This is a genomic window from Acidimicrobiia bacterium, assembly GCA_036271555.1.
GTDB lineage: Bacteria > Actinomycetota > Acidimicrobiia > IMCC26256 > PALSA-610 > DATBAK01.
In genome coordinates this window covers 1-55,859 of record DATBAK010000002.1, presented here as the reverse complement: position 1 = coordinate 55,859, position 55,859 = coordinate 1, and the positions used below count along the sequence as shown (strand labels likewise).

The 55,859-nt window shown below is 70.9% G+C and carries 63 protein-coding genes (1 of these 63 running past the window's edge); 29 read left to right on the top strand and 34 right to left on the bottom strand.

Annotated elements, in window-relative coordinates:
• Nucleotides 1-78, top strand: partial view of a hypothetical protein gene (locus VH914_01105; GenBank protein HEX4489777.1) — the final stretch only. Its footprint begins 1,566 nt before the window's first position; only the last 78 of its 1,644 coding nucleotides appear in the window; the start codon falls outside the window, past its left edge; it ends in the stop codon at nt 76-78.
• A 140-nt stretch (nt 79-218) separates the two neighbouring features.
• Here the strand turns inward: VH914_01105 and VH914_01100 are convergent, their stop codons facing one another.
• The 5 genes from VH914_01100 to VH914_01080 form a co-directional block, all read right to left on the bottom strand.
• Nucleotides 219-758, bottom strand: a complete 540-nt coding sequence (locus VH914_01100; GenBank protein HEX4489776.1) for an ATP synthase F0 subunit B — start codon at nt 756-758, stop codon at nt 219-221.
• Nucleotides 755-1,243, bottom strand: coding sequence for a pantetheine-phosphate adenylyltransferase (gene coaD / locus VH914_01095; protein ID HEX4489775.1), 489 nt, complete (start codon nt 1,241-1,243; stop codon nt 755-757). Before coaD ends, VH914_01100 begins: the two co-directional genes overlap by 4 nt.
• A 42-nt stretch (nt 1,244-1,285) precedes the next feature.
• Nucleotides 1,286-1,855, bottom strand: a complete 570-nt coding sequence (gene rsmD / locus VH914_01090) for a 16S rRNA (guanine(966)-N(2))-methyltransferase RsmD (protein HEX4489774.1) — start codon at nt 1,853-1,855, stop codon at nt 1,286-1,288.
• 109 nt (nt 1,856-1,964) lie between these two features.
• Nucleotides 1,965-4,136: an ATP-dependent DNA helicase RecG gene (gene recG, locus VH914_01085; protein ID HEX4489773.1), complete on the bottom strand. Its 2,172-nt coding sequence runs from the start codon at nt 4,134-4,136 to the stop codon at nt 1,965-1,967.
• Between the two features lie 10 nt (nt 4,137-4,146).
• Complete coding sequence (locus VH914_01080; protein HEX4489772.1) at nt 4,147-5,790, bottom strand: DAK2 domain-containing protein; 1,644 nt, start codon at nt 5,788-5,790, stop codon at nt 4,147-4,149.
• A gap of 67 nt (nt 5,791-5,857) precedes the next feature.
• Between VH914_01080 and rpmB the strand changes: the two genes are divergently transcribed.
• Nucleotides 5,858-6,046, top strand: coding sequence for a 50S ribosomal protein L28 (gene rpmB, locus VH914_01075; protein HEX4489771.1), 189 nt, complete (start codon nt 5,858-5,860; stop codon nt 6,044-6,046).
• Nucleotides 6,047-6,070: 24 nt separating this feature from the next.
• Complete coding sequence (locus VH914_01070; protein ID HEX4489770.1) at nt 6,071-6,298, top strand: cold-shock protein; 228 nt, start codon at nt 6,071-6,073, stop codon at nt 6,296-6,298.
• 103 nt (nt 6,299-6,401) lie between these two features.
• Here the strand turns inward: VH914_01070 and VH914_01065 are convergent, their stop codons facing one another.
• The 4 genes from VH914_01065 to VH914_01050 are packed head-to-tail and all read right to left on the bottom strand — an operon-like array spanning nt 6,402 to nt 9,908.
• A complete protein-coding gene (locus VH914_01065) occupies nt 6,402-6,935 on the bottom strand; it encodes an N-acetyltransferase (GenBank protein HEX4489769.1) in 534 nt (177 codons plus the stop codon).
• Entirely contained in the window at nt 6,932-7,213 is a 282-nt protein-coding gene (locus tag VH914_01060) for a GlsB/YeaQ/YmgE family stress response membrane protein (protein ID HEX4489768.1), read from the bottom strand. Before VH914_01060 ends, VH914_01065 begins: the two co-directional genes overlap by 4 nt.
• A gap of 9 nt (nt 7,214-7,222) precedes the next feature.
• Nucleotides 7,223-8,152, bottom strand: a complete 930-nt coding sequence (locus VH914_01055; GenBank protein HEX4489767.1) for an arylamine N-acetyltransferase — start codon at nt 8,150-8,152, stop codon at nt 7,223-7,225.
• The gene (locus VH914_01050) at nt 8,103-9,908 is read right to left on the bottom strand and encodes a phosphoenolpyruvate carboxykinase (GTP) (protein ID HEX4489766.1); all 1,806 of its coding nucleotides are present in this window, start codon (nt 9,906-9,908) and stop codon (nt 8,103-8,105) included. Before VH914_01050 ends, VH914_01055 begins: the two co-directional genes overlap by 50 nt.
• Before the next feature lie 175 nt (nt 9,909-10,083).
• On the opposite strand from VH914_01050, the gene VH914_01045 reads away from it, so the two are divergent.
• Entirely contained in the window at nt 10,084-10,320 is a 237-nt protein-coding gene (locus tag VH914_01045; GenBank protein ID HEX4489765.1) for an Lrp/AsnC ligand binding domain-containing protein, read from the top strand.
• 97 nt (nt 10,321-10,417) lie between these two features.
• Here the strand turns inward: VH914_01045 and VH914_01040 are convergent, their stop codons facing one another.
• From VH914_01040 to VH914_01030, 3 genes are read right to left on the bottom strand one after another with little or no spacing between them, the layout of a single operon-like run.
• Entirely contained in the window at nt 10,418-11,554 is a 1,137-nt protein-coding gene (locus VH914_01040; GenBank protein ID HEX4489764.1) for a D-alanine--D-alanine ligase family protein, read from the bottom strand.
• Entirely contained in the window at nt 11,554-11,922 is a 369-nt protein-coding gene (locus VH914_01035) for a hypothetical protein (protein HEX4489763.1), read from the bottom strand. The genes VH914_01040 and VH914_01035 overlap by 1 nt, the downstream gene beginning before the upstream one ends.
• Nucleotides 11,923-11,925: 3 nt before the next feature.
• The gene (locus VH914_01030; GenBank protein HEX4489762.1) at nt 11,926-13,653 is read right to left on the bottom strand and encodes a class I adenylate-forming enzyme family protein; all 1,728 of its coding nucleotides are present in this window, start codon (nt 13,651-13,653) and stop codon (nt 11,926-11,928) included.
• A gap of 148 nt (nt 13,654-13,801) precedes the next feature.
• Between VH914_01030 and VH914_01025 the strand changes: the two genes are divergently transcribed.
• Entirely contained in the window at nt 13,802-14,494 is a 693-nt protein-coding gene (locus VH914_01025; GenBank protein ID HEX4489761.1) for a hypothetical protein, read from the top strand.
• On the opposite strand, the gene VH914_01020 is transcribed toward VH914_01025, so the two are convergent.
• Nucleotides 14,495-14,998, bottom strand: coding sequence for a pyridoxamine 5'-phosphate oxidase family protein (locus VH914_01020; protein HEX4489760.1), 504 nt, complete (start codon nt 14,996-14,998; stop codon nt 14,495-14,497).
• Between the two features lie 3 nt (nt 14,999-15,001).
• Complete coding sequence (locus VH914_01015) at nt 15,002-15,835, bottom strand: PAC2 family protein (protein ID HEX4489759.1); 834 nt, start codon at nt 15,833-15,835, stop codon at nt 15,002-15,004.
• A 67-nt stretch (nt 15,836-15,902) separates the two neighbouring features.
• Here VH914_01015 and VH914_01010 point away from each other — a divergent pair, with 67 nt between their 5' ends.
• Nucleotides 15,903-16,826 carry an LLM class F420-dependent oxidoreductase gene (locus tag VH914_01010; protein HEX4489758.1) on the top strand — a complete coding sequence of 308 codons (924 nt, stop codon included), beginning with the start codon at nt 15,903-15,905 and terminating at the stop codon, nt 16,824-16,826.
• Nucleotides 16,823-17,728, top strand: a complete 906-nt coding sequence (locus VH914_01005) for a TIGR03560 family F420-dependent LLM class oxidoreductase (protein HEX4489757.1) — start codon at nt 16,823-16,825, stop codon at nt 17,726-17,728. Before VH914_01010 ends, VH914_01005 begins: the two co-directional genes overlap by 4 nt.
• Before the next feature lie 41 nt (nt 17,729-17,769).
• On the opposite strand, the gene VH914_01000 is transcribed toward VH914_01005, so the two are convergent.
• Nucleotides 17,770-18,390: a GNAT family N-acetyltransferase gene (locus VH914_01000; protein ID HEX4489756.1), complete on the bottom strand. Its 621-nt coding sequence runs from the start codon at nt 18,388-18,390 to the stop codon at nt 17,770-17,772.
• Nucleotides 18,391-18,407: 17 nt separating this feature from the next.
• Here VH914_01000 and galT point away from each other — a divergent pair, with 17 nt between their 5' ends.
• The 4 genes from galT to VH914_00980 are packed head-to-tail and all read left to right on the top strand — an operon-like array spanning nt 18,408 to nt 21,976.
• Complete coding sequence (gene galT, locus VH914_00995; GenBank protein HEX4489755.1) at nt 18,408-19,403, top strand: galactose-1-phosphate uridylyltransferase; 996 nt, start codon at nt 18,408-18,410, stop codon at nt 19,401-19,403.
• Complete coding sequence (gene galK / locus VH914_00990) at nt 19,400-20,524, top strand: galactokinase (protein HEX4489754.1); 1,125 nt, start codon at nt 19,400-19,402, stop codon at nt 20,522-20,524. The genes galT and galK overlap by 4 nt, the downstream gene beginning before the upstream one ends.
• Complete coding sequence (locus VH914_00985; GenBank protein HEX4489753.1) at nt 20,521-21,540, top strand: galactokinase family protein; 1,020 nt, start codon at nt 20,521-20,523, stop codon at nt 21,538-21,540. The genes galK and VH914_00985 overlap by 4 nt, the downstream gene beginning before the upstream one ends.
• A 13-nt stretch (nt 21,541-21,553) precedes the next feature.
• Nucleotides 21,554-21,976 (top strand): HIT family protein, encoded by a 423-nt coding sequence (locus VH914_00980; protein HEX4489752.1) that lies wholly within the window; start codon nt 21,554-21,556, stop codon nt 21,974-21,976.
• Here the strand turns inward: VH914_00980 and VH914_00975 are convergent.
• The 3 genes from VH914_00975 to VH914_00965 all read right to left on the bottom strand — a co-directional run bounded on the left by VH914_00975 (nt 21,973) and on the right by VH914_00965 (nt 23,961).
• Complete coding sequence (locus tag VH914_00975) at nt 21,973-22,686, bottom strand: helical backbone metal receptor (protein HEX4489751.1); 714 nt, start codon at nt 22,684-22,686, stop codon at nt 21,973-21,975. The genes VH914_00980 and VH914_00975 overlap by 4 nt on opposite strands.
• Before the next feature lie 83 nt (nt 22,687-22,769).
• Nucleotides 22,770-23,432: a PH domain-containing protein gene (locus VH914_00970; protein ID HEX4489750.1), complete on the bottom strand. Its 663-nt coding sequence runs from the start codon at nt 23,430-23,432 to the stop codon at nt 22,770-22,772.
• Between the two features lie 10 nt (nt 23,433-23,442).
• Complete coding sequence (locus VH914_00965) at nt 23,443-23,961, bottom strand: M48 family metallopeptidase (protein HEX4489749.1); 519 nt, start codon at nt 23,959-23,961, stop codon at nt 23,443-23,445.
• 532 nt (nt 23,962-24,493) lie between these two features.
• On the opposite strand from VH914_00965, the gene VH914_00960 reads away from it, so the two are divergent.
• Nucleotides 24,494-26,473: an ATP-dependent DNA helicase UvrD2 gene (locus VH914_00960; GenBank protein ID HEX4489748.1), complete on the top strand. Its 1,980-nt coding sequence runs from the start codon at nt 24,494-24,496 to the stop codon at nt 26,471-26,473.
• A gap of 66 nt (nt 26,474-26,539) precedes the next feature.
• Complete coding sequence (locus tag VH914_00955) at nt 26,540-27,895, top strand: pyridoxal-dependent decarboxylase (protein ID HEX4489747.1); 1,356 nt, start codon at nt 26,540-26,542, stop codon at nt 27,893-27,895.
• A gap of 101 nt (nt 27,896-27,996) precedes the next feature.
• Here the strand turns inward: VH914_00955 and VH914_00950 are convergent, their stop codons facing one another.
• Nucleotides 27,997-28,497: a thermonuclease family protein gene (locus tag VH914_00950; protein ID HEX4489746.1), complete on the bottom strand. Its 501-nt coding sequence runs from the start codon at nt 28,495-28,497 to the stop codon at nt 27,997-27,999.
• A 90-nt stretch (nt 28,498-28,587) separates the two neighbouring features.
• Between VH914_00950 and VH914_00945 the strand changes: the two genes are divergently transcribed.
• From VH914_00945 to VH914_00935, 3 genes are all read left to right on the top strand, one after another.
• Nucleotides 28,588-29,133, top strand: a complete 546-nt coding sequence (locus VH914_00945; protein HEX4489745.1) for a hypothetical protein — start codon at nt 28,588-28,590, stop codon at nt 29,131-29,133.
• A gap of 175 nt (nt 29,134-29,308) precedes the next feature.
• Nucleotides 29,309-30,484 (top strand): DNA recombination protein RmuC, encoded by a 1,176-nt coding sequence (locus tag VH914_00940; protein HEX4489744.1) that lies wholly within the window; start codon nt 29,309-29,311, stop codon nt 30,482-30,484.
• Nucleotides 30,485-30,494: 10 nt separating this feature from the next.
• Nucleotides 30,495-31,595 (top strand): 5-(carboxyamino)imidazole ribonucleotide synthase, encoded by a 1,101-nt coding sequence (locus VH914_00935; protein HEX4489743.1) that lies wholly within the window; start codon nt 30,495-30,497, stop codon nt 31,593-31,595.
• Nucleotides 31,596-31,623: 28 nt separating this feature from the next.
• Here the strand turns inward: VH914_00935 and VH914_00930 are convergent, their stop codons facing one another.
• The 6 genes from VH914_00930 to VH914_00905 all read right to left on the bottom strand — a co-directional run bounded on the left by VH914_00930 (nt 31,624) and on the right by VH914_00905 (nt 36,807).
• Nucleotides 31,624-32,763, bottom strand: coding sequence for a CaiB/BaiF CoA-transferase family protein (locus VH914_00930; GenBank protein ID HEX4489742.1), 1,140 nt, complete (start codon nt 32,761-32,763; stop codon nt 31,624-31,626).
• Nucleotides 32,764-32,803: 40 nt separating this feature from the next.
• Nucleotides 32,804-33,190, bottom strand: coding sequence for a pentapeptide repeat-containing protein (locus VH914_00925; protein ID HEX4489741.1), 387 nt, complete (start codon nt 33,188-33,190; stop codon nt 32,804-32,806).
• Between the two features lie 6 nt (nt 33,191-33,196).
• The gene (locus VH914_00920; GenBank protein ID HEX4489740.1) at nt 33,197-34,123 is read right to left on the bottom strand and encodes an SMP-30/gluconolactonase/LRE family protein; all 927 of its coding nucleotides are present in this window, start codon (nt 34,121-34,123) and stop codon (nt 33,197-33,199) included.
• Between the two features lie 120 nt (nt 34,124-34,243).
• A complete protein-coding gene (gene ribB, locus VH914_00915) occupies nt 34,244-34,894 on the bottom strand; it encodes a 3,4-dihydroxy-2-butanone-4-phosphate synthase (protein ID HEX4489739.1) in 651 nt (216 codons plus the stop codon).
• Between the two features lie 108 nt (nt 34,895-35,002).
• Nucleotides 35,003-36,109, bottom strand: coding sequence for an ATP-binding protein (locus VH914_00910; GenBank protein HEX4489738.1), 1,107 nt, complete (start codon nt 36,107-36,109; stop codon nt 35,003-35,005).
• Nucleotides 36,106-36,807, bottom strand: a complete 702-nt coding sequence (locus VH914_00905) for a response regulator transcription factor (GenBank protein HEX4489737.1) — start codon at nt 36,805-36,807, stop codon at nt 36,106-36,108. The genes VH914_00910 and VH914_00905 overlap by 4 nt, the downstream gene beginning before the upstream one ends.
• A 307-nt stretch (nt 36,808-37,114) precedes the next feature.
• Between VH914_00905 and VH914_00900 the strand changes: the two genes are divergently transcribed.
• From VH914_00900 to VH914_00890, 3 genes are read left to right on the top strand one after another with little or no spacing between them, the layout of a single operon-like run.
• Nucleotides 37,115-38,101 (top strand): phosphotransferase family protein, encoded by a 987-nt coding sequence (locus VH914_00900; protein HEX4489736.1) that lies wholly within the window; start codon nt 37,115-37,117, stop codon nt 38,099-38,101.
• Nucleotides 38,101-38,493: a DUF6285 domain-containing protein gene (locus VH914_00895; protein ID HEX4489735.1), complete on the top strand. Its 393-nt coding sequence runs from the start codon at nt 38,101-38,103 to the stop codon at nt 38,491-38,493. The genes VH914_00900 and VH914_00895 overlap by 1 nt, the downstream gene beginning before the upstream one ends.
• Entirely contained in the window at nt 38,490-39,275 is a 786-nt protein-coding gene (locus tag VH914_00890; GenBank protein ID HEX4489734.1) for an exodeoxyribonuclease III, read from the top strand. Before VH914_00895 ends, VH914_00890 begins: the two co-directional genes overlap by 4 nt.
• On the opposite strand, the gene VH914_00885 is transcribed toward VH914_00890, so the two are convergent.
• The 3 genes from VH914_00885 to VH914_00875 are packed head-to-tail and all read right to left on the bottom strand — an operon-like array spanning nt 39,266 to nt 41,382.
• A complete protein-coding gene (locus VH914_00885) occupies nt 39,266-40,042 on the bottom strand; it encodes an ABC transporter permease (protein ID HEX4489733.1) in 777 nt (258 codons plus the stop codon). The genes VH914_00890 and VH914_00885 overlap by 10 nt on opposite strands.
• A gap of 32 nt (nt 40,043-40,074) precedes the next feature.
• Complete coding sequence (locus tag VH914_00880; protein ID HEX4489732.1) at nt 40,075-40,842, bottom strand: ABC transporter ATP-binding protein; 768 nt, start codon at nt 40,840-40,842, stop codon at nt 40,075-40,077.
• Between the two features lie 39 nt (nt 40,843-40,881).
• Nucleotides 40,882-41,382 (bottom strand): nucleoside 2-deoxyribosyltransferase, encoded by a 501-nt coding sequence (locus tag VH914_00875; protein ID HEX4489731.1) that lies wholly within the window; start codon nt 41,380-41,382, stop codon nt 40,882-40,884.
• A gap of 23 nt (nt 41,383-41,405) precedes the next feature.
• Between VH914_00875 and VH914_00870 the strand changes: the two genes are divergently transcribed.
• Together VH914_00870 and VH914_00865 are read left to right on the top strand one after the other, a co-directional pair.
• Nucleotides 41,406-42,176: a DUF429 domain-containing protein gene (locus VH914_00870; protein HEX4489730.1), complete on the top strand. Its 771-nt coding sequence runs from the start codon at nt 41,406-41,408 to the stop codon at nt 42,174-42,176.
• Nucleotides 42,176-42,898, top strand: coding sequence for a hypothetical protein (locus VH914_00865; GenBank protein ID HEX4489729.1), 723 nt, complete (start codon nt 42,176-42,178; stop codon nt 42,896-42,898). The genes VH914_00870 and VH914_00865 overlap by 1 nt, the downstream gene beginning before the upstream one ends.
• A gap of 1 nt (nt 42,899) precedes the next feature.
• Here VH914_00865 and VH914_00860 read toward each other — a convergent pair whose 3' ends face one another.
• From VH914_00860 to VH914_00845, 4 genes are read right to left on the bottom strand one after another with little or no spacing between them, the layout of a single operon-like run.
• Nucleotides 42,900-43,292: a DUF2237 domain-containing protein gene (locus VH914_00860; protein ID HEX4489728.1), complete on the bottom strand. Its 393-nt coding sequence runs from the start codon at nt 43,290-43,292 to the stop codon at nt 42,900-42,902.
• Nucleotides 43,285-44,784 carry a metallophosphoesterase family protein gene (locus VH914_00855; GenBank protein ID HEX4489727.1) on the bottom strand — a complete coding sequence of 500 codons (1,500 nt, stop codon included), beginning with the start codon at nt 44,782-44,784 and terminating at the stop codon, nt 43,285-43,287. Before VH914_00855 ends, VH914_00860 begins: the two co-directional genes overlap by 8 nt.
• A gap of 35 nt (nt 44,785-44,819) precedes the next feature.
• Nucleotides 44,820-45,788, bottom strand: coding sequence for an electron transfer flavoprotein subunit alpha/FixB family protein (locus tag VH914_00850; protein HEX4489726.1), 969 nt, complete (start codon nt 45,786-45,788; stop codon nt 44,820-44,822).
• A gap of 35 nt (nt 45,789-45,823) precedes the next feature.
• Nucleotides 45,824-46,600 carry an electron transfer flavoprotein subunit beta/FixA family protein gene (locus VH914_00845; protein HEX4489725.1) on the bottom strand — a complete coding sequence of 259 codons (777 nt, stop codon included), beginning with the start codon at nt 46,598-46,600 and terminating at the stop codon, nt 45,824-45,826.
• A gap of 134 nt (nt 46,601-46,734) precedes the next feature.
• On the opposite strand from VH914_00845, the gene VH914_00840 reads away from it, so the two are divergent.
• From VH914_00840 to VH914_00815, 6 genes are all read left to right on the top strand, one after another.
• Complete coding sequence (locus tag VH914_00840; GenBank protein ID HEX4489724.1) at nt 46,735-47,667, top strand: ABC transporter ATP-binding protein; 933 nt, start codon at nt 46,735-46,737, stop codon at nt 47,665-47,667.
• The gene (locus VH914_00835) at nt 47,664-48,572 is read left to right on the top strand and encodes an ABC transporter permease subunit (GenBank protein ID HEX4489723.1); all 909 of its coding nucleotides are present in this window, start codon (nt 47,664-47,666) and stop codon (nt 48,570-48,572) included. The genes VH914_00840 and VH914_00835 overlap by 4 nt, the downstream gene beginning before the upstream one ends.
• 15 nt (nt 48,573-48,587) lie before the next feature.
• Nucleotides 48,588-49,799, top strand: coding sequence for a geranylgeranyl reductase family protein (locus VH914_00830; GenBank protein ID HEX4489722.1), 1,212 nt, complete (start codon nt 48,588-48,590; stop codon nt 49,797-49,799).
• A 28-nt stretch (nt 49,800-49,827) separates the two neighbouring features.
• Entirely contained in the window at nt 49,828-50,214 is a 387-nt protein-coding gene (locus VH914_00825; protein HEX4489721.1) for an SRPBCC family protein, read from the top strand.
• 43 nt (nt 50,215-50,257) lie between these two features.
• Nucleotides 50,258-50,524, top strand: a complete 267-nt coding sequence (locus VH914_00820) for a YdeI/OmpD-associated family protein (protein ID HEX4489720.1) — start codon at nt 50,258-50,260, stop codon at nt 50,522-50,524.
• Nucleotides 50,525-50,617: 93 nt separating this feature from the next.
• Complete coding sequence (locus tag VH914_00815; protein HEX4489719.1) at nt 50,618-51,262, top strand: DUF2510 domain-containing protein; 645 nt, start codon at nt 50,618-50,620, stop codon at nt 51,260-51,262.
• 107 nt (nt 51,263-51,369) lie between these two features.
• Here the strand turns inward: VH914_00815 and VH914_00810 are convergent, their stop codons facing one another.
• Together VH914_00810 and VH914_00805 are read right to left on the bottom strand one after the other, a co-directional pair.
• A complete protein-coding gene (locus tag VH914_00810) occupies nt 51,370-52,425 on the bottom strand; it encodes a zinc-binding dehydrogenase (protein HEX4489718.1) in 1,056 nt (351 codons plus the stop codon).
• 100 nt (nt 52,426-52,525) lie between these two features.
• Nucleotides 52,526-52,885, bottom strand: coding sequence for a VOC family protein (locus VH914_00805; GenBank protein ID HEX4489717.1), 360 nt, complete (start codon nt 52,883-52,885; stop codon nt 52,526-52,528).
• Nucleotides 52,886-53,036: 151 nt separating this feature from the next.
• Between VH914_00805 and VH914_00800 the strand changes: the two genes are divergently transcribed.
• A complete protein-coding gene (locus tag VH914_00800) occupies nt 53,037-54,257 on the top strand; it encodes an acyl-CoA dehydrogenase family protein (GenBank protein HEX4489716.1) in 1,221 nt (406 codons plus the stop codon).
• Nucleotides 54,258-54,378: 121 nt separating this feature from the next.
• Nucleotides 54,379-55,859: carboxyl transferase domain-containing protein (locus VH914_00795; GenBank protein HEX4489715.1), on the top strand; the 1,481-nt coding region annotated here is incomplete at its 3' end.

The window sequence follows — 55,859 nt, the reverse complement described above, 5'->3', positions numbered from 1 at the left end:
GCGATGCAGTCGCTCGCCGTGAGCTGTCGATCCACCCTGTCGACGATCGTCCCGCCCGACGAGATCGACAACAAATAGAGGACTCCGATCACCGCACTCCCACGCTCGCCAGCGAGCGAACAAGTCCGCGACCCGGAGGGGAGCGGGCGCAGGAGCGAGCGAGACGGAATGGAGCGGGCGCAGGAGCGAGCGAGACGGAATGGAGCGGCCGAAGGCCGCTACACGTCCTGGTCGAAGAAGCCGGGCTCGTCGTCGGCGAGGATCTCGGTCTCCTCGAGCGCGGGAGTGCCGGTGTGGACCTGCAACTGCTCGCGTCCGCGCCGGACCGTCGCCATGGTGCGGTCGAGCACGACCTCGAACGCCGCGAGCCGCTGGTCGACGTAGTCCTCGGCCTCGTGCTGCAGCGCGCGCGAACGCGCCTCCGCGTCCTCGATGAGCGCGTCCGCATGTCGGCGCGCCGCGCGCACGACCTCGTCGCGCTCGACCATCCGTTCCGCCTGCACGCGCGCGGACTCGATGATCTGCTGCGCCTCGCGCTCGGCACGCGCGAGGAACTCGTTGCGCTCCTTCAGCAACCAGCGCGCTTGCTTGAGCTCCTCGGGCAATCCTTCGAGCGCGTCGTCGATGAGCGTGAGCAAGTCGTCGCGGTTGACGCGCGGCGACGACGAGAACGGAACCGTGCCCGAGCTCTCCAGCAGCTCGCGCATCTTGAGCAACGAGCCCTCCGTGTCCTCGGTGCGCGCGTCGTTGTCGATCATGAAGCCTCCCCGTGGAAGCGATCCGCAAGGCGCTTGGCGACGACGGGCGGGACCATGCTGGTCACGTCACCGCCATAGCGCGCGACCTCGCGGACGAGGCTGGAAGAGAGGAACGAATAGTTCGGGCTCGTGGAGAGGAAGAAGGTGTCGATCCCCGACAGGCGCTGGTTCATCTGCGCCATCTGGATCTCGTAATCGAAGTCCGTGACCGCGCGCAGGCCCTTCACGATCGCGTCGGCGCCGTGCTCGCGCGCGAAGTCGACGAGCAGACCTTTGAAGAACGCGATGCTGATGTTCGGCAGGTGCGCGGTGCACTCGGCGAGCATCTCCTGACGCTCTTGGAGTGTGAAGAGCGACTGCGTCTTCTGCGGGTTGCGGATCACCGCGACGATCACTTGCTCGAAGTGCCCCGCCGATCGCTCGATGATGTCGATGTGGCCCAGGGTGACCGGATCGAACGAACCCGGACAGAGAGCGGTCGACACGATGCGACTCCGTGACGCAGGTCGGACGACTCCACCAAGTCGTCACGCGGACAGGAAGAACACGAGCGTATCCCCGAACTTGCGCTCCCAGTCGATCCGCATGCCCTCGACGCGCGGCTCGTCGCTGCCGGCCGCCCGCTCGAGCACGATCAACGCGTCCTCGTTCGTCCAGTCGCGGCGCGCCAGCGGCGCCAGCACCTTGTCGAGCGCGTCGGCGGCGAGGTCGTACGGCGGATCGCAGAGCACGAGATCGAAGGGCGCGTCCGCGGGTGGTGGCGCGCCGAGGAACGCGGCGACGTCGGTCGTCACGATCGACGCGACCGGCGCGGTCCCCGTGACCGACAGGTTGCGACGGAGCGCGTCGATCGCGGTCGGTTCGCGTTCGACGAGCACCGCGCGCGACGCGTTGCGCGAGAGCGCCTCGATCGCGAGCGCGCCGGTCCCCGCGTACAGGTCGAGGACGTGCGCGCCGAGCAACCGGTCACGCGCCGTCAGCGCGGAGAACACCGCTTCCTTCACGCGACCGGTCGTCGGGCGGATCGTCTCGCCGCGCGGTGCGAACAAACGGCGTCCGCCCGCGGAGCCCGCGATGACGCGCAAGTGCTGAGCCATGCGCCGATGTTCGCGCACGCACGTGCCCGCGGCCGCGCGCGAGCGAAGCGAGCCGCGCGCCCTCGGTCGGCGGCTGAGGCGTCAGGAGCGGCGAGCGCAGCGAGAAGAATCAGCTCTTGAAGAGGAAGTCGACGGAGTCGCCGAGAAGGTCCTCGACCTCCTCGCGAAGCTGCGCGGCGCGCGTGAGGTCGGGATCCTCGTCGAGCAGGCGCTCCGCGAATCCGCGCGCGAGCAGCACGAGCTCCTCGTCGCGCGGAATACGACCGAGCTTGAGATCGGAGAACCCCGACTGCCGGTCGCCGAACACCTCGCCCGACCCGCGGATCTCGAGGTCGCGCTCGGCGAGGAGGAAGCCGTCGGTCGACGCGGCCATCGCGGCCATGCGCTCTTCCGAGTCGGTCGTCGTCGGATCCGCGAAGAGGAAGCACCACGACTCCCCACCACCGCGGCCGACGCGACCGCGCAGCTGATGCAGCTGCGACAGACCGAAGCGGTCCGCGTCCTCGACGATCATCACGCTCGCGTTCGGCACGTCGACACCGACCTCGATCACGGTCGTCGCGACGAGCACGTCGATGTCGCCGCTCCGGAACGCGTGCATGACGCTCTCCTTGTCGCGCGCGGGCATCTGGCCCGTGAGCAGCGCGAGGCGGAGGCCCGCGAGGTCCTCGTGCTCGAGCCGTTCGAGCTCCTCGGTCGCGGCCTTGGCCTCGATCTTGGCGCTGCCCTCGACGAGCGGGCACACGACGTACGCCTGCCGGCCGGCCGCGATCTCCGAACGCAACGTCACGTAGGCCGCTTCGCGATCGAGCGGGTTCGGGCCGACGACACTCGTCGTGATCGGCGTGCGCCCGGGCGGCATCTCGCGCAGCTCCGACTTGTCGAGGTCGCCGTAGATGAGCATCGCCGCGGTGCGCGGGATCGGCGTCGCCGTCATCACGAGCACGTCGGGCTGCGGTCCGGAGTCGTCGCCGTCACCGCCGGAGCGGCCGGTGAGCAGCGCACGTTGCTCGACTCCGAAGCGGTGCTGCTCGTCGATGACGACGACGCCGAGCCGCGAGAACGGCGCGTCGCCGTAGAGCAGCGCGTGGGTCCCGACGAGGATGTCGACCTCGCCCCGCTCGAGGCCCGCGACGAGCTTGCGGCGCTCCGCAGCCGTCGTGCGGTTCGTCAGCAACTCGACGCGCACCGGGCGCTCGGCGAAGAGACCGCCCTCGCTCGGCACGGTGAGGTCGGCGAGCATCGCCGTCGCGGAGAGATGGTGTTGCTCGGCGAGCACTTCGGTCGGCGCCATGAACGCGCCCTGGTAGCCACCCTGCACCGCGACGAGCAGCGCGCTCAGCGCGATGACGGTCTTGCCGGAGCCGACGTCGCCCTGCAGCAAGCGATGCATCGGCGCCGCGCTCGCGAGGTCGCGTTCGATCTCGCTGATCGCGGCGCGCTGATCGTGGGTCAGCTCGAACGGCAGGCGCGCGTGGAACGCGGAGACGAGCGGCCCGTCGACGACGTGCTCGATGCCCGACTGCTCGGCCTCGACCGCGCGCTTGCGTGCGACCAGGCCGACCTGCATGCGCAGGAACTCGTCGAAGATGAGCCGGCGACGTGCCGCACCGACGACTCCGAGATTGTCGGGCAGGTGGATGTTCCGGTACGCATCGTCGCGCGGCACGAGGTCGAGGTCGTCGCGCGCAGCGCGCGGCACGGGATCGGCGAGCCCGCGGTTCTCGGAGCGATGCAGCGCGTTCTCGGCGAGCTTCGCCATCTGCCACGTCGCGATGTCGGCCTTGCCCGACGCGGGGTAGATCGACACGACCCGGCCCGTCTTGTTGGTCTCGCCCGACCGGCCGACCACGTCGACGACCGGGTTGGTCATCTGCCGTTTGCCGCGGTACACGTCGACCTTGCCGAACAGCGCAACCTCGGTACCCGCGCTCATCTGGCGCTCGCGCCACGCTTGGTTGAAGAACGTGCACGTGAGGTTCGACGTGCCGTCGCTCACGACGACCTCCACGAGCGCGCGTCCGTTGCGCGTGCGCCGACCGTGCGCGCGCAGCACCTCGCCGAACACCGTCGCTTCCTCGCCGACCTCGAGCGCCGCGATCTCGGATTTGTGCGTGCGGTCGATGTAGCGACGTGGGTAGTGCTGGAGCACGTCGAGCACCGACTCGATGCCCATGATCGCGAGCCGTTCCTCGAGCGCGTTGCCGACGCCCGCGAGGCGCGCGACGGGAAGGGCGCGCAGCTCGCGCAGCGTCAGCGGCGACTTCGCCGGCTCGACCATTCGCGCCCGGCTACTCCACGCCGACGAGATACGGGTACAGCGGCTGGCCGCCGTCGTGGAACTCGGCCTCGACTTCCGGATGCGCGTCGGCGAGATGCTCGCGGATGCGCGCGGTGTCGGACGCCTGCGCTTCCGCGCCGACGAGCACGGTGACGATCTCGCTCTCGTCGTCGACCAGCCGTTCGAGCAGCGCGGTCACCGCCCCGACCGGATCCTTCGCCGACGCGCAGATGCCGAAGCCGTCGATCGCGATCCAGTCGCCTTCGTGCACCGGTCCGAAGTCGGCGGCCGCGTCGCGTACGGCTCGCGTCACCTCACCGGTGCGGACGCGCGCCGCGGCTTCGGTGAGCGCGGCGACATTCGCGCCGAGCTCGGCGCGCGGGTCGTAGCCGACGAGCGCGCTCAGCGCTTCGACCATGCTCGTCGTCGGCACGACCTCGACGTTGCGCGCGCTCAACGCGTCGACCTGCTGCGCGACCGGAACGATGTTCTTGTTGTTCGGCAGCACGATGACATTGTCGGCCGACGTCGAATCGACCGCTTCGAGGATCTGCGCGGTCGACGGGTTCATCGACTGACCGCCCGCGACGACGACCTGCACACCGAGGCTCGTCAGCAAGCGGCGGACGCCGCCGCCCACCGCGACCGCGACGACCGCGGTCTCGACCGGCTCCGCGACCACGGTCGCGACACCGCCGCCCTGCTCGACCCACTCCGGCTCGTGCGCCGCGTGATCGTGCGCGCCGTGCGCGACCTGGTCGAAGAGATCGGTCACGCGGATCTGATGCGGACGGCCCGCATCGATGCCGGCTTCGATCGCGGCGCCGACGTCGTTCGTGTGCACGTGGCAGTTCCACAGACCCGATCCGCCGACGACGACGATCGAGTCGCCGAGCGCGCCCCACGTGTCCTTGAACGCGGGGATGGTCGAGTCGTGGGCGTCGAGCAGGTACATGACCTCGTAGCGCAGTCCCGCGATGTCGTCGCCGCGCAGGTGCGCCTCCACCGACGGCGGCGTGCTCACCGTCGCGGGCTCGGGAATCGGGCGGCCCGCGACGACTTCGAGGAACGCGGCGATCAACAGGGTGAAGCCCTTGCCGCCCGCGTCGACGACACCCGCGTCGCGCAGCACCGGCAACAGCTCGGGCGTGCGCGCGACCGCGCGATCGGCGGCTTCGGCCGCGTGCGCGAGCAGCGCCGCGAGGTCGAGGTTCGGGACCGACTCGATCGCCTCGGCCGTCTCCCGCACCACCGTGAGGATCGTGCCCTCGACCGGACGCAGCACGGCTTCGTACGCAGCGTCGGCGGCGCGCCGAATCGCGACCGCGAGGTCTGCGGGTCCGAGCGCGGCCAGCGGCGCACACACGTCGGCGACGCCCCGCAGGATCTGCGAGAGGATCACCCCCGAGTTGCCGCGCGCGCCCATGAGCGAGCCGCGCGACATCGCGGTGCACACCTCCCCCATCGCCTCGGCGGTGCCGAGCTCGTGCGCGACCGATTCGAGGGTCAACGCCATGTTCGTGCCGGTGTCGCCGTCGGGCACGGGATAGACGTTGAGGCGGTTGAGCTCCTCCTGGTGATCGCGGAGGGCGTCGCGGAAGCGCAGCACCACCCGCCGCAGATCGGCCGGGCCGAGGCTCGTCAGGCCGGGCACGAGATCGACACTACCCGGCTGCTATCGTGCCCAGGCTTTTCCGTCGGGAATCAGAGGGTGTGTCGACATGGCGTCCGTGTGCGAAGTGTGTGGGAAGCGTCCGAACTTCGGCATGCGGCTCAGTCACTCGCACCGCCGCACGAAGCGGCGCTGGAACCCGAACATCCAGAAGGTGCGCGCGGTCGTGAACGGCTCGCCGCGCCGGCTGCACGTGTGCACGTCGTGCATCAAGGCGGGCAAGGTCGTCAAGCCGTGACCGCGGCGCGCTGAGGAGCGGGCGATGCAGGGCGTCGTGAAGATGTTCGACCCGCTCACGTCCGAAGGCGTGATCGTGTCCGACCGCGACCGTTCCGAGTACGTGCTCGCGGCGGGCGCGCTCGAAGGCTCCGTGTTCCGCATGCTGCGCCAGGGCCAGCGCGTGAACTTCGACCTCGACGCCGACGGCCGCGCGATGAAGGTCCGCAGCGGCGCCGAGCCCGACATGGGACTCCCCACCGCCCAGGTCTGAGCTTTCTGGTCGCGCTCGCTGCGCTCGCCGCTCCTGACGCCTCAGCGCGCGAGTCGCCCGGGCCGCAGAGCGACCCGGGCGTTCCTGCGGGAACCACCGAGATCTACGGGACCTGGTCGAAGGGCTTCGCGTAGGCGAACTTGCCGCGCTCGGTGCCGGTGGCCGCGGTGAGCGGGAAGACCTGGAAGTCCTCGCCGTACCATTCGCGCGGCGGTTCGATCCCGTGCGCGCTCGCGGGTCCGAAGCCGAACCGCGAGTAGTACGCAGGACTGCCGAGCAGCGCGACGAGTCGCTCGCCGCGCGCGTCGGCGGTGGCGAGCGCCGCGCGCACGAGCGCGATGCCGATGCCGTGGCCCTGCCGCGCGGGCACGACACCGATCGGTCCGAGACCGAGCACGGGGATCGATCTCGCGATCGTGGCGCGCGTGCAGACGACGTGACCGACGATGGTGTCACCGTCGACCGCGACGATGGAGAGCTCGGGGATCCACGCGTCACCCGCGCGGAGATCCGTGACGAGCTGAGCCTCGGGCGGCTCGACATCGGGTTGATCGGGACGGCGGAACGCGGCCGCGTGGATCGCGGTGATCGCGGGCTCGTCGCCCGCGCGCTCTTGTCGAATATCGAAGCCGTTCATCGGCGGTGGCGACGGCGCGCGCCGCGACGGTCACCGGTGAGCATGCCGACCACGATGAGGAGCACGCACGCGCCGACGAACGCGACGAACATCGACCGCAGACCGAAGTGTCCGATGCCGTCGTCGCCCGCCGCGTTGAAGATCGCGCCACCGAGCAGGCCGCCGACGATGCCGACGAGGATCGTGCCGAGGCAGCCGAGGCGGCTGCCGGTGCCCGTCAGCCCACGCGCCAATGCCCCGGCGACGAACCCGACGACGATCCAGCCGATGACACCCACGGCGTCACCCTACTGAGCGACTGCCCGATCGGCCTCGGCCTTCCGGTACGCCGCGAGCTGCGCGTTCCACAGGCGATCGAGCGCGGCGGGCTCGATGCCGTCGAAGCGCAGGCCGAACTGGTCGTGCAGCGCGGCGAACCAGTCGGCCCGTTCGGTGAGCACGCGCACTGCGCTCTGCGTCTCGTCGACGCGCCGGAGCCCGAGGCCGACCATGATGTCGACGCCGGTCGCGTCGCGCCGCTGCACGATCAGGTACTGCACGAACAGCGAGTCGGGCGCGGTCGACAGTCGCGTGTGCTGCGCTTCGAACGCCGGGATCTCCGCGGGCGCCGCACGCCAGCTCATCGCGCGGAACGAGCCGCGCGCGTCGTGCGTGAAGCGCCAGTCGGCGATCTCACCGGGCGTCGCCGCGAGTCGATACGTGAACGGACCCTGGTGGTACTCGCCCGCGCGCAGCGGTAGCGGCTCGTGCAGCGCGTCGCCGAGACCGGCATCGACGTACCAGGCGCCGTCGGGATTGTCGGCGTTCGGTAGCCCCGCGACGGAGAGCACGAGGTGATTCGCCATCGAGTCCTCGGTCGGACCGTCGTCTCCGTGCACGCCGCCTACATGACGCGTGACGTCGTAGCCCAGCGCGCGCAGCAACTCGCTGAACGCGCCGTTCACGTGGAAGCAGTAACCGCCGCGGTTGCGGCGCGCGACGCGCGTGACCGACTCGGTCGGGTCGATCGTCCAGCGTTCCCCGAGGTGCAGCCAGACGGTCTCGTACGGCACGCGCTCGACCTGCGCGCGGTGCAGACGGAACAACGCGTCCGCCGACGGCGGCTCGACCTCGACCTCGAGGCGCGCGAGATAGGCACGGAGGTCGTCGTCGTGCAGGACGCGCTCCCTACTCGGACAGGCGCTTCTCGAGCTGCTCGAGCTGCTCGTGCAAGGCATCGGGAAGCCGGTCGCCGAACTTCGCGAAGTGCTCCTCGATGAGCGGGATCTCGAGTCGCCACGCCTCGATGTCGACGTCGAGCAGCTCGGCGAGCGCGTCGGCGGTCACGTCGAGCCCGTCGGTCTCGAGCGCACCCGCGGCCGGCACCCGCCCGATCGGCGTGTCGATCGCGTCGCCACCACCGGAGACGCGCTCGAAGATCCATGCGAGCACGCGGCTGTTCTCGCCGAAGCCGGGCCAGAGGAACTTGCCGTCGGCATTCTTGCGGAACCAGTTCACGTAGAAGAAGCGGGGCAGCTTCGCGGCTTCCGTCTGCGCGCCGACCTCGAGCCAGTGTCCGAAGTAGTCGCCCATGTGGTAGCCGCAGAACGGCAGCATCGCGAACGGATCGCGGCGCAGGTTGCCGACCGCGCCGGCCGCGGCGGCCGTCGTCTCCGACGCCATGATCGATCCGAGGAACACGCCGTGCTCCCAGTCGAAGGCCTCGGTGACGAGCGGCACGACGCTGGCGCGTCGGCCGCCGAAGAGGATCGCGGAGATCGGCACGCCCGCGGGATCCTCCCACTCCGGCGCGACCGACGGCACCTGCGACAGCGGCGCGGTGAAGCGGCTGTTCGGGTGCGCGGCCGCGTGGTCGGCGCCGGGGGCCCAGTCGTCGCCGTGCCAGTCGATGAGGTGCGCGGGCGCCTCGTCGGTGAGGCCCTCCCACCAGATGTCGTTCTCGTCGGTGAGCGCGACGTTCGTGAAGAGCGTGTTGCTGCGGAGCGCGGCGAGCGCGTTCGGGTTCGTCTTCTCGCTCGTGCCCGGCGCGACACCGAACATGCCGAACTCGGGGTTGATCGCGTGCAGACGACCGTCGTCGGCGTACTTCATCCAGCAGATGTCGTCACCGATCGTCTCGGCCTTCCAACCGGGGATCGTCGGCACGAGCATCGCGAGATTCGTCTTGCCGCACGCCGACGGGAACGCGCCGGCGACGTAGCGGGTCTCACCCGTCGGGTTCGTGAGCTTGAGGATGAGCATGTGCTCGGCGAGCCAGCCGTCGTCGCGCGCCATCGTCGACGCGATGCGCAGCGCGAAGCACTTCTTGCCGAGCAACGCGTTGCCGCCGTAGCCCGATCCGTACGACCAGATCTCGCGCGTCTCGGGGTAGTGCACGATGTACTTGTGGTCGGGGTTACACGGCCACGCCACATCGGCCGCGCCGTTCTCGAGCGGCGCGCCGACCGAGTGGACGCAGGGCACGAACTCGCCGTCGTCGCCGAGCACTGCGAGCGCTTCGCGACCCATGCGGGTCATGATCTTCATGTTCGCGGCGACGTACGCGGAGTCGGTGAGCTCGACGCCGATGTGCGCGATCGGTGAGCGCAGCGGGCCCATCGAGAACGGCACGACGTACATCGTGCGGCCGTGCATCGCGCCCTTGTAGTGCGCGCCCAGCTCTTCGCGCATCTCGGCCGGAGCCCGCCAGTTGTTCGTCGGTCCCGCGTCGACCTCGCGCTCGGAGCAGATGAACGTGCGGTCCTCGACGCGCGCGACGTCGGCGGGGTCGCTCCGCGCGATGTAGGAGTGCGGGCGCCGCGCGTCGTTCAGCGGTTGGAGTGTGCCGCCGTCGACGAGCAGCCGGCAGAACCGGTCGTATTCCTCGTCGGAACCGTCGCACCATTCGACCCGATCCGGTTCGAGGATCGCCCGCCAGTGCTCGACCCAGTCGAGCAGCTCGGCGTGCCGGGTCGGAGGATTGGTCGAGCTCATCAGGGCCGTCCTCGTCGACTTCCGTGTCCGTCCGTTGTGGCGTTCGGGAGGGAAAGTGAGTGTAGGCCCGACCCTCCCGGATCGGTCCAAGCGGGCCGCTCCACCTCGCGTCCTACCCGAGCGGTCGCGCCGATCGACCGTTACGATTCGCGACCCCCGCACCGAGGAGGCCGGCATGGCCGTCAGCGCGTACATCCTCATCCAGACCGAGGTCGGCAAGGCGTCGAACGTGGTGGATGAGATCCGCGGGCTCGGCGGCATCGTCGAAGCCGACGACGTGACCGGGCCCTACGACGTGATCGTGAAGGCCCAGGCCGACACGATGGACGAGCTGGGCAAGATGGTCGTCTCGCAGATCCAGCTCGTCGAGGGCATCACCCGCACGCTGACCTGCCCCGTCGTCAACTTGTAGCGACGAACCGACGCCTCCGCATTGTGCGACACGCAGTGCCCTGCAGGGCTCTCCGATGTCGCAAGGTACGCGGGAGGAAGGTTCCGCCAGGCGGGCGTCAGCGCTGGCGGCCGGCGCGGCGGGCGCGGCGATCGCGGCGCGCGATGGCGAGGTCGATGAGGCGGTCGAGCAGCTCGGGATAGGGCACGCCCGACGCGTCCCAGAGCTTCGGGTACATCGAGATCGGCGTGAAGCCCGGGATCGTGTTGAGCTCGTTGACGAGGAAGCCGCGGCCGCCGGGCCCGTCCTCGTAGAAGAAGTCGACGCGCGCCATCGCCTCGCAGCGGCACGCCTCGAACGCGCGCACCGCGAGCCCGCGCACCTCGGCCGTCCCGTCGGCCGACAGCGGCGCGGGCACGAGCAGCTGCGCGTCGCCGTTCTCGTACTTGTCGGCGTACGAGTAGAACTCGTCGCCGGGCACGATCTCGCCGGGCACCGACGCCTCGGGTGGGTCGTCGCCGAGCACGCCGACCTCGATCTCGCGCCCGCTCACGGCCTCTTCGGCAATGCACCACTCGTCGTAATCGAACGCGAGCGCGATCGCGGCGTCGAGCTCGGCGCGGTCGTGCGCCTTCGTGACCGCGACCGACGAGCCCATGTTCGCGGGCTTCACGAACGCGGGGAGACCGAGCTCGTCGACGACACGCGTCGCGAACGCGCCGGGGTCGGCTGCGTGGTCGACGCCGTCGCGCCGCGCGAGGGCGCGTGCCTGCGGCAACCCGGCCGCGGCGAACGCGCGCTTCATCATCACCTTGTCCATGCCGACCGCGGAGCCGACGACACCCGAGCCGACGTACGCGAGGCCCGCGAGCTCGAGCAGTCCCTGCACCGTGCCGTCCTCGCCGTACGGACCGTGCAACAACGGCAGCACGACGTCGGGCGCGAGACCGTCGACGCCGTCGTCGCCCGCCGCGCTCGCGGGCACGATCTCCTGGTGCGCCGGCACGCTCGGCGGCAACACGGGCTCGCCCTCCACCGCGAACGCGCTCGGCAGCGCGTGCGTGCCCTTCTCGAGTGCGGCGCGCGCTTCGCCGGCGAGGAGCCACTCCCCTTCCGTCGTGATCGCGATCGGAACGACCTCGTAGCGCTCCGGATCCAACGCGCGCGCGACGGCGACCGCGGTGACGCACGAGACGTCGTGCTCGGCGGAGCGCCCGCCGAAGAGCAGCATCACGCGCCGGCGCGCCGGCGCCATCAGTGCACCACCTGTAGCACCGCGCGGATGCCGACGCCCATGAGGAACAGCCCCACGAAGCCGTACCACATCTCCAGTTTCCCCTTCATCGCGTAGCGGTACGAGTACGCGAGTCCGACGGTGATGAACGCGACGAAGCCGTAGAACATGTGGAACCGCGGCGCGGTGTACTGCTTGCTCGACACGAGGATCACGCCCGTGAACACCTGCAGCATGATCGCGCCCTCGGCCGCGATCGTCGCGATCCACACCGAGCGCCCGCGCACGCGCGTCTTCTTCCACGCGACGAGCGCGTAGATGCCTGCGAGCGCGTTGGCCACGATCGCGACGTAGCCCCAGACGCGGTGGAAGTCGAACAGCGCGACCATGAGCTACAGCGCGGAGTCGTCGGCGGCCGCCGCGAACGCGGACTCACCGCCGCGCAGCAGGTTCTTCAGCACCTTGCCCGCGGGATTGCGCGGCAGCGGCTCGTCGCGCAGCTCGACGTACTCGGGCACCTTGAAGTTCGCGAGGTGCTGCCGGCAGAAGTCGCGCAGCTCGTCGGGCGTGACCGCGGATCCCGTGCGCAGCTGCACGACCGCCTTCACCTCTTCGCCGAGCACCGGGTGCGCGACGCCGACGACGGCCGCATCGACGACGTCGGAGTGCTCGAAGAGCACGTTCTCGATCTCGACGCACGCGATGTTCTCGCCGGCGCGGATGATCATGTCCTTCGCGCGGTCGACGATGTAGACGAAGCCGTCGTCATCGAGCTTGCCGATGTCGCCGGTGTGGAACCAACCGTCGGTGAACGCCGCCGCGTTCGCGTCGGGCCGGTTCCAGTAGCCGTGCGCCATCACGTTCGGGCCGTGGATCCAGATCTCGCCGGCGGTGTCCGGCGGCTGCTCCTTGCCGTCGTCGTCGACGATCTTGAGCTCGACCGTCGGCGCGGCGCGCCCGACGGAACCCGGATGCGCGAAGTAGTCGTCGCCGCCGTGCGCGGTCGCGACCGACGCGGTCTCGGTGAGTCCGTACGCGGTCGTGAGCGTCTTGCGCAGGTTCGGGAACGCGTCCGCGATGCGATCGACGAGCTCGGGCGCGGCGGGCGCGCCGCCGTAGCTCGCGCGCTGCACCGACGACAGGTCGTACTGCGACCGCTCGGGCGCCTCGATGATCCGCCACATGATCGTGGGCACGCCGCCGATCGCCGTGACCTTCTCGCGCTCGATCACCTGCATCGCCGCGACCGGATCGAAACGACCCGGTGGCATGAGCACGAGCTTGGCACCGGTTGCATAGCCGACGGTCATCGTCGACAGGCACCCGGTCACGTGGAACAGCGGCACGACGAGGAGCGACGCCGCCTGGACCTTCGCGTTCGCCTCGGGCGGCGGAGTGCCGCGCATCGCCTGTGCGACGCCGAGCACGATGATGTTCTGGAGGTTGGCGATGATCTGACGGTGCGTGATCGTCGCGCCCTTCGGACGCCCGGTCGTGCCCGACGTGTAGAGGATCGCGAAGATGTCGTCCTCGTCGACGTCGCCGCCGACCGCGCGGGCGTCGTCGGGACCGCCGGCCGCGACGAACTCGGAGAACGGCCGCGCGCCGGGGCCGCCCTCACCGACCACGAAGACGTGCTCGAGCGCGGGCAGCGAGTCGAGCGCGGGTGCGATCAGCGCGAGACGCTTCGCGTCGGCAATGAGCAGGCGCGCGCCCGAGTCGGAGAGACCGAACTCGAGCTCCTCGGTCTTCCACCAGGCGTTGAGCGGCACCGCGATCGCACCGACGAGCGCGCAGGCCCAGAACATGACGACCCACTCGGGGCAGTTCGCCGACACGATCGCGACCCGGTCGCCGCGGGCGATGCCGTGCGCGCGCAGCGCCCGAGCCGACTGGCGCACGAGGGTGTCGTGCTCACCGAACGTGAGCCGGCGGTCGCCCTGGACCAGCCAGGTGACGTCGGCCCGGCCCGCGCTCTGCGCGAGCAGCTCCCCGAGCGCCCGCATCCGCTGCTTGTAGACCTGGGTCGGGACGCCCAGCACGTCCTCCACGACGATCTCGAAGGGGCCCTCGGGGCCCGTGAGCTGGGCGATGACGGGATCGGGCTCGCGCAACGGCACCTCCGGGACGGGCGGACGGGCCCATTCTCACCGGCCGGGACCCCCGATGCGCAACCGCCCGGGGCGGGCGTCGGCGGGTTGGCTCAAGTGGCCCGACGACCCGGCCGATCAGGGAATTGGCGGGAGAGCGTGTGCGGGAAGGAAGAGCGTGGGCGCAACGGAGACGAGCGACGTGGCGGCGACGGCCGGGGATACGACCCGTCCGCTGTTGACCCCGCGCGACGCCCGCAACGACGCCATCGTCCACGAGCTCGAAGAGCCCTTGGGCGAACTCGTGCGTGCGCTCCAGCGGCGCCAGCTCTATCAGCTCGTCGGCGAGGTCGATCCGCCCGACTCGGAGCTGCTCGGACGGGCCCGTTCGCTCGTGCGCGATCTCGAGCACGTGCTCGCGGAGCTGCTCGACCGGCCGGTCGCACCGACCGACCCGCGCGAGTGGCACGACACGTTGTCGATGCGCAGCGCGTTCGAAGACGCGGCCGCGTCGGCGAAGGACGCGCTCGCGGGTCGCAGCGTCGTCGTCGACGCGCCACCGACGTTCGTCGTCACGAGCCATGCACCGCGCTTGCACGAGCTGCTCGTGCACGTGCTCGCGCTCGCCAGCCGGTTGCAACCGGCATCGTGGAACGTGCGCATCGACGTGCAACGCCGCGACGGCGAGGTCGTCATCATCGTGCCGTGCACCGACCGGTCCGACTCGCTGTCGGTCTCGGACCAGATGCATCTGCACGAGCTCGCGCGATCGCTCGGCGGTCGGCTCGACGTGATCGGTCACCCCGACACGAACGCGGGCCTCTGGGTGCGCCTGCCTCAACAGCGCACGGTGGACTCGCGTCCGGAGTAGCTACTCCATACTGAGGACGAACATCTTCTGCGCGTCGATGCGCGCGTAGACGGGGCCGGAGTCGAGGAACTGCTCCCACTCCTCGCCGTAGCGCGGCGTGTACACCTCGAGCAGCGTCGCCCGGAAACCCGCGTGCTCGGGCGCGCGCACGTCGACGGAGGTTGCCGTGCCGTGCACGGTGACCGCGAACTCTTCGCGCGGCAAGTGGGTCGCGCTCACCTGCGGGCGCGTCGCGATGTGGCGGAAGCGCAGTGAATCCGGTGACGAACCGAAGTGGAATGCGCCGCGGTAGAAGACGCCGTCGACGGGACCGACGAACGGGCGGCAGTCGCGGCTCACGGTCGCGAGGTTGAGCAGCGTCATCCCCGTGAGTCGCGACGCGAGGGTCTCCGCCGGTACTTGACGATCGGTGGTGAGGATCGAGCGCAAGTGCTCGCCGCCGGCCGCGAGGCTCGTGTCGAGAAGCGACTGGAGCGCGCGGAGATCGTCGGCGGTCTCGTGCACGGGTTACTCGTCCTGGTCGGGCTGCGAGCGGAGGAAGCGCTCGATCTCGGACACGAGCTCGTCGCCCGACGGCACGGTTCCCGTCGCGGCCTCGAGCCGGTTCACCATCTCGAGCACGTCCTGCCGCTGCGAGAGTCCCTCTTCGACACGCGTCGTGTACTCCGTGCAGCGCGCTTCGAGCTCCGTGAGGTCGATCGTGACCTGCCCGAGCTGCGCGACGCGCGCGAGCAGGGCCAGCGTCGCGGGCGGCGACGGCGAGCCCGACACGTACTGCGGCACCTGCGCCCAGAGCCCGAAGGTCGGGATGCCGGCCTGACCGAGCTGGTACTGGAGGACCGTGTTGAGCCCGGTCGGTCCGGTGTAGTCGGGGCGCAGGTCGCCGAGCTCCTGCGCGAACGACCGCGACGTCGCGGTCGCGAGCACCGCAACCGGCCGGCGGTGCGACGCGAGCACCGGCATGCCGCCGAGCGACATCGCGAGCGTGACGCCCAAACGCGTCGCGGCGTCGGCGATCTCGGCGGCGAACGACGCCCACCGCAGCGACGGTTCGGGTCCGTGCACGAGCACGACGTCGCGTCCCGCGGTGCCGGCCCAGAGCTCCACTCGCGGCCAGTCGATCGCGCGCACGCCACCTTCGGCGATGCGCACGGTCGGCCGGGTCTGCTGGAGGTCGAGCAGCTCGCTGAGGTCGACCTCGCCGAAGCGGCGCGCCGATTCGAGCGCGTCGCTGAGGGCGGCGACCGCGCCCGTGCCCGCGAAGCCGGCGTCGACCCATCCCGTGAACGCGAACACCATCACCGGCGTGCGCAACTCGGGCCACGTGTCGACGCGAAGCATCCGTGAACCTTAGGGCTCGTACGTGCGCCCGGCCGCCGCACCGAAGGCGCGCGGTAGCGTCCCGCCCATGCGGTTGCGCATCTTCACCGAACCCCAGCAGGGCGCGCGGTACTCGGATCTCGCGGCGCTCGCCCGGCTCAGCGAGGATCTCGGCTTCGACGCCTTCTTCCGCTCCGACCACTACATGGCGTTCGACGGCGACGGACTTCCCGGCCCGACCGACGCGTGGCTCACGCTCGCGGCACTCGCGCGTGACACGACGCGCATCCGCCTCGGCACGCTCGTCACACCCGTGACGTTCCGCAACCCGGGACCGCTCGCGATCTCGGTTGCGCAGGTCGACGAGATGAGCGACGGACGCGTCGAGCTCGGGCTCGGCACCGGTTGGCACGACGGCGAGCACGCCGCGTACGGCATCCCGTTCCCACCGATCGGCGAGCGCTTCGCGCGGCTGGAGGAGCAGCTCGCGATCGTCACCGGGCTCTGGTCGACGCCCACCGGCGAGACCTTCGACTACGAAGGCGCGCACTACACGATCAAGGACTCCCCCGCGCTGCCGAAGCCGGTGCAGAGCCCGATTCCCGTGATCGTCGGCGGCTGGGGCGAGAAGCGCACGCCGCGACTCGCGGCGCAGTACGCGAGCGAGTTCAACCTGCCGTTCGCACCGGTCGAGCTGTTCGGCAGCGCGGTGCAGCGCGTGCGCGCCGCATGCGACGCCGCGGGACGCGATCCCGCGACGCTCCGCATGACGGTCGCGCAGACGGTGTGCTGCGGTGCCGACGAGGCGGAGTTCGCGCGGCGCGCGTCGGCGATCGGACAGGACCCCGCGAGCCTGCGCGCGAACAATCTCGGAGGGTTGCCCAACGAGATCGTCGACCGCATCGGCGCGTACGGCGAGGCCGGCGCCGACACCGTGTACCTCCAGGTGCTCGACATCGCCGATCACGACCACGTCCGTCTGATCGCGGCCGAGGTCGCGAGCGCGTCATGACCGTTCGCTTCGGGGTGCACACCGGTCTGCAGAACACGAGCCTGCGCGAGCTCACACCGATGTGGAAGCGCATCGAGGAGCTCGGCTTCGACTGGATCAGCATCTGGGACCACTTCTACGCGGCCGACAACACGGGCGATCCGTCGTGCCTCGAAGCGATCGTGAGTCACGCCGCGCTCGCGGCCGCGACCGAGCGCGTGCGCTGCGGCAGCCTCGTGTACTGCGCGGGCTATCGACACCCGGCCGTGCTCGCGAACGCGATGGCGACGCTCGACGAGCTGTCGGGCGGGCGCGTCACGCTCGGCATGGGCGCGGGCTGGGCGCAGCTCGAGTACGACGCGTACGGCATCCCGTACCCGTCGGCCGGCGCGCGGCTGAAGATCCTCGAAGAGAGCCTCGTCTGCATCCGCGGGCTGCTGCGCGACACGCGCACCGACTTCGCGGGCGAGCACTTCACGCTCACCGACGCGCAGTGCGAACCGAAGCCGTTGCAGACGCCCCTGCCGATCTGGGTCGGTGGCGGCGGCGAGAAGGTCACGTTGCGCCTCGCCGCGCAGTACGCCGACGGGTGGAACGTGCCGTTCACGGCACCCGACGCGTGGGCGCACAAGTCGGAAGTGCTCGACGCGCACTGCGAGCGACTCGGCCGTGATCCGTCGACGATCGAGCGCGGCGCGAACGTCGGCATGGCCTTCACCGACGAGGAGCTGAGCCGCCAGTTCGGGAAGCTCGCCGAGTACGTGAAACCGGGCGTGCTGACCGGCAGCGTGCAGGAGATGGTCGACCGCGTCGGCGCGTACGCGGACGCGGGTGCCGATTGGGTCATCCTCGCGATGCGCGCGCCGTTCGACCACGACGGGCTCGAGCGCTTCGCGAGCGAAGTGCTCCCTCAGCTCGGCTGATCACACGGTCGCGCTCGCGTGCGCTTCGTGGTCTCGTCGGTTCAGCTCGGCGGTTGCGATCGCTCCACCGGTCGCGGATCTCTCCACATCGCCCAGAGTCTCGGACCGTCGTGCGGGATCGCGAGCGTGCGCGTCACCACGAAGCCGTGGTGCTCGTAGAAGCGCACGTTCTTCTCCTTCGTGCTCTCGAGGTACGCGGGGATACCTTCCGCGTCGCAGCGCGCGAGCACCGGCGCGAGCGCGGCCGACCCGTAGCCCCGACCCTGCATCGGCGGGTCGGTGCCGAGGCCCGACAGGTAGAAGTGCGGCTCCTCGGGATGCACGCCGAACATCGCCTCCCAGCAGTCGCGCATCCACTGCATGCGGTCACCGACGATCGATCCCATCGTCTCGAGGTCGGAGCCGGGCTCGGGCACCACGAACCAGCGCCCGGGCGGCGCCCACAGCGCGGCGACCGACCGGCTGTCGTCGGTGTACGACTCGCCGAGCGGCAGCGACATCTCGCGGATCGTGATCTCGAACATGCGGCGCAGGATGTCGAGCCGCGTCGACGCGTCGGGGAACACCCATTCCTGCAGCGGGTCGTCGAAGAACGCGCGTGCTTCCGTGGCCGCGAGCGGCACGACGTCGTCGGCGCGCAGGGCCCGGATGGTCGGCGTCACCGAGGCAGTATGACGTGATGGCACGCGACGAGGGCCAATCGTCGGCGGACGGCGCACCCGCCGACGCGGAGACCCACGAGCTGCGGTTCGACGCGCTCTCCGGCGAGTGGGTGCTCATCGCCGCGCACCGGCAAGGCCGTCCGAACCTGCCCGCGAGCGGTTGCCCGTTCTGCGTCGGCGGGCTCGAGGCGCCCGAGGTCTACGACGTGCTCGCGTTCCCGAATCGCTGGCCGCCGCTCGTCCCCGGTCCGCAGATCGACGCGGTCGCCTCGGGTCGACGAGTGGAAGCGCGCGGCGCGGCCGAGGTCGTGCTCTTCTCGCCCGATCACACTGCGTCACTCGCGACGATGCAGGTGGATGCCGTGACGCGCGTCGTGGAGCTCTGGTCCGAGCGCACGGCAGCGCTCCTTGCGCGTCCCGAGATCGAATACGTGCTCGTGTTCGAAAACCGGGGCGCCGCGGTCGGCTCGACGATCCACCACCCGCACGGTCAGATCTACGGCTATCCCTTCGTGCCGCCGACGCCGGCGCGCGAGATGGCCGCGGCCGCGTCACGCGGCGGCTGCCCGGTGTGCGCGGAGGTCGCGTCGGAGACCGCGGACGCGAGTCGCGTCGTGTACGACGACGGCGAGTGGATCGCGTGGGTGCCGTACGCGTCGGCGTACTCCTACGGTTTGCGGCTCGCGCCGCGCACGCACATCGGCGGGTTGCCCGACCTCGACGCGCGCGGTCGCCGCGCGCTCGCCACGCTGTTGTCGGACGTGCTCGCGCGCTACGACCGGCTGTGGGAACGCGCGCCGGCCGACGGACCGTTCCCGTATCTCATGTGGTTCCACCAGGCGCCCGCGCACCACGACGGCGAGTACCACCTGCACGCGCACATCGCGCCACCGCTGCGCGCGCCGGGCGTGTTGCGGTACGTCGCGTCGGGCGAGGTCGGCGGCGGCCTGCTCGCGAACCCCGTGTCGCCCGAGGCCGCGGCCGGCGCGCTACGCGCCGCGGGATCCCGATGAGCGACGACGCGCGTCTCGCCGCCGTGCGCGCCGCGCTCGGCGCGGCACCCGACGCGGTCGTGCGCGCGCCCGGACGCGTGAACCTGCTCGGCGGACACGTCGACTATCACGAAGGTCCGGTCGTCGCGATGGCGATCGACCGCGACGTGCTGATCGGCCTGCGGGTGAACACAACCGGACGCGTGACCGTGCAGTCGCTCGACCTCGCGGGCACCGTCGACGTCGCGGCCGATGGCTCGACCGACCCCCTCACGGTCGAGCCCGCGTGGGGCCGGTCGGTCGCCGGCGTCGTCGCGACGTTGGCGCGCTCGGGACGCCCACCGGTCGGCTTCGACGGCGCCGTGTCGACGAACCTCGCGATCGGCGCGGGCCTGTCGTCGAGCGCGGCGTTCGAGGTCGCGATCGCGCTCGCGCTCGGACACGCGGCCGAGTGGACGACCGACGTCCGGTCGCTCGCGCTCGCGTGTCAGCAGGCGGAGCACGAGGCGACGGGTGTGCCCTGCGGGATCCAGGACCAGCTCGTGTCGCTCGCGGGAATCGACGGGCACGCGCTCGTCATCGACTGCCGCGATCTCGCGATCGAGCCGCTGCCGCTGCCCACCGGTGTTGCGGTGCTCGTCGTGCACTCGGGCGTGCCCCGCACGCTCGCGGGCAGCCAGTGGGCGGCCCGGCGCGCGGAGTCGGAAGCCGCGGCCGCGGCGCTGGGGTTGCGCGTGCTGCGCGACGCGCGCGCGGAAGACGTCGCCGATCATCCGCGTGCACGCCACGTCGTCGCCGAGATCGCGCGCGTCGACGCATTCGCGGACGCGCTGCGACGCGTCGACATCGACGCGCTCGGGCGCCTCATGCTCGCCGGTCACGCCTCGCTGCGCGACGACATGGAGGTGTCGACGCCCGAGCTCGACGCGCTCGTCGAGTGTCTCGTCGACGCCGGCGCGATCGGCGCGCGCCTCACGGGCGGCGGGTTCGGCGGGTGCGCGGTCGCGCTCGTGCCCGAGGAACGGGGCCCGTCGATCGCGGAGCGCGCCAGCGCCGCGTACCGCACGCGCACGCATCGCGAACCGCGGCCGTTCCTCGTGCGCGCCGCGAGCGGCGCGGGCGCGGTGGCGTCGCCGGCGTGAAGCGCAGGGTGTGGCGCGCGCCCGGGCGCGTCAACCTCATCGGCGACCACACCGACTACCAGGAAGGCCTCTGCCTCCCCGTCGCAATCGACCGCGACGTGCGCGTCTCGTTCGTCGCGCGCGCCGACGCGCGTGTGCGGCTCACGTCGGAGGGCGAGCCCGTGGATTCGGGACACGGGCTCGCCGGCGGTGTCGTACGGGTGCTCGAAGCTCGGGGCCGACCGGCGGTCGGCGTCGACGCCGACATCACCTCGACCGTGCCGATCGGCGCGGGCCTGTCGTCGAGCGCCGCGTTCGCAGTCGCGCTCGGTGGCGCGCTCGCCGCCGCGGCCGAGTGGTCGTTGGCCGGCACCGATCTCGCGCTCGCAGCGCAGGCGGCCGAGCACGCCGGTACGGGCACGCCGTGTGGCGTGATGGACCAGATGGCCGCCGTGCACGGTCGCGCTCACCACGCCGTGCTTCTCGACTGCCGGACGCTCGCCGTCGCCGCGATCGCGATTCCGGAGTCGCTCGCGATCGTCGTGCTGCACAGCGGCCTGCCGCGCGCGCTTGCAGCGAGCGAGTACGGCGCGCGGCGCGCCGCGTGCGAGGCCGCGGCGGCGCGGCTCGGTCTGCGTTCGCTTCGCGACGCGTCGATCGCGCAGGTCGCCGACGACCCGATCGCGCGCCACGTCGTGAACGAGAACGCGCGCGTCGTGCGCTTCGCCGACGCACTGCGCGCCGGCGACCTCGACACGCTCGGCGCGCTCGCGCTCGAGAGCCACCGTTCACTCGCCGACGACTTCGCGGTCTCGACCCCCGAGCTCGATCTGCTCGTCGACCTCGCGGTCGCGCACGGCGCGTTCGGTGCGCGGCTCACCGGCGCGGGCTTCGGCGGCTGTGTCGTCGCGTTCGTCGAGTCGGCGCGCGTCGACGCGATGGTCGGCCCGACCATCGACCGCTACCGTGCGCAGACGGGCCGCGAGGCGACGGCGTTCCGCGTGCACGCAGTCGACGGCGCGGGCCTCGTCAGCTGAACGGAGGACGACCATGCCGACCGTGTTCACACGCATCATCGACGGTGAGATCCCCGGCCGGTTCGTGTGGAAGGACGACGTCTGCGTCGCGTTCCTCACGATCGAGCCGATGCGCCCGGGACACACGCTCGTCGTGCCACGCGAAGAGGTCGACCACTGGGTCGACCTCGACACCGCGACGTGCGAGCACCTGTTCGAGGTCGCGCGCGTCGTCGGCCGCGCGCAGAACGCGGCCTTCAAGCCCCGTCGCGTCGGTCTCCTGATCGTCGGCGACGAGGTGCCGCACGCGCACCTGCATCTCGTGCCGATCAACCACGCAGGCGAGCTGAGCTTCGCGAACGTCGATCGCAGTCCCGATGCGGCCGCACTCGACGCCGCAGCCGATGCGATCCGCGAGCAGCTGCGCGCAATGGGTCGGAGCGAGGTCGGCGACTAGGCCAGGCCGGGCAGCGCGGCGCGCAGACGCTGCGCCGCGGCAGGCGTGCGGATGCCCCACCAGAACAGGTCGCGCCCGTCGACGAGCACGCACGGCACGCCGGGTACGGCGCGTTCGATCTCGACGGCGTGGCGCGGCTTGAAGGGGTACGGCTCGCTCGGCAGCACGACGACGTTCGGCGCGAGGGTGGCGACGTCGTCGAGGGTGAGCTCCGGGTAGCGCACGATCGCACCCGCGCACACGTTGCCGACGCCGACGAGGTCGAGCAGCGACGATCCGTACGTGTTCGACGCGAGCGACATCCACGGCCGGCGCCACACCGCGACGAACGCCTCGTACCAGCGCGGGGTGAGCATCGCCGCGAGCCACGCGGTCCACGGGTCGGGCGTGAACTCGTCCGGCACGGCGACACCGACGCGTGCTGCGAGTGCGACAACTTCCGCCCCCACGTGCTCGACCGAACGCGGCGACATCGAGTGCACGGCGACACCCGCCGACACCAAGGCATCGGCATCGGCGCGCCGGTTCTCCTCGTCGTTCACGACGACGAGGTCGGGTTCGAGCGCGACGATCGCGGCGACATCGGGATCCTTCGTGCCGCCGACCGTCGCGATGCCAGGCTGTTCGCAGAAGCGCGTGCACGCGATCGGGGTGATGCCGAGCGCGAGGAGCGTCTCGGTCACCGACGGGACGAGCGAGACGACTCTCACGGTCGCGTGCTTGCGCTTCCCGGCACGGGGCTTCGCCCGCTGCCCGAGGCTGACCGCGCATCCGCTCCGCATCTCACGACGCGCTACATACGCTCGAGCAGTTGTGCCTTCTTCGCCTCGAACTCCGCGTCGCTGATCACACCGCGATCGCGCAGACTGGCGAGCTGGTCGAGCTGCTCGGGAATCGAGGCCTCGGACTTCGTCGTCGGTACCGTCGCCGGCGCGGCTCCGCTCGCCTGTGGCTGCAACCACTGTGCGCGCCGGCGCGAGACGAGCTCCATCTGCTTGTAGATCTCCTGCTGAACGATCGGCGGGTGTTGCACGTCGTCGAACTTCGACTGACCGTCGCGGCCGGCCGACTCGATCTCGAGGTCGCCCGCGCCGATCATGCGCTCCCAGATGCTCTGGTTGAAGTTGATGTTGTTCACGCGCTCGAGCGGGATCTCGACACTGTGCTTCGACAGCACGCCGGTCCGGTAGATCACGCGATCGGTCGTGACGACGAAGTGCGTGAAGTTCCACTTCAGGTACTGGAGCACGAGCCACACGGCCCAGATCAAGGTGATGACGCCCCAGACGTCGAGCAGGACGCGCTGCGCGTCGCCCGAGGTCTCGGCGACGATGACGAAGAAGATCACGAGCAACGGGATGCCCGTGAAGATGTGATTCGCGAAGTACCACCAGTGCGGCCGGAGATCGAGGCTGACCTCTTCGCCTTCGTTGAGCAGGCGGCGTGGGAACGGCACGGGCCGAATGCTAGATGGCGACGTCCTCGTCCGCCGCGTCGTCGCCGGGCGCGTCGTCGGTGTCGTCGACCGCCACGACGGGCGCGAGCCCGTCTTCGTTGTCGGGCGCAAGGTCCTTGGCGATGAGGAACCCGACGGCCCGCTCGGTGCGCGGATAGCGCGCCACGAGCGCATGGAACCGCGGCCCGTGGTCGGGCACCGCGAGATGGGCGAGCTCGTGCACGAGCACGTAGTCGAGAACCCAGATCGGGAACGCGGCGAGCCGGCGCGAGATGCGGATGTGGCCGTCGGCGGGATCGCAGCTCCCCCAGCGCGACTGCTGGCGATCGGACCACTCGACGCGCCGCGGCAACGGCAACTCGTAACGACGCGCGAGCGCGCGTGCGCGCGCCGCGATGTCGAGACGATCCGCAGCGACGCGACGCTCCATGCGCGCGCGCAGCTCCTGCGCGATCTGCTCCGCTTCCGTGCGACTCATGCGCGGCGGATACGACACGCGCAGCACGTCACCGATGAGCGTGCCTTCCACATGTCGACGCCGACGCGTCCCGACTACGAGCTCGACTTCCATCGTCGAAGAAACGTACCGGTTTCGCGCGCGTGTGCCCGTCGCGCGCGCCGAGTCGACGCGCGTTCCACGCGTCGCGCGATGTAGCTCGCGGCTGTCTCGCGCGCAACGGTCGTGCGCGGATTATTCTTCTTGACCCTGCGCGAACGCGGTCGTACTGTGACCCCGCCGGAGCACAGCGGGCACACTCCCGGAATGCAGCGCACGGGCGACCGAGCGACGCGAACCGGAGCAGGCTCGAGGTGATTCGGTGGAGGACAGGCCTTCGGGTCGGTCACTCCAGTCACCGTGGGAGGAAGGCTCACGCAGGGCCCGCAAGGGACCGGCAGGGCGGACCGAACGCAGTGACGCAGGGGCCCCGAGGAGATCGGAACCGCTTCGGCGGGGATGACTACTCGGGGCCTCCTCGCGTGTGCGTTGCGTGCCGGCGTTGATGCGATCGCGCCGCGCGTCGCGCGCATGACTGTCGGCGCGCATCGATAGGGTCACCGCCGTGACCGATCCGCTCCTCGCCGACCTCGACGCGTCGCAGCGCGCCGCGGTCACGCACGACGCGCCGACGCTCGCGATCCTCGCGCCCGCGGGCTCGGGCAAGACGCGCGTGCTCACGCGCCGGATCGCGTGGCTCGTCGAGCAGCGACGCGTGTCGGCGCCGCACGTGCTCGCCGTCACGTTCACGCGCAAGGCCGCGGGCGAGCTCGCGCAACGGCTCGCGCGCCTCGGTGTCCGTCAGGTCACCGCGGGCACGTTCCACTCGCTGGCGCTCACCCAGCTGCGTCGGCACGCGCTGGAGAACGGCCGCGAGGCACCGGCCATCCTGGCCGTGAAGGGCCGGATCCTCGGTCCGATCATGGGCGGCCGGGGCGCGTCCGCGCGGGTCGCGGTGCTCGAGATCGCGGGCGAGATCGAGTGGGCCAAGGCCCGGCTGATCGGGCCGAGCAGCTACGCCGCCGCCGCGACCGCCTCGGGCCGCATCACGCCGCGACCCGCGCCCGAGATCGCCGACGTCTACGAGCGCTACGAGCAGGAGAAGCGGCGTCGCAACCTCTTCGACTTCGACGACCTGCTCCGCTGGTGCGTGTACACGATCGAGCACGACGAGACGTTCGCCGCCGCGCAGCGCTTCCGCTTCCGCTCGTTGTTCGTCGACGAGTTCCAGGACGCGAGCGCGGCCCAGCTCCGGCTCGTGCGCGCGTGGCTCGGTGATCGCCCCGACCTCTGCGTCGTCGGCGACGACTCGCAGGCGATCTACTCGTTCGCGGGCGCCGATCCCACGCCGCTGCGCGAGTTCGCGACCGAGTTTCCCGGCGGCGTCTCGGTGCGGCTCGACACGAACTACCGATCGACCGCGCCGATCGTCGCGGCATCGTCGGCGGTGCTCGACCGGCCGCGCGGACCGATCGCAACGCCGCGCGGCGAGGGACCCGCGCCGGAGATCGTCCCGTTCGACGACGAGGACGCGGAGGCCGCGGGCGTCGCGCGTCGACTGCGGCTGGCGCACACGCGCGGTCTCGCGTGGTCGCAGATGGCGGTGCTCTACCGCACGAACGCGCAGTCGGTGCCGTTCGAGACCGCGCTGCCGCGCGCGGGTGTGCCCGTGCGCGTGCCGGGTGCGGGCGGTTTCGCGCAGCGTCCCGAAGTGCGCGCGGTGCTCGACGAGCTCCGCAACGGCGAGCGACGAGCGCCCGACCGCGCGCTCGCCGACCAGCTCGCCGATCTCGCGACGGGTGACCCGATCGGAGGCGAAGAGCGACGCGAGCATCTCGACGCGATCCTGCGGCTCGGTCAGGACTTCCTCGCGGCCGACGGTGGGCGCGGCTCGGTCGGCGGCTTCGTCGCGTGGCTCGAGATGACGATGCGCGGCGACGACGACGTGGTGCCGGGCTCGACCGACGACTCGGTACAGCTCGTGTCGTTCCACCGCGCCAAGGGCCTCGAGTGGGAGCTCGTGTGCGTCGCCGGCGCCGAGCGCGGGCTCGTGCCGATCTCGTACGCGACCGAGGCCGACGCGCTCGACGAGGAGCGCCGCCTGCTGCACGTCGCGCTGAGCCGGGCCGGTCAGTACCTGCACGTGTCGTGGGCGCGGCGGCGCACGGTCGGCGGTCGCGACGCCAAACGCTCGCCGAGCCCGTGGCTCGCCGTCATCGAGGCCGCGGTCCACCCCGGCGCGCCGGTGCCGGCGTCCGAACGGCTCGCCACGGTGCGCGCCGGCCTCCGCTCGCGCCGCCCCGACGACCTGCCCGAGGCCGACAACGCGCTGTTCTGTGCGCTCAAGGACTGGCGGCGCGACCTCGCGCGAGCGCGCGGCGTGCCGGCCTACGTCGTGTTCCGCGACGCCACGCTCATGGAGCTCGCCAGCGCACGCCCGACGACCCGCGGCGGGCTCCTCGACGTCACGGGGATCGGCCCCACCAAGGCCGAGCTCTACGGCGACGACGTCCTGGCGCTCGTCGCGCAGCACCAAACCGCCTGAGGCGCGCCGCGCCCGTCGACTCGCCGGCGCTCGCGGCGGGCCGTCCTGGGTGCCAGCATGCTCGCCGTGCACGACTACGACGACTCCACCGCGCGGCTCATCGACCTGATCCTCGAGTACACGCGCGAGCGGCTCGCGCTCCAGCCCGTGCCGCTCGACCACGCCGTGCCGCGCGACGACCTCGACGCGCGCGTCGGCAACCTCATCACCGCGGCGGGCAACGATCCCGAGACGGTCATGCAGATCTTCGCGGAGACGCTCGCGCCCGCGGTCATCTCCTGCGACAGCCCGCGATTCCTCGCGTTCATCCCCGCGGCGCCGACCAAGGCCGCGCTGCTCTTCGACATGGTCGTGTCGGCGTCGTCGTTGCAGGCCATCTCGTGGCTCGAGGCTGCGGGCGCGGTCTACGCGGAGAACCAGACGCTGCGGTTCCTCGCGGATCTCGCGGGACTGCCGCCCGAGGCCGGCGGTTGCTTCGTCGCGGGCGGCTCGGCCGCGAACCTGTCGGCACTCGTCGTCGCGCGCGAGCGCGCGGCCCGCGCTCGCGGTGGCGACCGGCCGGCACGGTGGCGGGTCGCGGTCAGCGACCAGACGCATGCGTCGGTCCGCAACGCGTTGCACATCATGGACGTCGACCCGTTCCCGGTCCCGACGGTCGACGAGCGGCTCACCGGCCCCGCGCTCGCAGCCGCGCTCGAAGCCGACCCGGATCCGTCGTCGGTCTGCGCGGTGGTCGTCACCGCGGGCACGACGAACGCGGGCATCGTCGAGGACGTCGACGGCGCGGGACGCGTCGCGCAGGAGCGGGGCATGTGGCTGCACGTCGACGCGGCCTACGGCGGTGCGGCGCTGCTCGCCCCGAGTGTGCGCGATCGGTTCCGCGGCATCGAGCGCGCGGATTCGCTCGTGGTCGACCCGCACAAGTGGCTGTACGCGCCGTTCGACTGCGCCGCGCTCCTCTACCGCGATCCCGAGCTCGCACGCTCGGTCCACGCGCAGGACGCGTCGTATCTCGACGTGATCCACGAGCGCACGGACGAGTGGAACCCGAGCGACTACGCGTTCCACCTGACCCGCCGCGCGCGCGGGCTGCCGTTGTGGTTCTCGCTCGCGGTGCACGGCACCGACGCCTACCGCGACGCGATCGAGACCGTGCTCGCGACCGCCCGCGCCGCGGCGGCACGGATCACGGCCGCGCCCAACGTCGAGCTGGTACGCGAGCCCGAGCTGTCGATCGTCGTCTTCCGCCGGGTCGGTTGGAGCGCCGCGGACTACCAGCGCTGGTCCGACGACCTGCTCGCCGCGCAACTCGCGTTCGTCACCCCGTCGAGCTGGCACGGCGAGACCGTGGCGCGCTTCGCGTTCCTGCATCCCGGCACGACCCTGGAGCTCGTCGACGAGATCCTCCAGACGATGCAGTAGCGCCCGGCCGATCCCTCGGACAGTGTGTGCGCCATGGAGGAGAACGGGACGAAGAACGATTCCGACGAGGTCGCGCTCGCATAGCTCCTTCCTCCGGGCGTTCATTCGCACGCACCCCACAGTCCGCGGCGCGCACGGCGAGCCGCGAGCTCCTCGGCGAGCATCGTGCGCGCGTACGCGCCGTTCGGCGGAATGATGAGCAGACGCGCGAGGCCGCGTCGCAGCACGTCGTCCTCGTAGCGGTGCCCGTCGACGAGCACGTACGCGAGCAACCGGCCGTAGATGTCGCGACGTTGGACGTCGAACTGGAGCCGGATCGAGCGCCCGGTGAGCGTGGCCTTGGCGTACGCGGACGCCTCGGGCCCGAAGCACTGCACGGGCTTGCGCGGGTCGACGGTCTCGGGCGTGTCGATGCCGAGCACGCGCACGGTCTCCGTGTGACCGTTGGCGAACGCGGCGACCAGCGTGTCGCCGTCGACGACGTGCACGACCGAGACGGGAACGGAAGCCGGGGCGGCGCCGCCGAGCCACCACCCGCCCGCGATGCTCCCGAGCAGGGTGGCGGCCACGGTGGCCACGACCACGGCCCGGGAACGGACCATGCGGAGAAGGTAGCAACGGGGTGTGACAGGCAACGCCGGGCGGTGACCATCGGCCGGAGATCGGGGGCGCACGGCTAGCTTGTCGTGGTCATGGTGCACGTCGCGCGGCGATTGGTCGGCGCGTTCGTGGTGCTGGCAATCGTCGCGGCGGCGACGCTCGCGCTGACGAGCCGGCCGAAGCTCTCGTCCGATCGCAGCGCCGTCGAACGTGACTGGCGCGCAGCCCGTGGAGGACTCGACGCGCGCTATCGCCTCGCGGACGCGCTCGCGCGCGACATCGACGGCGCCGGTGGACCGTCGAACCCGCTCGTCAGCCAGGTCGACGACACGTATTCGACGTGGCGCTCACAGTCGGATGCGCCCGTGGGCGACGCGATCGCGACTGCGAACACGCTCGAGGGCCTCATGCGCCGGCTGGAGGTGACGGTCGCGCGCTCGACCCTGCTCCACGGCGATCACACCGTCGCGGCCGCGCTGAGCGCGATGACGAAGCAGCCGATCCCCGAGTCCGTCACGCCGCTCGAGGACGCGATCGCGAAATACGAGAAGGACCGCGGCGGTGCCCTGCGGCGCCTCGTCGCCGGCCCGCTCGGCTACCACGCGATCCCCCGTTTGGACCTCGCGACCGGCTCCTGACGCCGTTTCCCGACGCCGTTTCCGGGCGGGGATCACCGATGAGTGTCACACCCGCCTGGCACAGTCGTCGCATGACTGAATTCTCTGTTCGGGCTCGCACGCTTCGCCCTCCCCGGCGCGGGATGGGATCGAGTCGCGCAGGCCGCACCGCGACCCGCGCGTTCGGGTGCTTCCGGTGATCGCCGGGCTCGGCATCGGCCTCGTCATCGGCGCGCTCGCGGGCCTGATCGGCGGTTCCATGCTGCAGGCACGCGCCCGCGATCACTCCCTCGCTCGTGAGATGCGCAAGTTGTCCGAGGAACAACGGCGCGTCAGCGACGAAGGACGCGAGGCCGCGATGCAGGCCGCGGTGCATCAGTTCCGCGAGCTGCACGAGATCCTGCTCGAAGGCGACCGCGCGCGGGCCAGCGCGGAGCTCGACGGCCGCAAGGCGCTCATCGACCAGGAGCTGCTGGCGACGCGCGACGGCATCGCGAGCCGGATCGACAAGGTCGACGCGCTCGTGCGCGAGCTCGAGGCGGATCGGCAACGCAAGTTCGGCGCGCTGTCGAGCGAGCTCGCCCGCCAGCGCGAGGGCGTCGACCAGTTGCGCACGAGCACACAGGATCTGCGCGAAGCGCTCGTGAGCACGAAGGTGCGCGGCCAATGGGGCGAGCGCATGGCGGAGGACGTGCTGCGCCTCGCGGGCTTCATCGAAGGGGTGAACTACCGGCGCCAACGCACGCTCGCCGAGTCCGGTGGCCGTCCCGACTTCACCTTCCTCATGCCCAACGACCTCGTGCTGCACATGGACGTGAAGTTCCCGCTCGACAACTACGTGCGGTACATCGAGTCGGCGTCCGAGGTCGAGCAACGCGCTGCGCGCGACGCCTTCCTGCGGGACGTGCGCCAGCGCGTCAAGGAGCTCACGGGTCGCGGCTACCTCGACGCGGCCGACCAGACCGTCGACTGCCTGCTGCTGTTCATCCCGAACGAGCAGGTCTACGCCTTCATCCAGGAGCAGGACTCGGGGATCCTGGAGAACGCGCTGCGGAACAAGATCGTGCTGTGCTCGCCGCTCACGCTCTACGCGGTGCTCGCGGTCATCCGCCAGTCGGTCGACAACTTCCGCCTCGAGCGGACGACGAACGAGATCCTCGGCCTGCTCTCGCAGTTCGAGCAGCAGTGGCGCCGGTACACGGACTCGATGGAGAGTGTGCAGCGGAAGTTCGAGAGCGTGCACAAGGAGTACGAGCTGCTGATGGGTCGTCGCCACCGGGCGCTGGAGCGTCCGCTCGACCGGATCGCCGCGCTGCGCGAGTCGCAGGAGCTCACGCTGGTCGACGACGACCCGCTGGCGCTCGAGGCGTGACCCGGCGCGCGTGAGCGAACCCATCGTCGCCGTGCTCGGAGGCGGCCAGCTCGGGCGCATGCTCGGGCTCGCCGGAATCGCGAGCGGCCTGCGATTCCGGTTCCTCGATCCCGGAGTCGAGGCACCGGCCGGCGCGGTCGGCGCGCTCGTCACCGGCGCGCTCGACTCGACCCCGGCGCTCGACGAGGTCGCGCAGGGTGCCGACGTCGTGACCTACGAATGGGAGGGCGTGCCCGCCGACTCCGCGCGCCATCTCGCGCGGACGCACCGGCTCGCACCGGGCGTCCGCGCGCTCGAGGTGTCGCAGGACCGCGCGTCGGAGAAGGCGCTGTTCCAATCGCTCGGGATCGCGACGGCGACGGTCGCGAACGTCGACACCCGCGCCGAGCTCGACGCGGCGGTGGAGAAGGTCGGTCTGCCGTCGATCTTGAAGACGCGCCGCGGCGGCTACGACGGCAAGGGCCAGTGCATGCTGCGCGCCGCCGCCGACGTCGAGCGCGCGTGGACGGAGCTCGGCGGCGTGCCGTTGATCCTCGAGTCGCTCGTCGACTTCCGGCGGGAGCTGTCGATCGTTGCGGCGCGCGCAACCGACGGCACGACCGTGTGCTGGCCGGTCGTCGAGAACGTGCACCGCGACGGCGTCCTGCACATCACACGCGCGCCCGCCCCCGGCTGGTCACCGCGGCTGCAGGCCGCGGCCGCGGGTATCGGCACCGCGGTGCTCGACGCGCTCGACTTCGTCGGTGTCGGCTGCGTCGAGCTGTTCGAGACCACCGATGCGCTCGTGGCCAACGAGCTCGCGCCGCGCGTGCACAACTCGGGCCACTGGACGATCGAGGGCGCGCAGACGAGTCAGTTCGAGAACCATCTGCGCGCAATCCTCGACCGGCCGCTCGGTTCGACCGCGCCGCGCGGCGCCAGCGCGATGGTGAACTGTCTGGGTTCCATGCCCGACACCGCGACCGTGCTCGCGATCGAAGGCGCGCACCTGCACGACTACGGCAAGCAGGCGCGGCCGGGCCGGAAGGTCGGGCACGTCACGATCACCGCGGCCGACGAAGCCGCGTTGGCGCCGCGTCTCGAAGCGCTGCTGCGGGTGATCGACGGCTGAAGAACGGCTCCGCGGAACCGTCGACGCGCTACTTGATCGCGCCGAGCTCGCGCAGCTTGGCGACGGCGTCGGGGGCGAAGCCCCAGTCGGCGAGCGCCTCGTCGGTGTGCTGGCCGGGCCAGGGCGCGCTGCGCTGCACCTCGGCGGCCGTGCGCGAGAACCGCGGTGCGGGAGCCGGCTGATCCACACCGTCGCGGTTGATGACGGTCGAACGGGCCGTGATGTGCGGGTGGTTCGTCGCTTCGGACATCGTGAGCACCGGCGCGAAGCAGGCGTCGGAGTGCTCGAGGATCTCGCTCCACTCGTCGCGCGTCTTCGTCTTGAACAGCTCGGTGAACGTGTCGCGCAGCACCGGCCAGCTCCCCCGGTCCATCTGCGCGGGCAGCCCCGCGTCCGCGAGGCCGAGCCGGTTGATCAGCTCCGCGTAGAACTGCGGCTCGAGCGAACCGAGCGAGACGAACTTGCCGTCCTTCGTCTCGTAGGTGTCGTAGAACGGCGCGCCGCTGTCGAGCACGTTCACGCCGAGCTGCTCGTCCCAGAACCCGATCGCCTTCAGCCCCCACATCATCGTCATGAGCAGCGCGCTGCCGTCGACCATCGCGGCGTCGATCACCTGGCCCTTGCCCGACCGCTGCGCCTCGAGCAACGCGCACACGACCCCGAACGCGAGGAACATCGCGCCGCCGCCGAAGTCGCCGACCAGGTTGATCGGCGGCGTCGGCTTCGCGCCCTCACGGCCGAAGTGCGCGAGCGCACCGGCGAGCGCGATGTAGTTGATGTCGTGCCCCGCGGCCTGCGCGTACGGCCCGTCCTGGCCCCAGCCCGTCATGCGCCCGTACACGAGCTTCGGGTTGCGCGCGAGGCACGCGTCGGGCCCGATGCCGAGCCGCTCGGTCACACCGGGCCGGTAGCCCTCGATCAGCCCGTCGGCCTGCTCGACCAACGTGAGCACGGTCTCGACGCCCTCGGGGTTCTTGAGGTCGACACCGATCGAGCGCCGGCCGCGGTACATCGCCTCGAGGTTCGGCTTCGAGAAGTCGCCGCTCACCTGCTGCGCGCGATCGATGCGCACGATGTCGGCGCCCATGTCGGAGAGCAACATGCCCGCGAACGGACCGGGGCCGATGCCCGCGAGCTCGACGATCTTCACACCCTGCAGTGGTCCCATCGGGCGGACCTTACGCGGGGCCTGACGAGGGTGTCAGGTCCTACGCCCGGCCCGGTGGGCGCACGCCGGCGGGCCACGTCGTCGCCTGGTCGTACACCACGTCGTCGAGCTTCGCGTCGGTGAACACCGCGTCGCCGAAGTCGGTCGCGATCGCGTACGCGCCCGTGAGATCGGCGCGCGTCAGGTTCGCGCGAGCGAGCTGGGCGCCGGTGAGGAACGCGTTCCGGAGGTTCGCGCCCGCGAGGTCGGCGCCGACGAGATTGCAGCCTGTGAGATCCGCGCCCTGCAGGTCGGCGTCGCGGAAACGCATGCCGTGCAGGTCGAGGTCGAAGAGCTTTGCGCCCGCAAGCCGCGCGCCGCCGTGATCGTGCGTGGCCATCACCGCGCGACGCGCGGCCCTCGTCTTGCGCCGAACGATGATCGCCACGGATGCCTACGCGTTGTACGCGAGGCGGAGCCCCGGGCGCGGCCACTCGAACGACAGGATCGTGCCGCCGGCCGAACATGTCGCGAACGCGGTGCGCAGGTCGGGACCGCCGAAGCAGACGTTCGTCACCATGAAGTCCGGGAGCGCCAGGTGGTCGACCGACGAGCCGTCGGGCGAGACGATCGTGAGCCCGCCGTTCACGAGCGTGCCGACGACGACGTAACCCTCCGAGTCGACCGCGAGCGAGTCGAACAACTGCATGCCGGGCACACCCGCGAGCAACGAGCCGCCGCTGCCGACGGGACCGGGCGGGTTGACCTCGCCCGGCGCGGTGACGTCCCACGACCACAGCCGGCCCGTATGCGTCTCCGCGACGTAGAGCTTCGAACCGTCGGGTGACAATCCGATGCCGTTCGGCGACTCGAGCGGATAGATCACCTCGCGGATCGACGAGCCGTCGGGCTGCGCGTAATAGACACCGCCGTGATCGCGCTCCCGCGGCCGGATCTTGCCGTGATCGGTGAACCACATGCCGCCGTGTGCGTCGAACACGATGTCGTTCGGTCCCATCAACGGATGGCCGTCGCACTCGGTGTAGAGCACCCGCACCTCGCCGGTCGCGAGATCGACGCGCTCGATGCGACCGCCGGAGTAGTCCTCGGGCTGGTGGATCGCGGTGATGCGCATCCCCATGATCTCCGTGAACTCCCAACCACCGCTGTTGCACACGTAGACCGCGCCGTCGGGACCGATCGCGAGCCCGTTCGGACTGCCGCCGTTCTCCGACACCATCTCGACGCGTCCGTCCGGATGCACGCGATCGACCGAGCGGCGACCGAGCTCGACACAGAGCAAGGTCCCGTCGTCCATCGCGACGGGACCTTCGGGAAAGAACAGATCGGAGGCGACGAGCGTGGTCTCGGGCGTGTCCATCGCCGGAGCCTGTCACCTTCCGGTCGCGCTCGCTGCGCTCGCTGCGCTCGCCGCTCCTGACGCCTCAGACCTCGGCCCGGCCGGGCCGCAGAGCGACCCGGCCACTCTGGCGAGAACGAATCACAGCAAGAGCTGCGGCACCGGCGAGGTGTCGTCGCCCCGCTCGGCGAGCGCGAGCCGGTGCTCGACGAGCTGGTGCACCGTGATCATCACGATGCGGTGCTCCTGCGCGAACAGCTCGAGGTACGGGAGCCGCGCGGGCGAGCCGTCGTCGTGAAGGATCTCGCACGTGATCGCGACCGGCGCGCAGCCGGCGAGCACCGCGAGGTCGACGGCGGATTCGGTGTGCCCGCGTCGCTCGAGCACGCCGCCCTTGCGCGCGCGCAGTGGGAAGACGTGCCCCGGACGCACGAAGTCGTGCGGACGCGACGCAGGGTCGAGCACGCGCCGGATGGTGAGCGCGCGATCCGACGCGCCGATGCCGCTGCCCGCCGCATGGTGGTCGATCGGCACGCAGAACGGGGTGTCGCCGGTCTCGGATCCGGCCGGCAGGATCGGTCCGATCTCGAGCGCGTCGAGCCGGTCCGACGCGCACGGCATGCACACGAGCCCGCGCGCCCAGCGCAACATGAAGTTGATCGATTCACCGGTCACCCACTCGCCCGCCATCTGGAGGTCGCCCTCGTTCTCGCGATCCTCGTCGTCGACGACGAGCACCATCTCGCCCCGGCGGATCCGCCGCAGCGCTTCATCGATGTGCGTCAGTGCCATGAAGGTTCCTCTCGCGGTTCTCTGGTCGAGCTCGCAAGCTCGCTCTCCTCGACGCCTCAGGTTGCGGGTCGGGTCGGCCGCACCGCGGCTCGGCCCGTTCGGGTGCGATCACGACGTCGTGGTCGACGGCGCGGGCTCGCCGCGCGGCGACGTCGTGCGAACGGGAGGCGTGCGGGTCGCGGGCGGGCGCGCCGCGAGGGTCGGACCCGCGGGCAGCGTCACGACCATGCGACAGCCGTGCGGCTGGCGGCGCTCGGGCTGGATGTCGCCGCCGTGCAGGTCGACGATCCACTTGGCGATCGCAAGGCCGAGCCCGGCACCGCCGTCGCGCGACGAGCGCGCGGAGTCGTGCCGGTAGAAGCGCTCGAAGACGCGCGCGACCTCTTCCTCGGGGATGCCGGGACCCTCGTCGCTCACGTCGATCGTCACGTGATCGCCGCCGCGCCGCGCGGTCACCGCGACCGTGCCGCCGTCGGGCGAGTGCCGCACCGCGTTCTCGACGAGGTTCGCGACGACCTGGTGCAGACGCTCCTGGTCGGCGCGCAATTCGAGGTCGGGCGGCTCGACCGAGACCGTCATCGTCACGCTCGGTGCGCTCAACTGCGACTCGCGCACCGCCTGGTTCAGCAGCACCTCGACGTCGAACGGCTCGCGATCGAGGGGGACGACACCGGCTTCGAGGCGCGAGAGATCGAGCAACTGCTTCACGAGCCGACCCAATCGCTCGACCTGGGTGAGCATCGTCCGCAGCGTCGCGGGGTCGGGAGGCTCGACCCCGTCGACGAGGTTCTCGAGCACGACCTGCAGCGCGGTGATCGGCGTACGCAGCTCGTGGCTCACGTTCGCGACGAGGTCACGCCGCAGCCGGTCGGTCTCCGCGAGCTCCGAGGCCATCGCGTTGAACGAACGCGCGAGCGCGCCGATCTCGTCGCGCGAGGTCGCGGTGACGCGGCGACTGAAGTCGCCGCGCGCCATCGCATCGGTCGCCTCGACCATCTCGCGTAGCGGCGAGGTCATGCCGCGCGCGAGGAACCACACGACGACCAGCGCGACCGTGCCCGCGACGACACCGCTCTCGGAAGCCCAGAGTCCGAGCTTGATGCCGACGAAGAAGACGACGACCGTCACCGCGACCGCGGAGAGGATGACGACGCCGAGCTTCAGCTTCAGCGTCGGCAGCTGGTCGAGGGGCCGCTCCGCGGCGGGACGCTTCACCGCTGGTCCTGCGCCGCGTACCCGACACCGTGCACGGTGCGCACGACCGGCGATCCGAGCTTGCGGCGCAACGAGCGCACGTGCGAGTCGACCGTGCGCGCGCCCGAAGGCACGTCGTAGCCCCACACCTGCTCCAGCAGCTCCTCACGCGTCGCGACGCGCGACGGGCGGGCCGCGAGATAGACGAGGAGGTCGAACTCGGTCGGCGTGAGGTGCACGAGCTCACCATCGAGCCGGACCCGCCGGCTCGCGGTGTCGATCTCGACTTCGCCGAGCCGCACCACGGCGCGGCCGTCGAGGTCGTCCGACTCGTTCCGATCCGCGCGCCGCAGGATCGCGCCGACGCGCGCGACGAGCTCGCGCGCGCTGAACGGCTTCGTCATGTAGTCGTCGGCGCCGACGCCGAGGCCGATCACGAGGTCCGTCTCCGAATCGCGCGCGGTGAGCATGAGGACCGGCGTGGCGCGCTCGCGTTGGATCCGGCGGCACACCTCGAGGCCGTCGAGCCCGGGGAGCATGAGGTCGAGGACGACGAGATCGGGGCGGGTGCGCTCGCAGAGCTCGACGCCGGAGGCGCCGTCGGCGGCCACCTCGACCTGGTATCCCTCGCTCCGCAGCCGGGCCGCCACGGCCGAGGCGATGGAGGCCTCGTCTTCGATGACGGCGATCGTCCGGGGCCGCGGCGGGGCGTCAACCACGTATTTCAGGATAGGGACGGCCTGTCCCGGAGTCGCACCCGCCCTGTGGAGATACTGCGTGTTTTGGTCGCACTCGCTCCGCTCGCCCTCCTCGACGCCTCAGTCACCGGCTCGGCCGGGCCGCGAAGCGACCCGCCCGCTCTGGCGGGAACCACCGCTCGCCCTCCTCGACGCGGGATGGGAGCAGCTCGGCCGGGCCGCGAAGCGACCCGCCCGTTCTGGCGGGAACCACCGCTCGCCGCTCCTGACGCCTCAGTCACCGGCTCGGCCGGGCCGCGAAGCGACCCGCCCGTTCTAGGGTCACCGCATGGCCGCGCCCGACGCCCAGCGACTGGCGACCGCGCTCGGGCCGGTGCTCGGTGCGGGGCTGACGATCGAGGGCCTCACCCGGGTGTCGGGCGGGGCCTCGCGCGAGACCTGGCTCTTCGACGCGGTCGCCGGCGACGGCACCCGTCACGGGCTCGTGCTACGCCGCGACCCCGGCGGCCACGGCGGACAGAGCGACCGGGCGACGGAGTACGCCCTGCTCGAGGCCACCGCGAACGCCGGCGTCGCGGTGCCGCGCCCGCGGCTCCTCTTGACCACGGCCGATGGGCTGGGCACCGGCTTCGTGATGGAGCGCATCGAGGGCGAGACGATCCCCCGCCGCATCTTGCGCGACGCCGAGTACGAAGCCGCGCGTCCGCAGCTCGCGCGTCAGTGCGGCGCGATCGCGGCCGCGATCCACGCGACCGACACCGCGTCGCTCCCGCATCTCCCGACGCTCGACGCGGCCGCGCAGATCGCGCAGTGGCGCGGCGTCCTCGACCTCGTCGGCGAACCCCGTCCCGCGCTCGAGCTCGGTCTGCGCTGGCTCGACGAGCGCGTGCCGCCCGCGCCGACGCCGGCGCGCCTCGTGCACGGCGACTTCCGCAACGGCAACCTCGTCGTCGGTCCCGACGGCGTACGCGCCGCGCTCGACTGGGAGCTCGCGCATCTCGGCGACCCCGTCGAGGACCTCGGCTGGTTGTGCGTGCGCTCGTGGCGCTTCGGTGTCGACGAGCGCGTCGTCGGCGGCTTCGGCGACCTCGACGAGCTGCTCGCCGGCTACACGAGCGCGGGTGGTGTCGCGCCCACACCCGAGCTCGTCCACTACTGGATGGTGTTCGGCACCGTGAAGTGGGGCGTGATCACGATCCTCCAGGCGCACGCGCACCTCTCGGGCACCGTGCGCTCCGTGGAGCTCGCGACGCTCGGCCGCCGGGTCGTCGAGATGGAGTGGGACACGCTCGACGCCATCGAAGGGAGATGGTGATGCCCGACGACCGGCCGACCGCTCCGGAACTGCTCGACGCGGTGACCGAGTTTCTCGCCGACGAGCTCCAACCCGCGCTCGACGGACGGCTCGCGTTCCACACCCGAGTCGCCGTCAACGCGCTCCGCATCGCGCGCCGCGAGCTGGAGCTCGGCCCCGCGCTCGACGCGACCCGACGCGACGGACTCCCCCGCCTCCTCGACGTGCCCGCGGACTCCGCGCCGCTGCGCGACCTCGACGTCGAGCTCGCGCGCCGCGTCCGCGCCGGCGGGCTCGACGCACGGCGACCCGAGCTGATCGACTACCTGCGCGCGACACTTCGAATCCAGCTCGACATCGCGCACCCCGGCTACGCGCGCGACACGACCACCGAGGAGGCTCCGGACCGATGAGGTTCGCGACCTGGAACGTGAACTCGTTGAAAGCGCGCCTGCCGCGCGTCGAGGAGTTCCTCGGCTACGCCGACGTCGACGTGCTGTGCCTGCAAGAGACGAAGATGAGCGACAAGACGTTCCCGAGCCTCACGTTCTCGGCGCTCGGCTACGAGTCCGCGCACTTCGGCAACGGGCAGTGGAACGGCGTGGCCGTGCTGTCGCGCGTCGGCATCAAGGACCCGAGCTACGGATTCGGCGACGGGTTCGTCGACCCGTACGAGAACGACGCGCGCATGCTCGGTGTGACGTGCGACGGCGTGCGCTTCATCTCGGTGTACTGCCCGAACGGTCGCGAGGTCGGTACCGAGTTCTACGACCGCAAGCTCGCGTGGTTCGCCATCCTGCACGAATGGCTCGAGCAGGAGCACCAGCCGTCGGAGCCCCTCGTCGTGCTCGGCGACTACAACGTCGCGCCCGCCGACCAAGACCTCTGGAATCCCGAGGCGTTCATCGGCGCCACGCACGTCACCCCGCCCGAGCGCGCCGCCGTCACCGCGCTCGAGGACTGGGGTCTGCACGACACCTTCCGTGCCGTCTATCCCGACGCCGACCGCCTCTTCACCTACTGGGACTACCGGCGCGGCGACTTCCACGAGCACCGCGGCATGCGCATCGACCTCGCGATGGCGACGAAGCCGGTGCTCGATCGCGTCACCTGGGCCGTCGTCGATCGCAACGCGCGCAAGGGCACGCAACCTTCGGACCACGCACCGTTGATCGTCGACTTCGATCAGCTGTAGCGCGTGACGAGGCCGCGCTTGCGGAAGACCGTCAGCATGTGCGTGACGAATGCGAAGCCGAGCGCGAGCAGCACGACCGCGCTGATCGCACCGAGCACGAGCTGACCGCCGTCGAGGCCGTTGCCGTTGACGAGCCCGCGTAGCGCGATGAACGCGTGCGTCGTCGGCAGCGCGAGCGCGACCGGGTGCAAGAACGCGGGCAGCGCGCTTACCGGATAGAAGACGCCCGAGAGCGGCATGACCACGAACATGATCCCCCACGCGAGCGCTTCGGCCCCGGTTCCGAAGCGCAGCACGATGCCCATGACGAAGAGCGAGATCGCCCACCCGACGACGAGTAGCACCGCGGCGACGGGGATCAGGCCGAAGCCGAGCGACCACGCGTGGAAGCTGAAGAACGCGAGCGCGGCGAGCACCATCACGCTCAGCCCGATCACCATCTTCACCATGCCGAAGAGCGCGACGCCGGCGACGTACTCGATCTCGGTGAGCGGGGTCACCATGAGGTTGAGCAGGTTGCGCGTCCAGGTCTCTTCCAGCAGACCGGTGCTGAGCGCGATCTGCGATTGGTACACGACGTGCCACATGATGATGCCGGCGGTGAGGTAGGCCGCGGCTCGTTGCGGACCGCTCACGTTCGCGGTGCCGACGTAGGCGCCGAGCGAGCCGAACAGCAGCACGTCGACGAGCGGCCAGAGGCTCACGTCGAAGAGGCGGTGCGGGTTACGCACCATCACGTACGCGTGGCGGCGCGCGATCGCGCGCATGCGGAGTGAGGCGAGGGAACGCGAGTCGGTACTCATAGCGGATGATCCGTCTGTTGCGCGTCGTGGATGTCGTGGCGTTGCTGCGCGAGCTCGAGGAACACGCCTTCGAGGTCACCGTGCCCGTAGTGCTCGGCGATCTCGTCGGGCGTGCCGTCGGCGACGATGCGCCCGTGCGACAGGAACACGACGCGATCGCACACCTTCGCGACCTCGTTCATGTCGTGGCTCGTGATGAGCAGCGCGGTGCCGTCTTCGTCGCTGAACTGTCGAAGGCCGTCGCGCACGCGCCCGGCGACGTCGGGGTCGAGCGACGCGGTCGGCTCGTCGAGCACGAGCAGCCGGGGCCGGTGCAGCATCGCGCGCACGATGCCGACGAGCGTGCGCTGCCCCGACGACAGCTCGTTGCCCATTGCCTCGGCGAGGTGCGGGATGCGGAAGCGTTCGAGGCCTTCCTCGATCTGCGGCGTCGGGTCGGCGATGCCGTAGAGCTGCGCGTACAACCGGAGGTACTCGCGCACGCGCATGCGTTCTGCGAGCGGCAAGTAGCCGGCCGCGAACCCGATCTGCGCGGCGGCGCGACTGCGCTGACGATCCATGCGGAAGCCGCACACCTCGATCGTCCCGATGTCGGGCGTGATCACCCCGAGGATCATCAGCAGCGTGGTGGTCTTGCCCGCGCCGTTGGGGCCGAGCAGCCCGAGTCGTTCCCCCGCGTGCACGACGAGGTCGACGCCGTCGACCGCCCGCGCGCGTTTGAAATCCTTCACGAGCCCGCGCGCGACCAGGACCTCGGATTCCATCGCCGCCGATCCTCGCCCGCCGCGGTCGTGCGCTGCCACTCAGTTTCCGCCGGCCGCGACGAGCCGGGTCAGCGCTTGGATCGCGCGGTCGAGCGTCGTGCAGATCGTTCCGCCGGTCGACTCGACGAACCACTCGACCTGCAGGTTCACCGTCGTCGCTTCGTTGTCACCGCCCGGCCTCAGATCGGTGCGGAGGCCGACCACGGGGCGCGACCGCGCGGCCGCGTAGCCGATCTCCGCGGCGGTCCCGCTGTCGACATCGGAGCCGTCGAGGATCGCGAGCACACACGATGCGGCGCGGATGAGCTCCGCGTTGCGCGCGCCGATCGCGCGATTCACGTCGGGCAGGCGTGCGATGCGGTCGCGATGACCGCGTTCGAGCGCGAACACTGCGAGCTCGGCGGCTTCGAGCACCCACGGGTCGAGCGGTTCGAACCCCGCGTCGACGAGCGCGGGCAGCACCACGGACTCGTGATAACGCCGGCCGGACTCGCTGAAGCCGAGCGGACCGGCCACGTACACCTTCGGGCGCGACGCCATCGGCAGAGCCTACGGTCGGCACCGTGGTCGACCCGCTCTGCATCGCGATCGACTGGTCGGGCGATCGGACCCCGCGCGGACAGCAGGCCCGCATCGTCGCCGCGACCGTGCGCGACGGCCGCGTCGTGGAGGTGCGCGGCGGACGGACGCGCGCCGAGGTGTTCGACGCGCTGCGAGACGTGAACCGGCCCGCGCTCGTCGGCCTCGACTTCTCGTTCTCGGTCCCGGCCTGGTTCGCGCGAGAGCACGCGTGCGCGACGGTCGACGACGTGTGGGCGCTCGTCGCCGCGCACGGTGAGACGTGGTTGCGCGATTGCCCACGGCCGTTCTGGGGCCCCGCGGGCACGCGGTGCGGGATCCCCGTCGACGCGCGCTTCCGCGTGTGTGAGGCGCAGTTGCGCGCGCAGGGCCGGCAGCCGAAGTCGATCTTCCAACTTCGTGGCGCGGGCGCGGTCGCGACCGGCTCGCTGCGCGGCATGCCCGGGCTCGCGCGACTGCGCGCCGACGGGATCGCGGTGTGGCCCTTCGACGCCATGGGCGATCGCGCGGTGTTCGAGGTCTACCCGTCGCTCTACGCGAAGGTCGCGACGAACGACGCCGAGGGTCGCGCCGGTCACCTCGAACGGTTCGGAGCCGATGTGCTCGGTGCGCGCGAGCGCGAAGCCGCGATCGCGACCGACGACGCCTTCGACGCCGTCGTGAGCGCGCTCGCGATGTGGGAGCGACGCGTCGAGCTGCGCGCACTCGAATCGGCGCGCGACCCGATCACCGCGATCGAAGGTGCGATCGCCTGATGGTCGCGGCCTTCCCGGGTTTGCACTGGAACGACGATCCCCACGCCGTGGTGTGGGTGCGGTTCGCGCTGCGGCCCTGGCACCCACTTCCGTTGCGGATCGCGTCGCTCGTGCCCGCCGCGTTCGCCGCGCACGGCCGCATCCTGCATCCGCTTCGTGACGACACGGGCTCGGTCCGCTGGTCGCAGTACGCGGGGCGAGCGTTGGACTCCGACATTCGGTTCAACGAGCTCGTCGGCCTGTCCGACGACTTCGTCCGGCACTCGACGCTCCCGCCGCCGTGGCACCAGCCCGACGACGGCTCGCTGCCGCGATCCGTCTGCGCCGCGCTCGCGACGATCCTCGCCGGCTTCACGGCGACGCCCGAGGACTGCTTCTTCGCGCTGTGGGTCGGCTACGGATGGTCAGAGATCCAGCAGCTCAAGACCGAGCGCAAGCCCCAGCTCGGGCTCGAGCACCGCGATTGCTACGTCTTCCGCGGGCCGATCACTGCGGCGATCGCGGTCGAATCGAGGGATGGCTGGTTCCAGTCGCCGACCGCGTGGTGGCCGGCGGATCGCGCGTGGTTCGTCGCGACCGATGTCGACGGGTACTGCTCCTACGTCGGCGCGAGCGCCGACGCGATCGACGCGCTGGTCGCGAGCACCGACGTCGAGGTGCTCGCATGTCGCTCCGACGACTTCATCGACCCGAGCCCGTACCCGCCGCGCCGGCCGGGCTGACTCAGCCGTCGAGCGCGCCGGGGCTCTCGGGCACGTCGACCGCGTGCTGCTGCAGCACGCCGAGCGGAACGATCTCGAGCGCGCGCTCGTGTGTCGACGCGAGCACGACCGGCGCGGCCGCGCCGTCGAGGTGCGCGCGCAACCAGTTCGCGGCGGTGACGCACCACCGGTCACCGGGCACGAGGCCGGGAAAGCGGTATTGCGGCATCGGCGTGATGAGGTCGTTGCCGATGCTGCGTTGATGCTCGAGGAACTCGGCGCTCACGACCGCGCAGATCGTGTGGCTGCCGAGATCCTCCGGTCCGGTGTTGCAGCAACCGTCGCGGTAGAAGCCGGTGAGCGGCTCGGTTCCGCACGGCTCCAGGTCGCCGCCGATCACGTTGCGCTCAGGCATGCGCCGGTTCCTCGTCCCGCACGCGCTTCAGGTCCGACAGGTCGTGGGCCACGACGGTGTTGCGATCCGACACGTGGTTGCCGAGCGCGAACTGCGGCCACAGCCCGGCGATCTCCTGCCGACTCCGTTCGCTCCATCGCCGCGCGAGATCGGTCCGCGTCTTGTAGAAGTTCAGCGCGAAGCCGCCGGTGTGCAGCCGCAGCAGCGAGAAGCCGCCCGGATACTCCTTGCCCGCCGCGATCTCCTGGTGCGTGACGCTCGGCGCGAGCGGGCTGATCGTGCGGTGGTTGCGATGCGTGTGGCCGGCGTGGTGCAGGAACATGCCCGGCATCGCGTCGTAGTCCTGGAGGATCGTCGTCGCCTGCGTCGGGTCGAGCGTGTTGCTCGCCGAGACCGGGAACGGTGACTCCTCGACGACGAGCGGATGATGGCCGAACACCAACGTCGGCTGGTTGCGGTGCGTCGCGAGCTCACTGCGGAACCACTCGTATTGATCCGGCGAGAGCGCGCCCGCGTCGCCGCCGTCTCCGGGCTTGTCGTAGGTGTCGATGCCGACGACGCGCAGCCCGCGCAGGTCGCGGCTGAAGTACGTCGGTTGGTCGCCCGGGAAGAACCGGTCGTGGAAGCAGTCGTTGCCCTGCCACTGCCCGACCCGGCAGTTCGCGTACGGATCGCCGACGTGCGCGCGATCGTGGTTGCCGCGCACGACGAGATAGTCGCTCCCGTACTTCCCGAACTTGCCGAGCAGCTGCCCGGCATGACTCAGATCGTGCGGCACCGCCTCGGCCGAGATGTCGCCCGCGGCGAGCAGGTAGTCGGCATTGAGCCGGCTCGCGTCCTGCACGAGCGCGGCGAGCATCACCTGCGTGTACTTCGGGAGGCCGGGCTCCTGCTGGATGCCGGGGATGCTCGTGCCGCCGAGGAGTCCGGCGGTGAGCTCGCCCATGTGCAGGTCGTTGCAGAGCACGATCGAGAAGAGGAACGAGCCGGGCGGCGGCTGCGGCGTCGTGAAGCTGTACGGACCGCCGGACGCGATCCCGAAGTCGGACGTGCCGACCGCGTTGCCGTCGATCAGCGTGAACTGCGTCGGCAGCGCGGGCTGCCCGTTCGACCAGGCGCGGTAGTAGTACGTGCGCCCGGGCTCGAGGCCGTCGATCTCGACGTAGTGATACGGCGTGTCGTCCTGGAAGCTGCCCGCGACGTGGTTCAGCCGCCCCGGATGCGTGCCCCAGTGCACCTCACCGTGCGTCGGCGCGGGCACCATCCGCCCGAGGCCGTCGTCGGTCCCGGTGAGGCCCGTGTACCAGGTGATGACGGCGCGGTCCTCGGCGAGCGTCACGAGCTCGAGGTTCACCGGCGTGATCGCGCCGCGCTTGGGCGCGGCCGCGGCGACCCCGCTCAGGAAATGGAGCCGCTGCATGAGCAGGGGCGAAGCCGCCCCCACCGCGGTCCAGCGCAGGAGGTCTCGACGCGTGAAATCGCAGCCCGGCACGGCGCGAACCTACCGCCACCGGGCGTGGCGCGGGGCTAGCCGTGTGCCTTGATGGCCTCGATGAGCGCGGGGACGACCTTGTGCGCGTCACCGACGATGCCGAGGTCGGCGACACCGAAGATCGGCGCCTCCGAGTCCTTGTTGATCGCGATGATGTTGTCGCTGTTCTTCATCCCGACGAGGTGCTGCGTCGCGCCGGAGATGCCGATCGCGATGTAGACCTTCGGCTTGACCGTCTTGCCGGTCTGACCGACCTGCAACGCGTACGGCACCCAGCCCGCGTCGACGATCGCGCGCGACGCGCCGAACGCGCCCTTGAGCAGCTTCGCGAGCTCCTCGACGAGCGGCTTGTAGTTCTCGGCGGCGCCGAGGCCGCGTCCGCCGGAGACGACGACCGCCGCTTCCTCGAGCTTCGGGCCCGTCTGCTCCTCTTCGAAGCGCTCGAGCACCTTGGCTTCGGCCGCGCGCCCCGCGTCGACCGCGCCGACTTCGACGACTTCCGCCGCGCCGCCGCCGGACGCCTCGGCCGCGAACGACTTCGGCCGGATCGCGACGAGCGCCGGCTTGCCGGCCTTCGACTTCGCGTCGACGTTCACCGTGCCACCGAAGATCGCGGTGCCGAACTGCACGTCGTCGCCGGCGAGCGAGAGGCTCATTCCGTTGGTGAACACCGGCACGTCGAGCCGCACGGAGAGGCGCGCGAGCGCGTCGCGGCCGTCGTAGCTCTGGACGAACAGCACCGCGTCGGGCTGGTGCTCGGAGACGAGACCGGCGATCGCGACACCCGCGACCGCGCCGGGCAACGCGCCCGCGGGGTCGACGTGGAAGACCTTCGTCGCGCCGTACTCGCCCACCTGCGTCGCGACCGCGGTCGCGTCGTCGCCCGCGTACACGACCTCGACCGTCGAACCGAGCTCACGCGCCTTCGTGAGGAGCTCGAGCGTCGCCGAGGTCACCTTGTCACCCGCGGTCTCGGCGAAGACCCAGACCTTCGAGAGCGTCATCGGAGTCGATATCCCTTCGTCGTTCGCAGCGTCGATCAGATGACCTTGAGCTTCTCGAGGAACGCGACGACCTTCTCGAAGCCGGTGCCGTCGTCCTCGAACTTCTCGCCGGCCTGGCGCGCGGGCGCAGGCTCGACGTTCGTGATCTCCTGGCGCGCGCCGGCCCAGCCGACCTGGTCACCGAGACCGAGGTCGCTCGCGGTGACCTGGTCCACCGGCTTGTTCTTCGCGGCCATGATCCCCTTGAACGAGGGGTAACGCGGCTCGACCACACCGGCCGTCACGCTCACGACCGCGGGGAGCGACGCCTCGACGACGTCGTAGCCCGCTTCGGTCTGGCGCTGCACCTTCGCCTTGCCGTCGGCGATCTCGACGTGCTTCGAGAACGTGAGCGCGGGCCAACCGAGGATCTCCGCGACCTGCCCGGGGATCGTGCCGGTGTACCCGTCGGTCGACTCGGTCGCGGTGAGCACGAGGTCGGTGTCGCCGAGACGCTCGACGCACTTCGCGATCACCTTCGCGGTGCCGAGCGCGTCGGTGCCCTCGCACGCGGGATCGGAGACGAGCACGGCCTTCGCCGCGCCCATCGCGAGCGCGGTGCGCAGTCCCGACACCTCGTTGTTCGGTGCCATCGAGACGAGCGTGACCTCACCGCCGCCCGCGGCGTCGACGAGTTGCAGCGCCATCTCGACGCCGTAGCTGTCGGACTCGTCGAGCACGAGCTTGCCCTCGCGCTTCAACGTGTGATCCGCGTCGAGCGCACCGGGCACCGCGGGATCGGGAATCTGCTTCACACAGACGACGACGTTCACGTCGGAGGTCTCCTCATCGCACGAAGTCGGCCGACGATTCTGGCCCGCGCGGCCCGCCAACGTCGAACTGCCCGCCGGCCCGTCCGGACCGTGGGTACACGCTCGTCGCGTCGCGACGTGCCAGGGTTTCGCCCGTGGCGGCGATCGAAGCCCGGGGGCTCGTCAAGGAGTATCGGAGCTCGCGGGGCGCCGTGAAGGCGCTCGACGGGCTCGATCTCGAGGTGCCCGAGGGCGGCGTCTTCGGGTTCCTCGGCGCCAACGGTGCGGGGAAGACGACGACGATCCGCGCGGTCGTCGGCCATCTCGTCGCCAACGGCGGGACGATGCGCGTGCTCGGCGCCGAGATCCCGAAGGCCCTGCCGAAGATCATCGACCGCGTGGGCGCCCTCGTGGAGCAGCCGCTCTTCTTCCCGGGCTTCAGCGGGCGCCGCAATCTCGAGCTGCTCGCGCGCAGCCGCAAGTTCCCGCGCTCGCGGGTCGACTCGGTGCTCGAGACCGTCGGCCTGGCGCCGCGCGCCGACTCGCGGTTCGCGACCTACTCACTCGGCATGAAGCAGCGGCTCGGGGTCGCCGCGGTGCTGTTGAAGGAGCCCGAGCTCTTGATCCTCGACGAGCCGGCGAACGGGCTCGACCCCGAGGGCATCCTCGAGATGCGCACCCTGTTGCGGGAGCTCGCCGGGCAGGGGCGCACCGTCTTCGTGTCGAGTCACCTGCTGGCCGAGGTGCAGCAGACGTGTGACCGCGTCGCGATCGTGGCGCACGGCCGCACGATCGCGTCGGGCACCGTGCACGAGCTGTTGCAGGGAACCGTCGCCCGCTTCCGCGTCGCCATCCCCGGCGGGCCGCAGGAGCTCTCGAACGCGGTCGACGCGCTCAGCGCGGCGGGGTTCCGCGGCACACACGACGAGCGCGGCCGGCTCGTCGTCGAGGTCACTTCCGATCGCGCGCACGAGGTGACGCGCGCGCTCGCGGCGGCGTCGATCTACCTCGCCGAGCTGAGCCCGGTCGAGCGCACGCTCGAAGAGGCGTTCCTCGAGATCACGCACGAAGATCGCGGACAGCAGTGAGCGCGCTGGTCGCGACGGAGCTCCGCCGCTTCTTCTCGCGCCGGCTCGTGCACGGCGCGTTCGCGTTCGGCATCGCGATATCGGTGCTCGTGCTCGTGATCCTCACGGTCCGCTCCGACTTCCGCACCGACACGATGGGTCGGACCACCCAATGTCCGGCGCCGACGGCCGCGCCGGGCGCCCCGGCCACCGCCCCCGCCACCATCGCGCCCACGGACCCCGGCGCGAGCTGCGTCACGAGCAACGTGTCGCAGCGCCGGGATCATCGTCTGAAGATCGGGTCGAACTTCTCCGGCACCGTCCAGGGAACCGGCGTCGCCATGGTGTTCGTCGCGTTCGTGATCGGCGCGTCGTTCATCGGCGCCGACATGGCCGCGGGCTCGCTCGGCAACCAACTCGTGTTCGAGCCGCGCCGAACGCGCGTGGTCGTCGCGAAAGCCGTCGCGGTCGGAATCGCCACGGCGTCGTTGGCCGTGGTGCTCCTGCTCTGGATCGGGCTCCTGCAATACGTCGGGTCGGAGATGCGCGGCGTCGTCGCGGGACTCGACGGATCGTGGTTCGCGGCGCGCGCGGGCGACATCGTGCGGGTCGCGGCCGCGGTCGGGCTGGCCGCGGCGACGTCCTACGCGATCACCGTCGTGACCCGCCGGACGGTGGCCGCGGTCGCGGGCCTGCTCGTCGTCGGATGGGTGAGCGCGATCATCGGCAATCTCCACGCGTGGCACTGGGTCGGCAAGTTCAATCCGGCGACCGCGTTCGTGATCGTCGCCGTCGACCCGCGTCTCGCCGTCGCCGACCGGTCGCGCACGCTCACCACGGGCGGCGCCGCCGTGTCGGCCTGCGTGTGGACCGTCGGCCTGTGCGTGTTGGGCATCTTCGTGTTCGGGCGGCGCGAGGTGCGCTGAGTACCGTCGGTCCCGATGGACCGGCCGTTCGATGTGATCGTGATCGGCGCGGGACCCGCGGGAGTGGCTGCGGGGATCCGCGCGGTCGAGCACGGGCTCGCGACCGTCGTGCTCGACGCGGCGACGTTCCCGCGCGACAAGACGTGCGGTGATGGGCTCACCACGAACGCGCTGCGGTTGCTCGAGGAGCTCGGCCTGCCGCGTGCGGCGCTCGGATGCGACGCGTACGAACCGGTGCGCGAGGTCGTGCTGGTCTCTCCGTCGGGTCGACACGTGCCGCTGCCGATCGGTGCGGGCGGCGAGCGCGCCGGCGTCATCTCGCGGCTGCAACTCGATCAGGCGTTGGTAGACCTCGCGCGCTCGCGAGGTGTCGACGTGCGCGAGTCGTGGCGCGTCGCCGCGGTCTCGCCGACGTCGCGCGGCGTACGGGTTCTCAGCGACACCGAGGCCGAGCTGTCGGCGCGCTTCGTGATCGCGTGCGACGGCCACTTCTCCCCCGTCCGCCGCGCGTGGCAGGGAACCGGGCCGGAGCTCGGTGAGTGGCACGCGGCGCGCCAGTACTTCAGTGGCGTCACCGATCGACGGCTGTGGGTCGACTTCGAGCGCGACCTGTTACCCGGGTACGCGTGGGTGTTCCCCTTGCCCGGCGGGCGCGCCAATGTTGGGTTCGGCGTCCTGCGCGACGGCCGCAAGGGTCGCGATCTCAAGGCGCTGTGGCCCGACCTCTTGGCGCGTCCCGTGTTGCGCGACATCCTCGGGCCGGCCGCGGTTCCGGAAGACCGCGTGCGCGCGTGGCCGATCCCCACGCGGTATCGCGCGGCTTCACTCGCCGACGGGCGCGTGCTGTTCGCGGGCGACGCGGCCGCGGTCGTCGACCCGATGACCGGCGAAGGCATCGCGCAGGCGCTCGAGACCGGCATGCTCGCGGCGACTGCCGTTGCGGATGCGCCCGATGATCCCGAGCTGGTCGACGCGCGATACCGACGCGCGGTCGCGCGTGCGCTCGGCACCGATCTTCGCTTCGCGGGCATGTTGCAGCGGGTGTTGGCGCGGCCCGCGCTGGCCCGCGGGGCGATCCGAACGGTCGCGATCAACGACTGGACCCGGCGCAACTTCGCGCGCTGGATGTTCGAGGACTATCCGCGCGCCGCGCTGTTCACGCCGCGCCGCTGGCACCGGGGCATGTTCGTGGGAGCGGGCGCGTACGGGGCCGACGTGACAGTCTGAGCCGCCGATCGACGGAAGGAAGCGTTCCATGGCCAGTGGCATCAGTGAAGTCGACATCGACCGCAGCGCCGACGACGTGTGGAAGGTCGCGGGCGACTTCGCCGGCCTCGCGTCGTGGATGCCGGGGATCGAGAAGTGCACGCTCGACGGCGATGTCCGCACGATCGAGATGAGCGGCATGGAGATCGGCGAGAAGTTGGTGGCGCGCGACGACGCGGCGCGCGCGATCACGTACTCGATCGTCTCCGGGCCCGCTCCGGTCGAGCATCACGAGGCGACCATCACGGTGACGCCGAAGGGCGCGGGCTCGCACGTCACGTGGAGCGTCGACGTCGCGCCCGACGAGATGCTCGATCTCTTCACCGGCATCTACCAGCAGAGCCTCGACGCCTTGAAGGCGCACGTCGAAGGCTGATCGAACGCTGATCGAACGCTGATCCAATGCTGATCGCAATCCGATGAGCAGCCCGCGGGTGCCGGGTGGGGTCGTGCACGAGCTTCCGACCGACCTGCGTAGCGCGCTCGTCGCCAACTCGACCGCGCTCGCGCTGTGGAAGGACATCACGCCGCTCGCGCGCAACGAGTTCATCTGCTGGGTCGAGGACGCGAAGCAGGAGAAGACGCGAGAGCGTCGCATCCGCCGGACGCAGGAAGAGCTCGAAGACGGCATGCGCCGCCCGTGCTGCTGGCCCGGTTGCAAGCACCGCGAGCGCACCGGCAGGTAGCGGTCGGCGGTGCCCTACGATCGCCTCGTGGGTGGCGTCGGGTTGGCCATGGATGGGCCGTCGAGACGTCGGCGCGCGACAGCGTGGCTGTACGTGAAGTACGTGCGCAGCGTCTACTACGAGCAGGAGCACCCGTTCCGCTTTCAAGCGATCTCCGCGGTGATCATGGCGGCGATTCTCTGGCTCGTTCTGCGCGGGATCGACGGCGGCTCGCGCGAGCTCTACCAGAGCCCTTGGCAGTACGCGCTGGTGTACTCGGCGAGCTTCTCCGCGGTGCGGGTGTGGAAGGTGCACCGCCCCAAGGCGCGCTGGCGGTTCCGGCGGTGGGCGACGAAGCACCCGACACCCGACCAACTCGCCGACCCCGCGTTCGTGGAGGCGATGCTGGACCGCCGGCCGTTACCCCGCGGGAGCGCGTTCGTGCGGTGGTGCGGCTGGACGCTGCTGAGCTTCGTCTTTCTGTTCATCCTTCTCGGGATCGTCGTCGAATCGATCGTCCCGCAGCGCGGCGGGCAGCCCAGCCCGCTGGGTCCGATCGTCGCGTTGGTGTGCGCGGCGCCCGCGATCGTGGTGCTCCGGCTGTATTGGCCGCCGTTGCGCGACTGGCCGCGCGCGGTGCCGGAAATCGGTTGGTATGCCGACCCGGCCGCGGGTCATGAGCTGCGTTACTGGGACGGCAGCCAATGGACCGAGCACGTCTCGGACCACGGAACGCAATCGATCGATCCGATCCAGTAGGCGACACCGACGGGCAGCGACGCGCGTACGTCGATCGCGCGACGACCGTGATCGTGCGCGCGCTTCAGATACGGAGCACCACACGACCAGAGGAGCGCGCGACGGGCTCAGGCCGGCGTGATCGCAGCCGGCGCGTCCGGCTCGACGAGGATCTTCACGTGGTCGTCGGGTGAGCCGAGCGCAGTGAACGCGTCGGCGACACCGTCGAGACCGCAGACGCCCGTGATCATCGGGGAGACGTCGATCTCGCCCTCCGCGATGGCGCGCAGCGTGTCGGCGAACTCGAACGGGTCGTAGGCGAACGAGAAGATCAGCGTCAGCTGCTTGAGCTGCGGGAGAACCGGGCGAATCGTGTCCGGCTGCATGCACGAGCCCACCACCACGACGCGCGCCATGGCGGGAGCCGAACGGATCGCGAGTCCGAGCGAGCCGGGCACACCGATCGCGTCGAAGATCACGGGCGTGCCACCGCCACCGCCGCGCTGCCAGGCGTCGATCGGATCGTCGGACGCAGGATCGACCGCGACCGTCGCGCCCATGGCCAGCGCGGTCGCGCGCCGGCGCGGCGAGAAGTCGCTCGCGACGATCGCACTCACGCCGAGCCGGCGCAGCTCCGCGATCACCGCGAGCCCAACCGGACCCGCACCGTGCACGATCGCGGCATCCCGCTCGCCGAGACCGCCGCGCGCGACCGCGTGTCGCCCCACCGCCATCGGCTCGGTGAGCGCGGCGCGCCGCGCCTCGAGGCCGTTCGGCACCTTGAGACAGATGCCCGCAGTCAACCGCATGAGCTCCGCGTAGCCGCCGTTGTACGCGTTGCTGTACGAGCCGACGGGCTCCATCCCGTTCGCCGTCAACGCGATGGGCAGTGACGTGACGAGATCACCGGCGCCGAGCGGCACCCCCGCGGTCGACGGCCCGAGCTCCACCACTTCCGCCGCGAACTCGTGACCCATCACGTAGTCGCGTCGCGGATCGAACCGCATCGGCACGCCGACCTCGTGCGCGGCATCGACGAGCTCGTCGGCGTGCACGAGCGCGTGCAGATCCGAACCGCAGATGCCACACGCACGCACGCGGACGAGCGCCTCGCCGGGACCGGGAACGGGATCGTCGATGTCGTCGACGACGATGGCTCGATTCCTGGCGACCGCGGCACGCATTGCGGTCAGTCTCGCGCCGGCGAGCCGCGAGCGAAGCCAGCACGCGATCTCGCTCACTCCCATCGCGCGTCATGGAGGGCGAGCTTGGGAGCCCGACCGGTCAACTCTTGTCGATCACGCAGAACTTGTTGCCCTCGGGGTCGGCGAGCACGACGAAGTCGGGGTCGGGCGGATACCGGTCCCAGTCGACGCGCGTCGCACCGAGCCCGATCAACCGCGCGACCTCCACGCTCTGGTCGGCCGCGTACAGATCGAGGTGGACGCGCGGATATTGCTGCACGGGCGTCTCGCTCAGATCGAGCGCGAGGTGCGCGCCGTCACCCGAGCGCGGCACGAGGATCGTGAAGTCGTCGTCGGCGGCGACGGGTCGCTTCGGCACGTAGTCGAGCACCTGCATCCAGAACGAGACCGCGCGCCCGAGATCGCCGACGCCCATCACCGTCGTCCCGATCTGCAGCACGCCGCCATTCTTGACCACGTGGTCAAGGCGCGGTGACACTTCCGCGCAGCGTTGCGCGCCCACAGCGGCGAGCACAGCGAGCAAGCGACCTCGTCCATTCCCGTCACGCGTCGCGGAGGGCGAGCTTGCGAGCCCGACGAAAGGAAGCACCGTGCCCATCGACTTCAGCCTCTCGCCCGAGCTCGAAGAGATCCGCGCGACGACGCGCGACTTCATCGAGAACGTCGTGAAACCGATCGAGAAGGGCATCGACCCGAACGACCGCAAGTCGCTCATCACCGGCATCATCGAGATGCGCAAGGCCGCGCAGGAGCGCGGCATCTGGCTACCGCACATGCCGAAAGAGTGGGGCGGCATGGGCCTCGGTCACGTGCAGCTCGCGATGGTGCAGGCCGAAGCGGCGAAGACCGGCTTCGGTCCGTTCGCGATCAACGCGCAGGCGCCCGACGAAGGCAACATGCACACGCTGCTCCATTGGGGCACCGACGAGCAGAAGCAGAAGTATCTCAAGCCGCTGTGCGAGGGAACCGCGCGCTCGTGCTTCGCGATGACCGAGCCCGAGGTTGCGGGCTCCGACCCGACGCTCATCCGCACGCGCGCGTACCCCGACGGCGACGAGTGGGTGATCAACGGCCACAAGTGGTTCATCAGCGGCGCGCACCGCGCCAACTTCGCGATCCTGCTCTGCCGCACCGAGGACGATCCCGACCTGCCTCAGGCTGCGAACACCGCGTTCATCATCGACCTCCCGTCCGACGGTTGGACGGAGGTCCGGCAGATCGAGACGATGCACGGCTCGACCGGTCACTCGGAGATCCGCATCGAGGATCTGCGTGTGCACGACGACCAGATGCTCGGCGGTCGTGGGCAGGGCCACCTACTCGGTCAGTACCGACTCGGTCCGGCGCGGCTCGCGCACTGCATGCGCTGGATCGCGCAGGCGGAGATGGCGCTCGACATGATGGTCGACCGTTCGCTCAACCGCTACGCGCACGGATCACTGCTCGCGGAGAAGCAGGGCATCCAGTGGATGATCGCCGACTCCGCGATGGAGCTGTACCAGTCGAAGCTGATGGTGCTGCACGCCGCGTACAAGATCGACAACGGCGAGGACTTCAAGAGCGAGGTGTCGATGGCGAAGCACTTCGTCGCCAACTCACTGAACCGCATCATCGACCGCGCGATCCAGGTGCACGGCGCGCTCGGTTACTCGAAGGACACGCCGCTGGCCGACATGTACCAGCACGCGCGGTGGGCCCGCTTCGCCGACGGCGCCGACGAGGTCCACCAGATGCGCATCGCGCAACGCACGATCGCGGCGTACAAGGACGACGGCTCCACGCGCGCTGCCACCGGCAACTTGCCGCTTTGACGGTGAAGCTCCCGACCGCGCTCTCCCCCGCGCGGCGAAGGCGCGAGCGGAGCGAGCGTCGAGCTCGCCAGCGAGCGAACCAGTCCGCGACCCGGAGGGGAGCGGGCGTAGGAGCGAGCGAATGAACTGGTCACCGGAGCTCGAGGAGCTCGGGAGACGCATCGAGCTCGCCGCGCGCATGGGCGGCGAGGAGAAGGTGGCCAAGCACCGGTCGTTGGGCAAGTTGCCGGTGCGCGAGCGCATCGCGCGGCTGCTCGACGACGACTCGTTCCACGAGATCGGCGCGCTGACCGGACGCGCGACCTACGACGAGGACGGCAAGCTCGTCGACGTCGTCCCCGCGAACTTCGTGATGGGGCGTGGGCGCATCGACGGGCGCACGGTCGTCGTCGGCGGTGACGACTTCACCGTACGCGGCGGCGCGGCCGACGCGTCGATCTTCCAGAAGCAGGTGCACGCAGAGCGCACGGCCCACGACCTGCGGCTCCCGATCGTGCGGCTCGTCGACGGCTCGGGAGGCGGCGGCTCGGTGAAGACGCTCGAGACCGAGCGCCGCTCCTTCGTGCCGTTCAACCCCGGATGGGAGTGGGTCGTCGCGAACCTCTCGACGGTTCCCGTCGTGTCGCTCTGCCTCGGCTCGGTCGCCGGTCTCGGCGCGGCGCGCGTCGTCACGAGTCACTACAGCGTGATGGTGAAGGGCACTTCGCACCTCTTCGTCGCGGGTCCGCCGGTCGTCGCGCGCCTCGGCGAAGAGACCGACAAGGAGACGCTCGGCGGCAGCGCGATCCACACGCGCAACGGCGTCGTCGACGACGAGGCGGAGAGCGAGGAAGACGCGATCGCGAGAGCACGACGCTTCCTCTCGTATCTCCCGTCGTCGGTGCACGAGCGACCGCCGCGCGCCGAGCCCGCCGATGATCCCGAGCGAAGAGACGAGTGGCTCGTTGACGCGATCCCGCGCGATCGCCGCCGCGTCTACAAGGTGCGGCCCATCATCGACGCGCTCGTCGACCGCGACTCGTTCATGGAGATCGGCCGGCACTTCGGCGGCCCCGCGGTCACGGGACTCGCGCGCCTCGACGGCCGGCCGGTCGCGTTACTCGCGGGCGATCCGTATCACTACGGTGCGGGCTGGACCGCGGCGGCGGCACAGAAGGTCACGCGCTTCGTCGACCTCGCCGACACCTTCGGTCTTCCGGTGGTGCGCCTCGTCGACAATCCCGGCTTCGTGATCGGTCGCGCCGCCGAGGAGGCCGCGACGATCCGCTACGGCGCGCGGGCGCTCGCCGCGATCTACCAGGCGACCGTCCCTTGGTGTTCGGTGATCGTGCGCAAGGTGTACGGCGTCGCGGGCGCCGCGCATCAGAACGCGTCGCGTCTGTCGTATCGCTACGCGTGGCCGTCGGGCGCGTGGGGCAGCCTGCCGCTCGAAGGCGGCATCGAAGCCGCGTACCGCGCCGAGCTCGACGCGGCACCCGACCGCGAGGCGAAGCGCGCGGAGATCGAGGCGCGTCTCGTCGCGCGGCAGTCGCCGTTCAAGACCGCGGAGGCGTTCCTCGTCGAGGAGATCATCGATCCGCGCGACACGCGCCGTCTGCTGTG

Coding starts and splice junctions, on each gene's coding strand:
- VH914_01100 (HEX4489776.1), bottom strand. CDS start 758: ATGATCGACAACGACGCGCGCACCGAGGACACGGAGGGCTCGTTGCTC.
- rsmD (HEX4489774.1), bottom strand. CDS start 1,855: ATGGCTCAGCACTTGCGCGTCATCGCGGGCTCCGCGGGCGGACGCCGT.
- recG (HEX4489773.1), bottom strand. CDS start 4,136: ATGGTCGAGCCGGCGAAGTCGCCGCTGACGCTGCGCGAGCTGCGCGCC.
- rpmB (HEX4489771.1), top strand. CDS start 5,858: ATGGCGTCCGTGTGCGAAGTGTGTGGGAAGCGTCCGAACTTCGGCATG.
- VH914_01070 (HEX4489770.1), top strand. CDS start 6,071: ATGCAGGGCGTCGTGAAGATGTTCGACCCGCTCACGTCCGAAGGCGTG.
- VH914_01065 (HEX4489769.1), bottom strand. CDS start 6,935: ATGAACGGCTTCGATATTCGACAAGAGCGCGCGGGCGACGAGCCCGCG.
- VH914_01055 (HEX4489767.1), bottom strand. CDS start 8,152: ATGCCTTGCACGAGCAGCTCGAGCAGCTCGAGAAGCGCCTGTCCGAGT.
- VH914_01050 (HEX4489766.1), bottom strand. CDS start 9,908: ATGAGCTCGACCAATCCTCCGACCCGGCACGCCGAGCTGCTCGACTGG.
- VH914_01045 (HEX4489765.1), top strand. CDS start 10,084: ATGGCCGTCAGCGCGTACATCCTCATCCAGACCGAGGTCGGCAAGGCG.
- VH914_01040 (HEX4489764.1), bottom strand. CDS start 11,554: ATGGCGCCGGCGCGCCGGCGCGTGATGCTGCTCTTCGGCGGGCGCTCC.
- VH914_01035 (HEX4489763.1), bottom strand. CDS start 11,922: ATGGTCGCGCTGTTCGACTTCCACCGCGTCTGGGGCTACGTCGCGATC.
- VH914_01015 (HEX4489759.1), bottom strand. CDS start 15,835: ATGCTTCGCGTCGACACGTGGCCCGAGTTGCGCACGCCGGTGATGGTG.
- VH914_01010 (HEX4489758.1), top strand. CDS start 15,903: ATGCGGTTGCGCATCTTCACCGAACCCCAGCAGGGCGCGCGGTACTCG.
- VH914_01005 (HEX4489757.1), top strand. CDS start 16,823: ATGACCGTTCGCTTCGGGGTGCACACCGGTCTGCAGAACACGAGCCTG.
- galT (HEX4489755.1), top strand. CDS start 18,408: ATGGCACGCGACGAGGGCCAATCGTCGGCGGACGGCGCACCCGCCGAC.
- galK (HEX4489754.1), top strand. CDS start 19,400: ATGAGCGACGACGCGCGTCTCGCCGCCGTGCGCGCCGCGCTCGGCGCG.
- VH914_00980 (HEX4489752.1), top strand. CDS start 21,554: ATGCCGACCGTGTTCACACGCATCATCGACGGTGAGATCCCCGGCCGG.
- VH914_00950 (HEX4489746.1), bottom strand. CDS start 28,497: ATGGTCCGTTCCCGGGCCGTGGTCGTGGCCACCGTGGCCGCCACCCTG.
- VH914_00945 (HEX4489745.1), top strand. CDS start 28,588: ATGGTGCACGTCGCGCGGCGATTGGTCGGCGCGTTCGTGGTGCTGGCA.
- VH914_00930 (HEX4489742.1), bottom strand. CDS start 32,763: ATGGGACCACTGCAGGGTGTGAAGATCGTCGAGCTCGCGGGCATCGGC.
- VH914_00920 (HEX4489740.1), bottom strand. CDS start 34,123: ATGGACACGCCCGAGACCACGCTCGTCGCCTCCGATCTGTTCTTTCCC.
- ribB (HEX4489739.1), bottom strand. CDS start 34,894: ATGGCACTGACGCACATCGATGAAGCGCTGCGGCGGATCCGCCGGGGC.
- VH914_00900 (HEX4489736.1), top strand. CDS start 37,115: ATGGCCGCGCCCGACGCCCAGCGACTGGCGACCGCGCTCGGGCCGGTG.
- VH914_00895 (HEX4489735.1), top strand. CDS start 38,101: ATGCCCGACGACCGGCCGACCGCTCCGGAACTGCTCGACGCGGTGACC.
- VH914_00890 (HEX4489734.1), top strand. CDS start 38,490: ATGAGGTTCGCGACCTGGAACGTGAACTCGTTGAAAGCGCGCCTGCCG.
- VH914_00885 (HEX4489733.1), bottom strand. CDS start 40,042: ATGCGCGCGATCGCGCGCCGCCACGCGTACGTGATGGTGCGTAACCCG.
- VH914_00880 (HEX4489732.1), bottom strand. CDS start 40,842: ATGGAATCCGAGGTCCTGGTCGCGCGCGGGCTCGTGAAGGATTTCAAA.
- VH914_00875 (HEX4489731.1), bottom strand. CDS start 41,382: ATGGCGTCGCGCCCGAAGGTGTACGTGGCCGGTCCGCTCGGCTTCAGC.
- VH914_00865 (HEX4489729.1), top strand. CDS start 42,176: ATGGTCGCGGCCTTCCCGGGTTTGCACTGGAACGACGATCCCCACGCC.
- VH914_00860 (HEX4489728.1), bottom strand. CDS start 43,292: ATGCCTGAGCGCAACGTGATCGGCGGCGACCTGGAGCCGTGCGGAACC.
- VH914_00850 (HEX4489726.1), bottom strand. CDS start 45,788: ATGACGCTCTCGAAGGTCTGGGTCTTCGCCGAGACCGCGGGTGACAAG.
- VH914_00830 (HEX4489722.1), top strand. CDS start 48,588: ATGGACCGGCCGTTCGATGTGATCGTGATCGGCGCGGGACCCGCGGGA.
- VH914_00825 (HEX4489721.1), top strand. CDS start 49,828: ATGGCCAGTGGCATCAGTGAAGTCGACATCGACCGCAGCGCCGACGAC.
- VH914_00820 (HEX4489720.1), top strand. CDS start 50,258: ATGAGCAGCCCGCGGGTGCCGGGTGGGGTCGTGCACGAGCTTCCGACC.
- VH914_00810 (HEX4489718.1), bottom strand. CDS start 52,425: ATGCGTGCCGCGGTCGCCAGGAATCGAGCCATCGTCGTCGACGACATC.